Source organism: Streptomyces sp. NPDC059679, assembly GCF_042734105.1.
Classification (GTDB): Bacteria; Actinomycetota; Actinomycetes; order Streptomycetales; family Streptomycetaceae; genus Streptomyces.
On the sequence record NZ_JBHWES010000005.1, the window covers coordinates 1 to 57671 of the forward strand.

The 57671-nt window shown below is 72.1% G+C and carries 35 protein-coding genes and 1 pseudogene (1 of these 36 running past the window's edge); 17 read left to right on the forward strand and 19 right to left on the reverse strand.

Going from position 1 to position 57671, the window contains the following annotated elements; genetic code table 11:
• The coding region (locus tag ACFV2X_RS08085) for a putative T7SS-secreted protein (protein WP_385613461.1) at window positions 1–161 on the reverse strand (161 nt) is incomplete at its 3' end.
• Between the two features lie 217 nt (window positions 162–378).
• On the opposite strand from ACFV2X_RS08085, the gene ACFV2X_RS08090 reads away from it, so the two are divergent.
• Together ACFV2X_RS08090 and ACFV2X_RS08095 are read left to right on the forward strand one after the other, a co-directional pair.
• Window positions 379–1347, forward strand: coding sequence for a helix-turn-helix domain-containing protein (locus tag ACFV2X_RS08090; protein ID WP_385612946.1), 969 nt, complete (start codon window positions 379–381; stop codon window positions 1345–1347).
• A 254-nt stretch (window positions 1348–1601) separates the two neighbouring features.
• Complete coding sequence (locus tag ACFV2X_RS08095) at window positions 1602–2552, forward strand: helix-turn-helix domain-containing protein (protein WP_385612949.1); 951 nt, start codon at window positions 1602–1604, stop codon at window positions 2550–2552.
• A 100-nt stretch (window positions 2553–2652) separates the two neighbouring features.
• Here the strand turns inward: ACFV2X_RS08095 and ACFV2X_RS08100 are convergent, their stop codons facing one another.
• The 6 genes from ACFV2X_RS08100 to ACFV2X_RS08125 form a co-directional block, all read right to left on the reverse strand.
• A complete protein-coding gene (locus ACFV2X_RS08100; RefSeq protein ID WP_385612952.1) occupies window positions 2653–4401 on the reverse strand; it encodes a protein kinase in 1749 nt (582 codons plus the stop codon).
• Between the two features lie 42 nt (window positions 4402–4443).
• Window positions 4444–4731 carry a hypothetical protein gene (locus ACFV2X_RS08105; protein WP_385612955.1) on the reverse strand — a complete coding sequence of 96 codons (288 nt, stop codon included), beginning with the start codon at window positions 4729–4731 and terminating at the stop codon, window positions 4444–4446.
• A 151-nt stretch (window positions 4732–4882) separates the two neighbouring features.
• Window positions 4883–9112: an FtsK/SpoIIIE domain-containing protein gene (locus ACFV2X_RS08110; protein ID WP_385612957.1), complete on the reverse strand. Its 4230-nt coding sequence runs from the start codon at window positions 9110–9112 to the stop codon at window positions 4883–4885.
• 237 nt (window positions 9113–9349) lie between these two features.
• Complete coding sequence (locus ACFV2X_RS08115; RefSeq protein ID WP_385612959.1) at window positions 9350–10600, reverse strand: sensor histidine kinase; 1251 nt, start codon at window positions 10598–10600, stop codon at window positions 9350–9352.
• A gap of 115 nt (window positions 10601–10715) precedes the next feature.
• The gene (locus ACFV2X_RS08120; RefSeq protein ID WP_385612961.1) at window positions 10716–12950 is read right to left on the reverse strand and encodes an MMPL family transporter; all 2235 of its coding nucleotides are present in this window, start codon (window positions 12948–12950) and stop codon (window positions 10716–10718) included.
• A gap of 176 nt (window positions 12951–13126) precedes the next feature.
• Complete coding sequence (locus ACFV2X_RS08125; protein ID WP_385612963.1) at window positions 13127–13774, reverse strand: hypothetical protein; 648 nt, start codon at window positions 13772–13774, stop codon at window positions 13127–13129.
• 169 nt (window positions 13775–13943) lie between these two features.
• Between ACFV2X_RS08125 and ACFV2X_RS08130 the strand changes: the two genes are divergently transcribed.
• Together ACFV2X_RS08130 and ACFV2X_RS08135 are read left to right on the forward strand one after the other, a co-directional pair.
• Entirely contained in the window at window positions 13944–14207 is a 264-nt protein-coding gene (locus tag ACFV2X_RS08130) for a hypothetical protein (protein WP_385612965.1), read from the forward strand.
• 113 nt (window positions 14208–14320) lie between these two features.
• Window positions 14321–14602: a DUF1876 domain-containing protein gene (locus ACFV2X_RS08135; RefSeq protein WP_385612968.1), complete on the forward strand. Its 282-nt coding sequence runs from the start codon at window positions 14321–14323 to the stop codon at window positions 14600–14602.
• A 117-nt stretch (window positions 14603–14719) separates the two neighbouring features.
• Here the strand turns inward: ACFV2X_RS08135 and ACFV2X_RS08140 are convergent, their stop codons facing one another.
• Window positions 14720–16336: an FAD-binding oxidoreductase gene (locus ACFV2X_RS08140; protein ID WP_385612971.1), complete on the reverse strand. Its 1617-nt coding sequence runs from the start codon at window positions 16334–16336 to the stop codon at window positions 14720–14722.
• 65 nt (window positions 16337–16401) lie between these two features.
• Complete coding sequence (gene prcB / locus ACFV2X_RS08145) at window positions 16402–17247, reverse strand: proteasome subunit beta (protein ID WP_385612973.1); 846 nt, start codon at window positions 17245–17247, stop codon at window positions 16402–16404.
• Window positions 17248–17616: 369 nt separating this feature from the next.
• Here prcB and ACFV2X_RS08150 point away from each other — a divergent pair, with 369 nt between their 5' ends.
• The 5 genes from ACFV2X_RS08150 to iscB all read left to right on the forward strand — a co-directional run bounded on the left by ACFV2X_RS08150 (window position 17617) and on the right by iscB (window position 39051).
• Window positions 17617–19416: an acyl-CoA dehydrogenase family protein gene (locus ACFV2X_RS08150; RefSeq protein ID WP_385612976.1), complete on the forward strand. Its 1800-nt coding sequence runs from the start codon at window positions 17617–17619 to the stop codon at window positions 19414–19416.
• A gap of 87 nt (window positions 19417–19503) precedes the next feature.
• Window positions 19504–31902 (forward strand): amino acid adenylation domain-containing protein, encoded by a 12399-nt coding sequence (locus ACFV2X_RS08155; RefSeq protein WP_385612979.1) that lies wholly within the window; start codon window positions 19504–19506, stop codon window positions 31900–31902.
• Window positions 31895–36868: a beta-ketoacyl synthase N-terminal-like domain-containing protein gene (locus tag ACFV2X_RS08160; RefSeq protein WP_385612981.1), complete on the forward strand. Its 4974-nt coding sequence runs from the start codon at window positions 31895–31897 to the stop codon at window positions 36866–36868. The genes ACFV2X_RS08155 and ACFV2X_RS08160 overlap by 8 nt, the downstream gene beginning before the upstream one ends.
• Window positions 36869–36968: 100 nt before the next feature.
• The gene (locus ACFV2X_RS08165; RefSeq protein ID WP_385612983.1) at window positions 36969–37421 is read left to right on the forward strand and encodes a hypothetical protein; all 453 of its coding nucleotides are present in this window, start codon (window positions 36969–36971) and stop codon (window positions 37419–37421) included.
• A 337-nt stretch (window positions 37422–37758) separates the two neighbouring features.
• A complete protein-coding gene (gene iscB / locus ACFV2X_RS08170) occupies window positions 37759–39051 on the forward strand; it encodes an RNA-guided endonuclease IscB (RefSeq protein ID WP_385612987.1) in 1293 nt (430 codons plus the stop codon).
• A gap of 88 nt (window positions 39052–39139) precedes the next feature.
• On the opposite strand, the gene ACFV2X_RS08175 is transcribed toward iscB, so the two are convergent.
• Window positions 39140–40138: a LacI family DNA-binding transcriptional regulator gene (locus ACFV2X_RS08175; protein ID WP_385613464.1), complete on the reverse strand. Its 999-nt coding sequence runs from the start codon at window positions 40136–40138 to the stop codon at window positions 39140–39142.
• A 308-nt stretch (window positions 40139–40446) separates the two neighbouring features.
• On the opposite strand from ACFV2X_RS08175, the gene ACFV2X_RS08180 reads away from it, so the two are divergent.
• From ACFV2X_RS08180 to ACFV2X_RS08200, 5 genes are read left to right on the forward strand one after another with little or no spacing between them, the layout of a single operon-like run.
• Window positions 40447–41370, forward strand: a complete 924-nt coding sequence (locus tag ACFV2X_RS08180; protein WP_385612990.1) for a carbohydrate ABC transporter permease — start codon at window positions 40447–40449, stop codon at window positions 41368–41370.
• Between the two features lie 3 nt (window positions 41371–41373).
• Window positions 41374–42321: a carbohydrate ABC transporter permease gene (locus tag ACFV2X_RS08185; RefSeq protein WP_385612993.1), complete on the forward strand. Its 948-nt coding sequence runs from the start codon at window positions 41374–41376 to the stop codon at window positions 42319–42321.
• Between the two features lie 32 nt (window positions 42322–42353).
• Entirely contained in the window at window positions 42354–43700 is a 1347-nt protein-coding gene (locus ACFV2X_RS08190; RefSeq protein WP_385612996.1) for an ABC transporter substrate-binding protein, read from the forward strand.
• A gap of 36 nt (window positions 43701–43736) precedes the next feature.
• Window positions 43737–43937 carry a hypothetical protein gene (locus tag ACFV2X_RS08195; protein ID WP_385612999.1) on the forward strand — a complete coding sequence of 67 codons (201 nt, stop codon included), beginning with the start codon at window positions 43737–43739 and terminating at the stop codon, window positions 43935–43937.
• The gene (locus tag ACFV2X_RS08200) at window positions 43891–45969 is read left to right on the forward strand and encodes a beta-galactosidase (RefSeq protein WP_385613002.1); all 2079 of its coding nucleotides are present in this window, start codon (window positions 43891–43893) and stop codon (window positions 45967–45969) included. The genes ACFV2X_RS08195 and ACFV2X_RS08200 overlap by 47 nt, the downstream gene beginning before the upstream one ends.
• Window positions 45970–45979: 10 nt before the next feature.
• Here ACFV2X_RS08200 and ACFV2X_RS08205 read toward each other — a convergent pair whose 3' ends face one another.
• Both ACFV2X_RS08205 and ACFV2X_RS08210 read right to left on the reverse strand, forming a co-directional pair.
• Complete coding sequence (locus ACFV2X_RS08205) at window positions 45980–47029, reverse strand: hypothetical protein (protein WP_385613004.1); 1050 nt, start codon at window positions 47027–47029, stop codon at window positions 45980–45982.
• Complete coding sequence (locus tag ACFV2X_RS08210; RefSeq protein WP_385613006.1) at window positions 46921–47589, reverse strand: hypothetical protein; 669 nt, start codon at window positions 47587–47589, stop codon at window positions 46921–46923. Before ACFV2X_RS08210 ends, ACFV2X_RS08205 begins: the two co-directional genes overlap by 109 nt.
• 179 nt (window positions 47590–47768) lie before the next feature.
• Here ACFV2X_RS08210 and ACFV2X_RS08215 point away from each other — a divergent pair.
• Window positions 47769–48020, forward strand: a pseudogene (locus tag ACFV2X_RS08215) (RICIN domain-containing protein); the annotation flags it as partial.
• Between the two features lie 12 nt (window positions 48021–48032).
• Here the strand turns inward: ACFV2X_RS08215 and ACFV2X_RS08220 are convergent.
• Window positions 48033–50123: a hypothetical protein gene (locus ACFV2X_RS08220; protein WP_385613008.1), complete on the reverse strand. Its 2091-nt coding sequence runs from the start codon at window positions 50121–50123 to the stop codon at window positions 48033–48035.
• 187 nt (window positions 50124–50310) lie between these two features.
• Here ACFV2X_RS08220 and ACFV2X_RS08225 point away from each other — a divergent pair, with 187 nt between their 5' ends.
• Entirely contained in the window at window positions 50311–51267 is a 957-nt protein-coding gene (locus ACFV2X_RS08225; RefSeq protein WP_385613011.1) for an alpha/beta hydrolase, read from the forward strand.
• A gap of 10 nt (window positions 51268–51277) precedes the next feature.
• Here the strand turns inward: ACFV2X_RS08225 and ACFV2X_RS08230 are convergent, their stop codons facing one another.
• Window positions 51278–52456 carry a PucR family transcriptional regulator gene (locus tag ACFV2X_RS08230; RefSeq protein ID WP_385613014.1) on the reverse strand — a complete coding sequence of 393 codons (1179 nt, stop codon included), beginning with the start codon at window positions 52454–52456 and terminating at the stop codon, window positions 51278–51280.
• A gap of 27 nt (window positions 52457–52483) precedes the next feature.
• Between ACFV2X_RS08230 and ACFV2X_RS08235 the strand changes: the two genes are divergently transcribed.
• On the forward strand, window positions 52484–53461 hold the full coding sequence (locus ACFV2X_RS08235) for an alpha/beta hydrolase family esterase (protein WP_385613016.1): 978 nt from the start codon (window positions 52484–52486) through the stop codon (window positions 53459–53461).
• Here ACFV2X_RS08235 and ACFV2X_RS08240 read toward each other — a convergent pair.
• From ACFV2X_RS08240 to ACFV2X_RS08260, 5 genes are all read right to left on the reverse strand, one after another.
• Window positions 53458–54144, reverse strand: coding sequence for a response regulator (locus tag ACFV2X_RS08240; RefSeq protein WP_385613019.1), 687 nt, complete (start codon window positions 54142–54144; stop codon window positions 53458–53460). The two genes, ACFV2X_RS08235 and ACFV2X_RS08240, sit on opposite strands and share 4 nt — an antisense overlap.
• A gap of 141 nt (window positions 54145–54285) precedes the next feature.
• A complete protein-coding gene (locus ACFV2X_RS08245; RefSeq protein ID WP_385613022.1) occupies window positions 54286–55293 on the reverse strand; it encodes a sugar phosphate isomerase/epimerase family protein in 1008 nt (335 codons plus the stop codon).
• Between the two features lie 11 nt (window positions 55294–55304).
• Complete coding sequence (locus tag ACFV2X_RS08250) at window positions 55305–56537, reverse strand: Gfo/Idh/MocA family protein (RefSeq protein ID WP_385613025.1); 1233 nt, start codon at window positions 56535–56537, stop codon at window positions 55305–55307.
• Between the two features lie 40 nt (window positions 56538–56577).
• The gene (locus tag ACFV2X_RS08255) at window positions 56578–57648 is read right to left on the reverse strand and encodes a substrate-binding domain-containing protein (RefSeq protein WP_385613029.1); all 1071 of its coding nucleotides are present in this window, start codon (window positions 57646–57648) and stop codon (window positions 56578–56580) included.
• Window positions 57638–57671: the 3' end of an ABC transporter permease gene (locus ACFV2X_RS08260; protein WP_385613467.1), read on the reverse strand. It continues 911 nt past the right edge of the window; 34 of the gene's 945 nt are visible here — the last part of the coding sequence; its start codon lies beyond the right edge, outside the window; the stop codon is at window positions 57638–57640. Before ACFV2X_RS08260 ends, ACFV2X_RS08255 begins: the two co-directional genes overlap by 11 nt.

The following is a 57671-nucleotide window of genomic DNA, read 5'->3' on the forward strand; positions in this document are numbered from 1 at the left end:
TCCGACTTGTCCCGGACCCAGTCCGCACCGCCCTCCCAGCCGACGTCATCCAGCCGGTCGCCCGTCCAGTCCCCCGCGACGTCGATGGCCCCACCAACGTCCTCGACCCGGTCCTCGACCCAGTCCTCCACCCCATCCGGGATGAAATCCCCGAGCCCCATGCGCCCTCACCCCCGTACCAGGACCTCACGGCATTCCGGATGAGGGTACCGACCCCTGCTCGGTGCGATCGGCCGAGGTCAGGATTGTTGCGCGCGACGATTCGGGGCTGCGCAACAACTCGCTCTCCGTCCAGACTCGCTACGAGTCGGATCAGTCCCTGAGCCGTCAGACACAGGACGGACAGGGACAGCAGGACCTACGGGGGAGGCACGGAGAATGATCGAGACGTTATTTCGGGGTGATGAACTACCCGTGGCGGAGCGGTTCGAGAGTTGGCGCGATCTGGCGTTCGCAAGTCACTCGCCGCATGTCATCCGCACGGAGCACACGGCCGACTTCCGTGGCACGCTGCGGGTGCTGGACCTCGGCGTCGTCCGGGTTTCCGTGTTCTCGTGCCCGCCGCTGGAGTCCTTCCGGACCCCGGCGCTGATCAGGCAGTCCGATCCGGAGATCTACCACCTCTCGGTGCCTCTGGTCGGGCGCATGGGGGTCGCCCAGGGCGGCCAGGAGGTTCTGGCCGGGCGGGGTGACCTGGTGCTGGTGAGCAGTTCGCACCCCTACCGGGGGCAGCTGGACGCGACGGACGGTACGGTCTCGGCCGCGGAGATGCTGATCCCGCGGGCGGTGCTGCCGCTGCCGGGCGGTCTCGCCGAGCGGCAGTTCGCGATGAGGTTACCGGGGCGGACCGGGATGGGCGCCCTGCTCGCCCAGTTCATCACCGGTCTGGTCACCGACACCACGCCCTACGGAGCGTCGGACTCCGCGCGGTTGGGCGCTATCGCGCTCGACCTCGCCACCGCCCTGCTCGCCCAGCAGCTCAATCCCCAAGGCGCGCCGGAGGCTTTTCACCACGCCCTGGCCATGCGCGTCCGCGGCTATATCCATCAGCACTTGGCCGACCCCGAGCTGAGCCCCGAGCAGGTCGCGGCGGCTCAGCACATCTCGGTCCGTTCCCTGCACCGTCTCTTCCGCCATCAGAAGACGACGGTCTCCGCGTACATCCGCGAGCAGCGGCTGGAGCAGGCCCGTCGCGAGCTGGCCGAGCCGGCGCTGCGTATGCGGCCCATCCATGCCATCGCCGCCCGGTGGGGGTTTCGCCGGCCGGCCGACTTCACCCGCGCCTTCCGTGCCGCCTACGGCATGCCGCCCAAGGACTTCCGGCACCTGACTGGCGTCCAGCGCTAAGCGGCTGGCGCTGGGCGCTAAGGACACGTCCCGCACCACCTCGGCAGACTCGTTGAGCAGGCAATGGTGTCGGTGCGCCCCTCAGGTGCGCCGTGGTCATGCCGTGCCTGCCGCGCCCCTGCGGCACGTCGCCCGGCGCACACCGGGCCCGGTTCCATGACCCCCTCGACCGAGTGCTTCGGCGGGCTGTCGGGCGAGCCGCAGTGGGCGGGACAAAATAGGGGAAAGGTAACACCATTACATCGCAATCGCTCTTGCGCTCACGGCAGCCGACGGCGACTGCCTTCTCGACAAGCGATCCTGGCCGGCCCGGCTACCGGGCCGAGCTGGAGCTGGGGCCGGTGCGGCTGTCCGTACTGCGCCTTCCCGCACTGTCTCCGCTGACCACACTGCCTCCGCTGACCGCACCGAGCCAGTCGCACACAGGCCGGCCCGCCCGGAGCGGCGATCCGCGGGCGTGGCGGCTGGTCCTGGTGTCCGACGGGCCGCTGACACTGGGCCGGCGGTCCGGCGCCATCCGGCTGGAGCCCGGCCAACTCGCGCTGTGGGACCCATGGGAGCCGTTCGACGCGGCGGTGGCCGACCGGGCGAGACCGCCCCGGGCGATGGTCCTGCATCTGCCGGGCGGCGCGCTGTCGCTGCCGCACCACGCGCTGCGCGGCCTGGTGGCGCGGCCGGTGCCCTCGGACACGGGCCCGGCGGCCCTTCTCGCGCGGTTCCTGGAGGGGCTGGCCGGACCCGCCGCGGCGGTGGACATCCCACAGGCGACCTGGGTGGGGCGCGCCGCGGTCGACCTGGCGGTGGCGTTTCTCAGCAGCCTGACCGACGTACTGGACGACGCGACGCGACTGCCGCGGCAGGTGGCGCTCCTGGGGGAGATCAAGACGTACATCGACCGCAATCTCAGCGATCCGGACCTGTCGCCGACGGCGATCGCGGCGGCGCACCACATCTCGGTCCGCTATCTGCACCACTTGTTCCGGCAGGACGAGCAGACGGTGGGCGGCTTCGTCCGGGAGCGGCGGCTGGAGCGCTGCCGGGCCGATCTGACGAACCCGTGCCTCGCGGGGCAGAGCATGGCGGTGATCCGGGCGCGGTGGGGGTTCCAGGACGCGGCGGTGTTCAACCGGGCCTTCAAGAAGGAGTACGGGATCACGCCGGGCGAGTACCGCAGGCGCGAGGGCGTGCCCGTGGCCGTCCGGTAGCGGCCGCCAGTGGTGCTGTGGCTGAGCCGGCGGGGGACCGTCGGCTCAGCCATGCCGCGCGGCGGAGCCGCATATCGACGGGGCTGTTCGGTGTTTGCGCTCAGGCGCGGAGCGCCGGCCAGGTGTCCTCTCCCACTTTGCCGTCGGGATTGAGGTTGTGACGCTTCTGGAAGCGGACGACCGCTGCCTTTGTGTCGGGGCCGAACTGCCCGTCGATGCCGTGGGGTCCGATGTCGTACCCGCGGGCATCGAGGATGCACTGCACCTGACGGACGGGAGCTCCGTTGCTGCCCTGCATGGTCAGCGCGGTGCCGGAGTAGTAGTGGCAGGATTTCCACGGCTTCGGCGCCGGGGTCTTGGGCGGAGACTGCGTCTGCTTCGGCGGGGCCGGGGTAGTGGGGTTCCTGGTCGGCGGCTGCTGGTTGGGAGGGGGCTGGTTCTCTTCGGAGCCGCCGCCACCGCCGTTGCCACCATTACCGCCCCCACCATTACCGCCCCCACCATTACCGCCACCGCCGTCACCGCCCCCACCATTACCGCCGCCACCGCCCGAAGGGTTCGCGGGGGCGGATGGCGCGGTCGGCGACGGCTTCGGCGAAGGCTTCGCCGCGGATGACTTCGACGCCTGCGGGTGATGTGCGGACTTCGTGGCCGTCGATGCGACGTTCTTCTTGCCGTCGTCCGACGAGCCCATCCCCGGTACGACGAAGGCAACCACCCCGATGGCCACGGCGGCGACGGCCCCGGCCACGGCCAGGACCAGGCCACGGCGGCTCTTGGACGGCGTCGGCCTGAGCGTACGCACCGGGGCGCCGCGGCGGAGGATCGTCAGCTGGTCCATCGGCGACACCGCGGCGGCGAGCCCGCTCCAGGTGGAGCGGGCCCCGATCAGTTCGGCGAGCGACGCCGGCCACTCCTGGGCCGGTGCGTGCTGCCGTGCCGTATCGACGACTTCCTGCGGGCTCGGCCGTCCCTCCGCGCTCTTGTCCAGACACCGGCCGATCAGCTCCGCCAGGGCCGGATCGGTCTCCGTCACCTTGGCGAGCACATCCGCGCTCGGCGGCGAGTAGACCACGCGGTGGATGACATCGGCCGTCGAACCCTCGCCGAACGGCGTTCTGCCGGTCGCCGCGTGTGCGAGCACCGAGCCGAGCGAGAAGACGTCCGAGGCGGTGCCCGCCTCCCGGCCGTCGGCCTGCTCGGGGGACATGAATGCCGGGGTGCCCACATGCTGACCCGTCATGGTGAGCACACTGGCGTCAGTGGTGTGGGCGACCCCGAAGTCGATGACCCGCGCCCCGTCGGCGCCCAGCAGGACATTGGACGGCTTGAGATCGCGGTGGACGATCCCGGCGGCGGCGAGCGTGGCGAGCGCTTCCCCGATCTCGCCCGCCAGCCGCCACACCACCGGAGCGGGGAACGGGCCGAAGCGGCGCACCGTGTCGTCGAGGCTCGGCCCCGGGACGTACGCGGTGGCCATCCACAGCCGCTCCTCCTCGTCGAAGCCCGAAGCGACCAGCCCAGCGGTGTACTTCCCGTGGACCCGCCGTACGACCTCGACCTCGCGCTCGAACCGGCGCCGGAACCGCGGGTCCTCGGCGTGCTCCGGCCGGATGACCTTGACGGCCACCAGCGCGCCGGCCCCGTACGGGGCCGCCGCCTCCCCCTCCACGCCCGCTTCCCGCCCGAGGTAGAGCCGGCCCATCCCCCCGCTCCCCAGGCGCGCGAGCACCCGGTAGGGCCCGATCGCCACCGGGTCCGACCGCCGCAGCGGTTCCGCGCCGAGGCGTTCGAGGTCGGCGCTGCTCAGCTCTCCGGTCCAGGGGTGGACCGGGTCCCTCTCAGACATGGGAGTTTCCTTAGGGAGTTTCCGCTGTGACGCTCCTGGTGGTCAGTGGTTCTGGCCGCCGGCCTGGGAGATGTTCCTCAGGATGGTGTCGAACTTCCGCTGGAACTCGTCCAGGGAGTGCCTGATCTTGTTCAGGTCGGTCTGGGCGCTGGCCCAGGAAGAGCGGAACTGGGCGGCGTACGGGCCGCTCCAGTGGTTCGGGTCGCTCAGGGTGGTCCCGGCGTCGGAGAGCTGTTTGATGGAATCCTGGAAGCTGCCGTCGATGATGGTCAGGAACTTCTTGCTTGCCAGGTGCGCGGTGGGGTCGACTGAAACCTTGTCATCTGCCATGGTGTTTCTCCTGTTTTTGCCTGTTTTAGGTCGGTCCCGGAGGGGTGACTTATGGCGAAATTCTCCGGTCCCGGGCCTCGCCGTGTCATTGATCTGGAGCGCACAGTCCATGTGCGCTCGGTGCAAGACGTCATATGCCCGTGCTGATGGTTCAGTTCGCCACCTGCACCCCCGCCGCCACGCCGTCCACCACGAGGTAGCCACGTCCCGGCAGCGGCGCCATGCGGTCGTGGCGGGGCAGTTGAGTGCCCAGCAGATCGCCGTCGAGGTCGTGGTCGGGGCACAGCAGGACGCCGCAGCGGCTGTCCCGGGTGCGTTGGGTCCAGTGGCCGTAGGAGCGGCGCAGGGTGTCGGCCCGGCCGGCGGCGATCATGTGGTGGCCGGTGGCGGGGGCGGACAGCCACTGTTCCAGGAAGCCGCGTTCGTCCTCCACCGTGTCGGCGTCGTCGGCCAGAAGGAGGACGGGCCGGTCGAGGGGGAGTGCCGTGAGGGCCTGTTCGAGGTCGTCGTACGTGGTGACCAGGGCGGCCAGGCCGGGCAGGTCGCGCAGTGGGGAGCGGCGCGGGGCGAAGCCGACGACCGTGAGCGGGGCGTCGGCGGACGCCGAGGACATCACGAGGCGGGCGAGGGCGCACAGGGCGGTGCTGCGGCCGGATCGCTGCGGCCCGGCTATCAGGGCGTGTTCGCGCTCGTACAGCCGCAGTCCGGCACTACTGAGGGTGTCGGAGTCCAGGCCGACGGGGAGCCACCAGGGGTCGGTGGTGGTCTGGGCCGGTGTGGTGAGGGCGGTGGCGGGGACGTCGGTGGGCAGCAGGCCGACCTCGGGGGCGCTGCGCTGGGCGCCGGTCCACCGGGCGGCGGTTTCCGCGACGGCCGTTGCCAGGTCCTCACCCGGCCAACCGATCTGGACCACCTGCCGGTTGGCGGCCACGAGCGCCCTGCCCGGCACATAGGTGGGGACCGCGTTGCGGGGTATGTCGAAGTATCCGTACTCGGCGGGGTCGGCCAGCCGCAGCAGCAGTTTGGTCTGGGTCAGGGCGGACCAGGCCGTCGGCACGGCGCCGGAGCGGTCGGCGCTGACCGCGAACCGGATGCCGACCGCGGGGCCGTCGGCGTAGACGCGGGCGAGCTCTTCGATCAGGTTCATCCCCGCCACGTCCTTGTCGAAGTCCGAGATCAGGGCGCCGAGGTTGTCCAGCAGCACCAGCCAGTCCGGGGAGCCGGCCGGGCCGCGGGCCTTGCGCTCGTCGAGCTCTCGGCGCAGCAGCTTGATCAGCCGGATCTGCCGCTCGCGTTCGGCGGACCCGATGTGGGCGCCGGTGTGCGGGAGCGCGGCCAGCGGGGCCAGGTCGCCCGCGCCGAGGTCGAGGGCGAAGATGTGGTGCCGGTCGGGCGGGCAGGAGCCGGCGACGGCCAGGGCGAGCGCGGCCAGGGCGGTGGAGGTGCCCGAACCGCCGCCCCCGTAGAGCACGATGTTTCCGGCGGCCGGGTCCCAGCCGACCGCGTACTGCCGCTGCCGGTCGGGGTCGTCGGCGAGCGCCCAGGCGGGCAGGCCGGTGGCCTCGGTGTGCAGGCCCTGTTCGGCGACCGCGGGGAGGTCCGCGCGGTGCAGCACCTTGGGCAGCGGATCGGGCCAGGGCCGCCGTGGCGGGGCGAATCCGGACAGGTCGGCGGCCTGTCGTGCGGCCGTGACCAGCCGCCGTAGATCGGTTTCGCCCTCCGTGCCGTCGGTGGCCGCCGTCAGCACCGGCATGCCCAGGATGAACGGCGCGATCGTTACCGGGGCGGTCACCGCCGCCTGCGGGGTGACTCCGGTGGACAGCGCGGTCTGCACCGGCAGCACCTCGCGCGCGCTGAGCCGGTAGTAGGCGCGGCCCCACTGGCGGGTGCCGATCCCGGCCGAGGCCGGACTGTCGATGACGTCCTCCGAGTCCCCGGTGCTCTCGAGGCGGAGCGCGATACGGAGTTTGACGTTGTTCTTGATGGCGTCGTTGACCGAGCCGGCGGGCCGCTGGGTGGCCATGATCAGGTGGACGCCGAGGGTGCGTCCGCGCTGTGCGATGCTCACCAGCGAGTCGACGAAGTCCGGCAGGGCCTTGACCAGAGTGGCGAACTCGTCGATCACCACGGCGAGCCGGGGCATCGGCTCCATGCCGGCGTCCTTGGCGTCCTCGGTGTCGCGCAGCCGCTGATAGTCGCGGATATGGCTCAGGCCCACCTCGCGCAGCAGCCGTTCGCGGTGCCGCAGCTCGGCGTCCAGACAGCGCAGGGCGCGCTCGCTGAGCTGCTCGTCGAGGTCGGTGACCAGGCCGACGGTGTGCGGGAGTTCGGCGCATTCGTCCAGGGCGCCACCGCCCTTGTAGTCCACCAGCGCGAAGGTCAGATGCTCGGGGTCGGCGTCGGTGGCCATGCTCGCGATGAGGGTGCGCAGCAGTTCGCTCTTGCCGGAGCCGGTGGTCCCGGCGATCAGCGCGTGCGGCCCGTCGTCGTCGAGGTCCACGGTGAACAGGTCCCGTTCGCTGACCCCGAGCACGGCCCGCACCCGCAGGGCCGGGGCCCGCGTCTTCCACCGCTGGCCGACCTCGGCCCCGGAGACGGCGGTCAGGTCCAGCAGCGGCAGCAGGGAGATACGGTCCGGCAGCCCCGCGCCCTCGACCCGCAGCTCCGGGTCCTCGAAGCGGGCCAGCGCCCTGGCGGTGGCCCGCGCCTCGTCGACCGGCATACCGCCGAGCAGCACATCCGGCACCACCTCGTCGGAGGCCACGTCACGCATCCGCCCCCGGCCCTCGGGCGCGGCGGTGACCACCGAGGTGCACAGGGCGGGCAGCCGGGTGGTGAGCACCAGGGCACCGCAGCGCAGGGTGCGGTCGGCGAGCAGGTCCCGCAGCGGACAGGGCCGGCCCTCCAGCAGTGTGGCGCCGTCCACGACCACCAGCAGCACCGGCCCGGCGCCGCTCTCCGTACGCCGTGGCGCGGCGGCCAGCAGACCGCGGGCCAACGTGTCGGACTGCTCAGGCCCGACCGCCACCAGCCGTGACGTCCCCGACTGCGGATCCGCGCCGTGCGGCAGCCACTTCGTCCAGTCCCAGTCGGCCAGCCGCTCCGGGTCGGTGAACACCGCCAGCGTCACATCGGCCGGCCCGCTCCCCACCAACGCCTGGCACAGCAGGGACCGGGCGACGCCGAGGGCCGCCCGGCGGTCCCCCTCGAACCCCACCGCCTCACCGGCCGACACCCCGACCACGACCGGCACCTGTGGCAGCACGCAGCGCGCGCCCAGGATGTCCGCCACTTCCGGAGCGGGCTCCGAGGAGTCGTTGTCAAGCGGCGGGTTCCAGGGCAGGTCGGCGGTGCCGACCACCGTCTTGAGGAAGTCCGGGGCGCCCGGGCGCCGTTCCCACAGGGCGACCCCCGGCGCGGTCGCCCGGTGGACCACCTCCGCGGGGTCGGGGTGGGCCGCCCGGCGGGTACGGATCTCCGCCGCGTGGCGCGCGGCCACCGCCTGCTCGAACTCCTTGACCCTGGCGGTGTGATCGCGCATCCCGCGCCGGAAGGTGAAGCGGCCCCGCAGCCGCTCCTCCAGGAAGTTCCCCACGAACATCAGCGGGGTGAGCGCGGCGATGGCCGCGTAGCGGACGTCGCCGGTCATGCCGACGATCGCAGCGGCCATGACCAGCGGACCGAGCATGCTGGCGATGGAGAACGGAGCCTTGTTCGCGCTCGGCGGCGACGACGGCGTGGCGATCCGCGGCGGGTCGCCCGGTCTGCCGCCGCGCGGCGGACGGTTGAACGGCAGGGTGCCGCCTGGCCCCACCTCCCGGACCGGGTTGATCCGCTGTACGGGGCCGAGCCGGTCCTGCGGCAGGACGCGCACCATCACCTCGCCGCCCAGCGAGACCAGGTCCTCGGGCTGGAGCCGGACGGCCTTGGAGATCCGCTCGCCGCATACGTCGGTGCCGTTGACCGTGTCCAGGTCGGTGATGTGCACCTGCCCGTCGGCCGAGATCTCCAGGGCGGCGTGCAGCCGGGACACCCCCGTGGCCACGACGCGCACATCCGCCTCGGCGCCACGGCCGATGACCGTCCTGCCCACCCGCAGCGGAACGCTGCGCCCGGCCTCGAGACCGCCGACCACCCGCAGCACGGCGGCCGCCACCCGCGGCCCGCCGGCCGAGCCCCAGCCCGCGCGGGCCACCCGCGATCCATGGGCGAGGCCGGATTCGCCAAGACCCGTCTCCGGTGGCGCGGTCCGGCCGTCGATGCTCAGCCCGCTGGCCGGTATGTTCAAAGTCGCGGCGAGGTCGGCCAGCGTGGCGTTCGGCCGGCCGACACGCAGTTCCATTTCCCGCTCGGTCTTGCCGTCGGCATAGACGATCCGCACCGCGCAGTCACTCCAGGGTGGGTCAGATTCAGGTGACGAAGGGGTGCGTCGAGTCTGGCGCGGGCCCGGCCGGAAGGCATTGACGGCGAGCGCACAGTCGTTGACCCAGGGCGCAATGCCGGTGACTTGGCGGCCGAGGGCGGGGCGGGCATGCCGTACGGGCGCGCCGGGGTCTGCCGTACGGGCGGGGCGGGCGTGCCGTGCCGGCGCGCGTCAGGTCTGCCGTACGCGCGCGCGTCAGGTCTGCCGTGCCTCCGGTTCCGGGGAGGCCGGCGGGCCGTCGGGGTGCAGCGGCAGTTCGGCGGTGATCTCGAAGCCGCCCTCCGGGCGGCTGCCCGCGGTCAGGGCGCCGCCCACCGAATGGGCGCGCTCGCGCATGCCGATGAGGCCGAAGCCGTGTCCGGGCGCCGGCGCCTCGGCGGTCGCGGCGGCCGTGGCGGCCGTAGTGGTTCCGTCGTCGGTGACGGTGATGGTCAGCCGGTCACGGGCGTAGTCGAGCCGTACGTGCGCGGTGCGCGCGGCGGCGTGCTTGGTGACGTTGGTCAGGGCCTCCTGCACGATCCGGAACGCGGTCAGATCCACTCCCGGGGACAGCCGCCGCGGCTCGCCGCGCAGGGTGACCGTGACCGGGAGCCCGGCGGAGGCGAAGGCGTCGGTCAGCTCGGAGAGCCGGTCGAGTCCGGGGCTGGGTTCCAGGGGCGCGTCCGGGTCGTCCGTACGGCGCAGCACGCCGACGGTGGCCTTGAGTTCGCGCAGCGCGGAGGAGGTGGTGGCGGCCAGGCCGGTGAGGATCTTATGGGCCTGTTCGGGGTGGTCACGGGCGAGATGCGCGGCCGTGCTCGCCTGGGCGTTGGCCAGGGCCAGGTGGTGGGCGACCACGTCGTGCAGTTCGCGGGCGATGCGCATACGTTCCTCGGCGACCCGGTGCCGCGCCTCCTCCTCGCGGGTGCGCTCGGCGTGTTCGGCGCGGGCCTGTGCGGCTTCCATCACGGCTTCCGCATAGGCACGCCGGATCCGGACCGCGCGCCCGGCGGTGACGGGCAGCAGCAGCCACACGGCCGGGCCGACGGTCTTGAGCACCAGCGCGTGATGGCCTGTGTCGGTGATCATCGCGGTGGTCACCAGCGCGGCGATGGTGGCGAGGCAGTAGGCGTAGGTGATCTTCCGCTCGGTGAGCGCGGCCAGCCAGTAGAGCGCCGCCATGGCCGGGGCCAGCAGCAGCGGGGTGAGCAGATACCCGACCGCGCTCGCGGCCGAGACACAGACCGCCGTCACGGCGACGGCGGTGCGCGGGTGGCTGCGGCACCCCACCAGGGCGGCGCAGGAGACGCCCCCGAGGAGCAGGGCCGGGACCAAAGTCCTCGGATGGGCGGTGCCCGGTGTGCCGAGCGCGGCGCCGAGGACGACAAAGCCCAACAGCACCCCGGCCACGATCAGGTCGAAGGCGAGGTGATGGCGCTCCGTATAGCGCTCCAAGCTGGTGGTCATCGGGGTCTCCGGTCGGGGTCTGGCTCCATGGTGGCCGACGTCGCGGGGGAACGGCCGGCAGGGCCGCCCGGGACATGGCCACGGGCGGCCCTGGTGGGCGTGGGGCGGTGTCGGGTCAGACGCGTGCCGATTCTCGTTCCGACGCGGTGTCGGGGGCCGGGACCGCGGCGACGGGGGAGTGGCGGCTGAGCGCTTCGCCCTCCACGTCGATGTTCGGCAGCACCTTGTCCAGCCATCGAGGCAGCCACCAGGCGCGGTCGCCGAGCAGCGCCAGGATGGCGGGCACGAGCGCCATACGGACCACGAAGGCGTCGAACAGGACGGCCGTCGCCAGACCGAACCCCATCATCTTGATCATGGATTCGGCGGAGCCCACGAACCCGGAGAACACGGCCATCATGATCAGCGCGGCCGCCACCACCACCCGGGCGCTGTGCCGGAACCCGGTGACGATCGCCTGGCCGGGCCGGTCCCCGTGGACGTACGCCTCGCGCATACGGGTGACCAGGAAGACCTCGTAGTCCATGGCGAGACCGAAGACGATGCCCACCAGGAAGATCGGCATCAGGCTCATGATCGGGCCGGTCTGCTCGACGCCGAGGAGGCTCGCGCCCCAGCCCCACTGGAACACCGCGACCACCGCGCCGAAGGCCGCGAGCACCGACAGCAGGAAGCCGGCGGCCGCCTTGAGGGGCACGAGGAGGGACCGGAAGACCACCAGCAGAAGCAGGAAGGCCAGGCCCACCACGACCGCGAGATACGGGACCAGCGCGTCCTGCACCTTCTGGGCCACGTCGATGTTCACCGCGGTGGAGCCGGTGACCTCGAAGCTCGCATGGGTGGCGGACTCGAGCGCGGGACGTTCGGCGCGGATGGTGCGCACCAGGTCCTTGGTCTTCTCGTCGGTGGGGGCGGTGGCCGGGGTGGCGGAGAAGACGGCCGTGTCACCCGCGGCGTTGAGGCGGGGCGGCGAGACGGATACGACGCCCTTGGTGGCGGCGATCCTGTCGGTGATCGTGCGCGCGGCGGCCTTCGTGTCCGCCGTGCTGTTGGCGTCTGCCGTGCCCTTGGCGTCGACGACGATGGTCAGCGGTCCGTTGAAGCCGGGGCCGAAGCCCTCGGCCAGCGCGTCGTAGGCGCGGCGCTCGGTGGTCGAGGTGGACTTGGCCTCGTCCCCGGGCATGCCCAGCTGCAGGCCCGTCACCGGTATGGCGATCGCCCCGAGCCCCGCCACACAGGCCAGCAGTACGGGCAGCGGACGGCGCAGCACGAACCGGGCCCAGCGGCTGCCCCCGTTGTGCTCACTGCCCTCCTTGGCCTTTCCGCCCCGCCGGGCGGAGCGCGACAGTACGGCGCGCGGGAGGAAGCCGAGCAGGGCCGGGATCAGGGTCAGCGCGATGAGCACACCGATGGCGACCGCGCCCGCGGCGGCCAGGCCCATCTTGGTCAGCAGCGGGATGCCGACCACCGAAAGACCGGCCAGTGCGATCACGACGGTCAGCCCGGCGAAGACCACCGCCGACCCGGCCGTGCCCGCGGCCAGCCCGACCGCCTCCTCGGGCTCGTGTCCCCGGGCCCGCTCCTCGCGGTAGCGGGAGACCACGAACATGGCGTAGTCGATGCCGACCGCGAGCCCCAGCATCGAGGCGAGCGTGCCGGTCGTGCCGGACAGACCGAAGGTGCTGGCCAGAGCCATGATCGAAGCGATGCTGATGCCGACGCCGACGACCGCGGTCAGCAGCGGAAGCCCGGCGGCGGCCAGCGAGCCGAAGGTGATCAGCAGCACGACCGCGGCGATGGCGATACCGATGCCCTCGGCCGCCCCGCCCGCCGCGGGCTGGGTCGCCAGCGCGTTGCCGCCGACCTCGACGGTCAGCCCCGCGTCGCGCGCCTGCTGGACGGCGTCCTCCAGGGTCTTCTTCGACGCGTCGGTGAGATCGTCGGCCTTGACCTTGTACGTGACGGTCGTGTACGCGGTCCCGGCGTCCTTGCTCACGGCCCGCGCCTGGAAGGGGTCCACCGCGCCGGCGACCTGCCCACTGCCGGCCACTCCGTGTGCGACCTTCTCGACAGCCGCCCGGTTGTCGGCCGCGGTGACCTTCTCCCCGTGCGGGGCGACGAAGACGATCCGGGCGCTCGCCCCGTCGGCCTTGGCGCCGGGGAAGCGCTGGTCCATCAGGTCGAACGCCTTCTGGGACTCGATGCCCGGCATGGAATTCCCGGTGTCGGGGGCGGCGGGCGCCTTGACGGCGCCGAAGCCGACGGCGCCCAGCACGGCGACCCACAGCAGGGTGACCCACCAGCGTCGCCGGAAGGCCAGTCGGCCCAGTCGATAGAGAAAAGCAGCCATGGGACGGAGGTCTCCGCATCATCTGATCTCGGGATACCCCTCCAGGCTCCCGGCGCGCGGCCCTTCCGTCGTCGTGCGGCTGCCGACAATCGCGGGTACTGAGAATGCAGTACCGGGCGCCTGCCAGTTCGTTCCCGGGCATGACCCCCGTCGGCGCCGGTGTCTGCCTCAGCCGGTCAGCACCTCGACGAGCGAGGCGCATGAGCGTGTCTTGGCGCGCTGCGCGGGCTGGACTGAGGAGCCGCGCAGTGACGAAGGAGCGAGCAGTGACGAAGGAAGCCCGTGCATTGAAGCGCGCCAAGACTGAGCGGGAGGGAGGTGACGCCGACGGCCACGCCGTATCCGGGGATGGCCACCAGCGGCCACGGCACGGGCCGGGGCGCGAGCACACGGACGTGGAACGCGTAGTCGCGGTACTCGGGCATGCCCTCCGTGCCGGGCAGCACCATGAAGCGCGGCTGGACGCGGCAGAACAGCCACCAGTCCAGGACCACCAGGTCGAAGAGGACGAGGGCGAGGAAGCAGACCGTGCCGAGGGCGAACGGAGGCCAGAAGCCGAGCGAGCCGTCCGCCCGGCCGCGCAGATCCAGGACGCCGGCCACCGGCACCGCGATGAACACCGCCAGGTTCAGCAGCCCGGCCGCGGCGGCGGTGCGCCGGCCCCGTGCGCTCTGCTCCCCGTACCGCTCCTGGATCGCGGGCGGGTAGTCCGAGAGCAGGGCGTCCCGGGCGATGTGGAGAGATCCGACGATGACGGTGGTGAACAGCGCGACCAGTAAGAGCGCGTAGCCGAGGCTCACGCCTGTCAGTTCCCAGAAGTCCATGAGGCAACAGCATAGAGAGGGAAGTTAGGGTTGCCTCACCTAACTTTCACGGGTCTTGTCGAGTGGGTGATTCTCTCCTTCAATGAGGGGCGAATGAGGGGGCACTGACCATTCCCTGGGAGGGACAACCATGAGAACTCGCTTGCGCGCCTTAGGAGTTGGCGCGGCCGTGGCGGTCGGTCTGGCGCTCTTCGGCGGCCCGGTGGCAGTGGCCGCGACGTCCGCGACGTCTGTGTCGGCCGGTCACCGCGCCGAGGCCACGAGCTCCACTGTCATGGACTACTACCAGTACTTCGGCCACTACACGACCCATGAGGAGTGCGTGGCCGTCGGCGAGGAGTACTTGTGGCCCCACAACCCCGGCGGGGCCGACGCCTATGAGTGCCGGGCCAAGGACGGTGGCTGGGACCTCTGGCTGATCTTCGCCACCTGATCGCGGAGCGCGCCGGGTGGCCCGGGTGTGGTCCAGGTGGTGCGGGCGTGGGGCAGTGGATGCACGCTGGGAGTGGATACTTGCTGGCAGGAGCGATTCCGGAGGTGATCGTCATGCCACAGACCACCGTGGGCTGGCATGTCGAACTGGAATTTACCGAGGACAGCCGCCACACCCGCGCCGCCGCCCTGGTCCGGCTCGCGGACGGGAGCGAGGTGCGGGGCCACGGGGCCGCCAGCCGGGCCCCCGCCGACGCCAACCAGCCGCGGGTCGGCGAGGAGATCGCGGGCGCCAGGGCGCTCAACGAGCTGGCGACGAAGTTGCTGGAGAAGGCGCACGGAGAGATCGACGCGGTGTCCGGCCGTGTGTCACATCCGCTGCATCTGGACCACTGACCACCGCTGGATCACTGAACCGCTGAGCGGTGCCGGGCGGGCGTCGGCGCGCACCTCGTGGGCGCGCGCCGGCGTCCGTCGCGGGTGGTCGGTCAGGGGGCAGCCACCCCGTGGCGGTCAGCGGGTGGCCTTCGGGGGCTCGATGCCCAGCGTGTGGCTGAAGATGTTCTTCGGGTCCCAGGCGGCCTTGACCTTCTGCAGCCTCGGGTAGTTGTCCTTGAAGTACAGCGTGGACCAGGGGACGCCCGAGGTGTTCACGGCGGGGTCCGCCAGGTCGTCGTCCGGGTAGTTGATGTAGGCGCCGTCCTTCGGATCCGGCACCCCGTGCGTATCGGCGTAGATCTCGCGGTACAGCCTCCGCAGCCACTCGACGTACGCGGCGTCCTGGCCGGGGTCGTCCCACGCCGCCGTGTACTGGACCCGCATCACCGCGTCGCGGTGCGGAAACGCCGTGGCGTCCGGGGCCACCGCGCTGATCTGCCCGCCGTAACTGGCGATGCCCACCGAGCCGAAGAGCAGTTTCGGGTCCTGCTCACGGGTCAGGTTCTCGTAGACGGCGGCGAGCTGGGCATCGGAGAAACCCTTGCGCAGATAGCCCGACTTGATCTTGAGCCGGTAGATGTCCGAGTTGGGGCCGTCCAGCGCCGCGGCCAGCCATGGCTGCTCGGTCCTGGTCACATTGACCGGGGTGCCCACGCCCGCGCCGAGGGCGGCGAGATAGCCGTCCAGCAGCTCGGCCGCGTCGGGGCCGAACACCTGGCCGCTGGCGAGGTTGAGGTCGTTGGCCTTACGGCCCACCGTCAGGTCGGCGTACAGCCGGGTGGCCGCCGCGCCGACCGCGCTGTTGCGCTCGCACCAGTCCATGTGATTGCGGATCAGCCGGGTGAACTTCGGCTCGTCCAGCTTCAGGGCCTGCCACGGCCACTGGCTGGAGAAGGCGATCGCGCTCTTGGGCGCACGCGGCAGCAGCTGCCCCGGGTCGGACCCCTCCGCGCCCGGGGTGCGCAGCCAGTACCGGGTCACCACGCCGAAGTTTCCGCCACCGCCCCCGGTGTGGCCCCACCACAGCTCGCGGTTCGGGTCACTCGCCTCACGCGTGGCGACCACGGCCGACGCCTTGCCGTATCCGTCGACCACCACGACCTCGACGGCGTAGAGATAATCCACGACCAGCCCCATGGCGCGGGACAGCACACCGTAGCCACCCCCGCAGATATGGCCGCCCGCCCCGACACCCGGACACCACCCGGCCGGAATCGTCACCCCCCAGCCCAGCACCAGCCGCCGGTACACCTCGCCCAGGGTGGCGCCGGGCTCCACGGCGAAGGCGCGCCGCGCCGGGTCGTACGAGACCTGCGTCATTCCGGACATGTCGATGAGCACCCGTACGGCCGGGTCGTCCACCCACCCCTCCGCGCAGTGTCCGCCGCTGCGCACGGCGATCCGCTTGCCGGAGTCCACGGCCTCCTGGACCGCCGCCACGACCTGTTCGGTCGAGCCGACCACCCATGCGTGGTCCGGTGTGCCCACCCAGCGCTTCTGGCCGCGCCGCACCAGATACGCGTAACGCCCGTCGTCGGGGGCGGCCTTGACCGGGCCCAGCGGGGGTGTGCAGCCGGCCTCCGCGGCGCCCTCGGCCGCACTGGCCGGGGTGTCCAGGCCCACCCCTGCGACGACCCCGGACGCGGCGGCGGTGGCGGTCCGCAGCAGCTGACGGCGGTTGACCCCGGACATGCTCGTATCTCCTCGCGGTGTGAAACGACAACGGGACGTATCCGCCGCTGGGCGGTGTGTGCGGACTACAGGACCGGCGCCTGTGGCCCGTCGGGCGCCGAGTGGCGCCCCTCGACGACGGCCTGCGCGACCGCCGCGACCTCGTCCTGGTCGAGCCGCCGGTACCCGTCCTCGGTGATGAGGGCGATGAGGGGGAACAGCCGCCGGGTGAGATCGGGGCCACCCGTGGCGGAGTCCTCGTCCGCGGCGTCGTAGAGCGCCTGCACGACGGCGGTGACGATATCGCGCTCCGGCATGGCCTCCCGGTAGAGCTTCTTCAGCGAACCCCGGGCGTGGACCGAACCGGAACCGGTGGTGGCGAAGCCCCGCTCCTCGGTGCGGTTGCCGGTGACGTCGTAGGAGAAGACACGCCCGACGCCCTTGTGCACGTCATAGCCCGCGAAGAGCGGGACCACCGCCAAGCCCTGCATGGCCATGCTGAGATTGTCCCGGACCATGCTGGTCAGCCGGTTGGCCTTGCCGTCCAGGGAGAGGGCCGTGCCTTCTATTTTCTCGTAGTGTTCGAGTTCCAGCTGCAAGAGCTTGACGAGTTCCACCGCCAGGCCCGCGGTGCCGGCGATGGCGATCGCCGAGTGTTCATCGGCCGGGAAGACCTTCTCGTATTCGCGGTGCGCGATGAGGTTGCCCATCGTGACGCGCCGGTCGCCGGCCACCAGCACACCGTCCGCATAGGTCGCGGCGATGACGGTCGTGCCGTGCGGGGCCTCGAAGCCGTCCCGGGCGGACGGCAGCTGACGCTCGGCGGGCAGGAGCTCGGGAGCCTGTGCCTTCAGGAAATCCAGGAAGGAGGAGGTCTCGGCGGCCAGGAAAGCGGCCGGCAGGCCGCCGGTCATTCGCGCGTCGAAGGTCATGCACGTTCCTTCCCGAGAGGCATCGGCGGCTCCTGCTGGCCGCACATTACCCCACCCCCGCCCCGGGCAATCCGTGAAGAGAATCACGGTAGTTGCGCCCCGATAAATACGGCCGTGTGGCGGGGGCTGCCGGGGGAAGTTGTCATTTCGCTGCCATACCCCAGGTGTTGACCCCGGACGCCCGGCCGTACGAGGGTGTGGAAGATTTCCGAAGTCCGGCACGAGGTCGCCCACCGCGCCGGTTCCCGATGCGCGTGCCCCTGTCCGGTTCTGCGATCCCCTTCCCAATTTCTTCTTACTCCTGATCACATCACCGAGCGCGCGTCCGTGCGCTGGCTTGATTTTGTCTTTTCGCAGGAGGGATGCCTCATGTCTCGTCCGCTCAACGCCATCAACGTGCCTGGAAGGACCAGCTTCCTGGAGGAGATCTTCCGTGGCGCACTGCGACTGGATCTCGTTCATCCGTTTCCGGCGCAGCCGGAGAGCGACCGTAAACAGGGCGACGCACTGGTCGCCGATGCCAAGGAGTTCGCCCGCGGGTTAGTGGATCCCGCCCTTGTCGAGAAGACCGGAGAACTGCCCCGGGAGGCCATCAAACGGCTACGGGAGAGCAGTTACCTGAAACTGCAGAGCCCCAGGAAGCTCGGCGGACTCGCCCTGTCCGACCTCAATGCGTTCCGCGTCATTCAGGCCATTTCCAGCTGGTCGCTTCCGCTCGGTCTCGTGGTCGCCGTACAGAACTCGATCGGCTTCGCCCCCCTGGTCCAGATTCTTCCCGAGGGCCCGCTGCGCGACATGCTCAGCGAGCGCGTCGCGCGCGGGCTGATATCCGCCTTCGCCGACACCGAACCCTCCGGCGCGGCCAATCTCCGGCGGGAGACCGTCGCCGTCCCCACCGAGGACGGCCATGCCTACCTGGTCAGCGGCGAAAAGGTGTTCAGCGGCAACGCCCCCTTCGCGGAACTGCTCGGGGTGGTGGCCACCGTCCAGGAGGACGGCCGGGAGATGCGCAGACTGGTGGTCGTCGACCCGGACGCGCCCGGAGTGCGGCGGTCGGCCGAGCACGAGTTCATGGGCATCAAGGGCTTCCCCAACGGAGGGTTCACGTTGGACCGGGTGCGGGTGCCCCGTGACCACGTCTTCGTGGAGAAGCCCAGCGCCCACGACGTACGGATCACCGCCCAGGCGGGCGGGCTGGCGATCCTGGGCCGGATGTATCTCATCGCGGCGCCGTCGCTCGCGATCGCCAAGCTGTGCCTGGAGTGGTCGCGCGGCTTTGTGCGCCGCCGCCGCGTGGACGGCGTCCCGCTGGCCGAGTACGAGGAGATCCAGCACCTCATGGGCCAGTCCCTCGCCGACACCTTCGCCCTCGAAGCGGTCGCCGAGTGGAGCCTGCTGTGCGAGGACGCGGGCCTCAACCCGCTGTTCGAGCAGGTCGTGGCCAAGAACCTGTGCTCGCTGCTGTGCTGGGGCGTCGTGGACCGCACCATGTCGCTGTTCGCGGCGGAGGGCTACGAGACCGCGGCCAGCAAGGCGGCGCGCGGCGCGCCGCCCGTACCCCTGGAGCGCTCCTTCCGCGACGCCAGGAACCTGCGGATCTCGGGCGGGGTGGACTTCCAGCTGGACTACTGGCTCTCCAAGCTGGCGATCTTCTCCTACCACCGCGCGGGCGTCCTCGACGACGGCCAGGGCGCCGAGCGGGCCGCCGAGGCGCGGGAGCTGCTGGCCGCCGCGCTCACCCCGCGCAACCAGCGCCATCTGGCCGAACTGCACGATTCCGTCGAGGAGTTCCGCGCCCGCTGCGCCGCGCTGGCGAAGGCACACCCGGACGACGAGACGCTGTTCGCACAGGAGCACACGCTGATCGCGGTCGCCCGCTGGGCCACCGAGATCATGGCCGCGAGCCTGGTCCTCGCACGGGCGGCCAGGCGTACCGCGGAACATGACACCGAGGCACAGGACCTGGCCGACATCTACTGCACCGGGGCCCTGCGCCGGATCGCCGGATACGCGCGCGAGGCGCTGGAGGAGGAACGGCCCGACACCGGCCGGGTGACCCAGCGGTGGATCACCGGGGACGGCCACGCCGGGCTGCTCGACGACATCGTCGCCGATGTGACGGACCCCGACACGTCCGGCTCTGGCGTGTCCGGCCCCGACGGGTCGTAACCGGACCGGCAGGCCCAGGCACCCGCACCCAGCACCCGCACCCGGCACCCGCACCCCGGCGCGCAGGAAGAGGAAGCAGGAACAGCCATGGTTTCCCGTCCGACCCACCCCCTGTCCCCGGCCCAGTCCGGCATCTGGTACGCACAGAACCTGGATCCGACCAGCCCCGTCTACAACTGCCTCCAATACCTCGACATCCAGGGAGCGGTGGACACCGCCCTGCTCATCGACGCGATCAAACGCGTGGTCATGGAGGTCGACGGACTGCATGTCCGCTTCGACGGGCGGTCGGACCCGCCGGGGCAGATCCTGCTGGAACCCACCGCCCCGCATATCGCCGTGCACGACTTCACCGCCGAGCCGGACCCGATGGCCGCGGCGCACACATGGCTGCAGCGGTTCCTGCACATCCCCTTCGACCTGGAGGCGGGCCACGTCAGCGACTTCGCGATCCTCGAAGTCGCCCCCGGGCGCACCTTATGGGCACAGCGCTACCACCACGTGGTCGCCGACGGATACGCCTTCAACCTCATCGCCCAGCGTGTCGCCGAGGTCTACCGCGCGCTGCGGGCGGACGGTCCGGTCCCCCCTGCGCGGTTCCAGACCCTCGGCGAGGCCCTGGACGAGGCGGCCCACTACCGCACCTCGGCGGAGTACGCGGCCGGCAGGGCCTACTGGCTCGACCGCTTCGCCGACCGCCCGGCCCCCGTCGAGCTGACGGACGCGGGCCGTACGACCCTGAACGAGGCGAACGGCACCGCCCTGGCCGCGCACGAGGTGCGGCGGGTGGCCTTCACACTGCCCGCCGACAGGCACCGGGCCCTGCGCGCGGCGGCGCGGGAGGCGGGCACCAACTTCCCCCGGGCGCTCATCGCCACCGTCGCCGCGTACACCGCCCGTATGACCGGCCGTGAGGACATCGTGGTGGGCCTGGCCAGCCGCAGCCGCGCCACGCCAGGCGCCGAGCGGTTCCCCGGGATGATGTCCGACGTCCTTCCGCTGCGGCTGCGCATCACCGCCGCCACGACCTGGGCCGGGCTGCTCACCGAAACGCACGAGGCCGTGGCACAGGCGGTGGCGCACCAGCGCTACCGCGGCGAGGACCTGCGCCGGGAGCTCGGCTGGCCCGAGCGCAGACGGGTCGCCGGACCGCTGGTCAACCTGATACCGCCGCTGGGCACGATCGACCTCGGCGGTGCGTCGGGCACCCTGCACAACCTCTCCATCATGCCGACCGAAGATCTCACCCTGTGCTGCTTCCAGCACCCCGGCAGTACCGGCAGTACCGGCAGCACCGGTGCCGGGGAGCTGCGGCTCACCCTGGACGCGCACCCCGACCGGTGCGACGACGCCGCCCTCGCCGACCACCACGAGCGGCTGGCCACCCTGCTGGACGGGCTCGGCCCCGACACCGTCCACCGCCCCGTGGCGAGCTTCGAGTGCACCGGCCCCCGCGAGCGCGGCCGGCTCCTCGACGTATGGAACGAGGCCCCTCGGCCGCTCCCCGAGGCACCCCTGGGCGAGCTGTTCCGGCGGCAGGCCGCCCGTACCCCGGACGCGGTGGCCGTGGCCGACGGCGATACGGAGCTGAGCTACCGGGAGCTCGACGCGCGGTCCGACCGGCTCGCCGGGCTGCTGCGCGAGCGTGGTGTGCGCTCCGGCGCCACCGCCCTGGTGTTCATGGAGCGGTCCGTCGAGCTGCTGGTCGCCCTGCTGGCCATCGTCAAGACGGGCGCAGCCTACGTGCCGTTGGACGAGCGGCAGCCCGCCACCAGACTGCGCACCCTGATCTCCGAGGCCGACGGCGACCTGCTGCTGGTCGACGGCGCCACGCGCGAGCTGCCCGTGGTGCGCGAGCAGGCCGACGCGGGACTGCCCGTCGCCGACGTGGCCGAGCTCGAACGGGCCGCGCCGCCCGTACCGCCCGCGCCGTACGAGCCGGTATCCCCGGACGCGCCGGCCTGCGTGATGTACACCTCCGGCTCCACCGGGGTGCCCTCCGGCGTCCAGCTCACCCACCGCAACATCGCCGCCCTCGCCCACGACCGCTGCTGGTCGGGCGGTGCGCACCAGCGGGTCCTGTGGCACTCGCCGCACGCCTTCGACGCCGTGCTGTACGAGCTGTGGGTGCCCCTGCTGTCCGGCGGGCGGATCTGCGTGGCGCCGCCGGGAGCGCTGCTCCCGGCCACGCTGCGCGGGGCGATCGCGCGCCACGGAGCGACCGCCGCGTGGCTGACCGCCGGGCTCTTCGCCGCCCTGGCCGAGGAGGAGCCCGACGCTCTGCGCGGTCTGCGCGAGGTGTGGACCGGCGGCGACGTGGTGTCCCAGGCGGCCGTGGCCCGGGTGTTCGACACCTGCCCGGGCATCGTCGTCGTCAACGGCTACGGCCCCACCGAGACCACGACGTTCGCCACCCGCCACCGCATGACCCGGGCGCCGCAGGGCCCAGTCCCCATCGGCCGGGCGATGGACAACACCACCCTGTACGTGCTCGACGCCGACGGGCGCCCCGTACCCCAGGGCGCCCCGGGCGAGCTGTGGGTGGGCGGCGCACATGTCTCGGCCGGCTACGTCAACCGCCCCGAAGCCACCCGCGAGCGCTTCCGCGCCAACCCCTTCCACCCCGGCCGCATGTACCGCACCGGTGACCTGGTGCGCCTGGCCCCCGACGGCACCCTCCGCTTCCTCGGCCGCGCCGACGACCAGGTGAAGATCCGCGGCTTCCGGGTCGAGCCCCACGACATCGAACTGAGCCTGGAACGCCACCCGGACGTGGCGCGGGCCGTCGTCGTGCCCCAGGCCGCCCCGGGAGGCGGAAAGCGCCTGGTGGCCTATCTGGTGCCCACCGCCGAGCAGGACCTCACCGAACAGGGCACGGCCGGGCCGGGGAGTGACGGCGGAGTCGCCGATGAGCTGGAACGCGTCCGTGAGTGGCGACACGTGTACGAGGACATGTACCGCGAGGGCGACCAGGCCACGCTCGGCGAGGACTTCGGCGGCTGGATGGACAGCTACCGCGGCACGCCCATCCCGCGCCACGAGATGCGGGAGTGGCGCGACCGCACCGTCGACCGCGTTCTCGCGCTGCGCCCGCGCCGCATCCTGGAGATCGGGGCCGGCAGCGGGCTGCTCCTCGCCCGGCTGGCCCCGCACTGCGCCGAGTACTGGGCCACCGACTTCTCCGAGCGCGCCGTGACCCGGCTGGCGGCGAAGGTGCGCGAGGACGAGCGGATCGCGGACCGGGTACGGCTGCTGCGGCGCGAGGCCCGCGACCTGTCGGGCATCCCGCTGGAACACTTCGACTGCGTCGTCATCAACTCGGTGGTGCAGTATCTGCCGAGCGCCGCCTATCTGTCCGCGGCGCTGCGCGGCGCCCTGCACGCCCTGACGCCCGGCGGACACCTCTTCGTCGGAGACGTACGGCCCCAGCGGCTGCTACGGGAGTTCCGCACCGGGGTGGAACTGCGGCGCGGGACGGCCGAGCACGGCTTGGAAGACCTCTCCGGGCTGAAGCGCGCGGTGGAGCGGGCGGTGCTGCACGAGAAGGAACTCCTCGTGGAGCCGGAGTTCTTCACCGAACACCTGGGCGCGCTGCCCGAGGTCGTCGGCGTCGATGTGCGGATCAAACGCGGCCGTGCGCACAACGAACTCACCCAGTTCCGCTACGAGGCCGTGGTGCGCAAGGCGTCCGCCGACGCCGAGCCCTACTCATGCACCGACGCCACGGTGGCGCGCTGGGGCCACGACGTCGCCGACCTGGCCGATGTGGGCCGCTATCTGCGCGACAAGCAGCCGTCCGCGCTACGGCTCACGGGGGTGCCCAACGCCAGGGTGCGCCCGCTGCTACGGGCCGAGCACGAGGTGTGCGCGGGCACCGGCGTCGCCGCGGCCCGCGACGCCCTCGACGGCGGTGTCTTCGACGAAGGCGTTCGAGACGGCGGTGTCCCGGACGACGGTTGCCCCGATCCCGAGGACTTCGCCGCGCTCGGCCGGGGCCTCGGCCTGCGTACGGTGCTCACCTGGGCGGAGGCGGCGGCGGACGGCAGTCTCGACGTGCTGTTCCTGGACCCCGCGGCGCTGCCCGGGAGCGCCGGGCCGAAGGCGCCGGACTTCGTCTCCGACACCTACCCCAGGCGCCGTACGACCGCGGCTGACGCCCCGGCGGAGGCGTTCACCAACCAGCCGATCCGCCCGGAGCCGCACCCGGAACTGGCCGCGGCCATCGAGGCGTACGCACAGCAGCAGCTGCCCGACTACATGACGCCGTCCACGTATGTCGTGCTCGACCATCTGCCGCTGTCCGTCAACGGCAAGGTCAACCGCGCGGAGCTCCCGCCGGTGGCGGACCCGGCCTGGGCCCCGCCGGCGCCCGGCGACCGGACGGACACGGCGCGGGCGGGCGGTGAGGCAGACGTCGAGGTCACCGCCACCGAGCGGGAACTCGCCGCCATCTGGTCGGATCTGCTGCGGAGCGCGGTCGATCCGGCCGCACGCCCCGACTTCTTCGCGCTGGGCGGCCACTCCCTCCTCGCCACCCGCCTCGTCTCGCGGGTCTCGGCGCAGCTGGGCGTGGACATCTCGCTGCGCACCGTCTTCGAGCACTCGCGCCTGAGTGCCCTGGCCCAGGAACTCGACGCGCGCCGCGCCCCCGCTGAAGTGTCCGAAAACGCACCAAAGGAGCTATCGGAGGAGGGAGCGTCCGGCGAATCGGGGGACCGCTGCCCCGTGTCCGGCTTCCAGGAGCGCATCTGGCTGGACGAACGGCTGCGCGGCACCGGCTCGTTCTACAACGTCCCGCTGGCCTGGCGGGTCCGGGGCGGCCTCGACCCGGCCGCCCTGCGCACCGCGCTCGGCCGGGTCGTGGCCCGCCACGAGGCGTTGCGTACGAGCTTCGTCGAGCGGGAGCCGGACGGCAGACCGCAGCAGGTCATCGGCGAGCCGTGGGTCCCGGAGGTGGTGCACCGCCTCGCCGAGGGCGCCACGGACGAAGCACGCCTGGCCGACGCCCGGGCGGCACTGGACGCACTCGCCCAGCAGCCCTTCGACATCGCCTCGGGGCGGTTGCTGCGCGTCATGCTGGTGGACCTCGCGGAGGACGGCCGGGACCAGCTGCTGATGTGCTGTCTGCACCACCTGGTGTGGGACATCGGCTCCGAACCGGTCTTCCTGCGGGACCTGGAGCGTGCCTACGACGAATGCGCGGGGCAGGCCGGCCAGGTGGCCCCGTACGAGGAGCACCCGGCCACCCCGCATCAGCAGCGCATGGCCTTCGTCGAACACTTCGAGCGCGGCACGGTGTACGAGGACGCCCCCGTCTACCACAACGTGTCCCAGCTGTTAGCCCTGGACACCACCCCTGGCGAGGCCGAGCTGCGCCGGGCGGTCGCGGCGGTCCTGGAACGCCACCCGGCGCTGCGCACCACGGTGCACCTCTCCGACGGGACCTGTACCCAGCGCGTCCATGAGCGGGTGCCCGTCGAATGCGCCACCCTGACGGACACCGCCCCCGACGGAGTCGCCGCCTGGCTTCGCCGCCCCTTCCGCCTCACCGAAGGACCGCTGTTCCGGGTCGCGGTCGGGCAGCGGGGCGGTGAGGGCGAGGGGTGCGCCCTGGTGCTCGTCGCGCATCTCGCCGTGGCCGACCGCGCCTCGCTGCGTACCGTCGGCCAGGAGATCGCGACCCTGCTGGACGGTGGCCAACCGCCCTCCGCGCCGCCCTCGTTCGTGCAGTGGTGGCAGGCGCGGGACACCGAGGCCGAAGAGCGTCACACGGCCCGTCTCGCCGAACTGCTCGACGGCGGGAGCGGGGCCCTGCGGCTGCCCGAGGACCGGACCAGGGCCGCCGTCCACATCTACGAGGAACACTCCCTCCCGGTCGACCTCCCGGACAGCACGGTCGTCGCCGAGTTCGCGCGGCGTGAGGGCGTCACCACCGAGGCCGTGCTGCTCGCCGCGTACACCACCCTGCTCATGTGGTACTCGGGGCAGACCGATCTCACCGTGGGCGTGGCGAACCCCCGCCGCAGCACCGCCACGGCCCATGTGGTGGGCCCGGTGGACGACTTCCTGCCGCTGCGGCTGCGCGGCTGCCACGAGCGGTCCTTCGCGTCCTGGGCACGGGAGTGCGAGGCGGGGCTGAGGGAGGTGCGCGACTGCGGGCTCGCACCGTTCGACGAGGTGGCGCGGCGTGTCGCCCCGCCCAAGGACATGAGCAGGACCGCCCTCTTCGACGTGGTCTTCGACTTCGAGCACGACGCGCCCGAAGGCCAACCGCCCACCCCCGTCGCGGGTCTGGGCAAATGCGATCTGCTCCTGACACTGCGACACACAGGCGGGGACGAGGCCGGGGACGGTGACGGGGCCGGCGGGCGGCTGGTGTTCAACGGCCTGTACTACGACCCGGCGCGGATGCGCCTCTTCGCGGAACACTGGCAGCGCCTGCTGCGCGACGCCGCCACCCGGCCCGACACCCCCCTCGGCGCCTTCGAACCGCTCACGGAGGCCGAGCGCCACCGTCAGATCGAGGAGTGGAACGACACGGCCGCCGACTACCCGCACACCACGCTCGCCCAACTGGTGCGCGAGCGGGTCGCGGATCACCCGGACCGGGTGGCCCTGGCCGACGGCGAGAGCACACTCACCTACCGGCAACTCGTCGAGCGCGCCGAGCGGATCGCCCGGGTCCTCGCCGACCACGGCGTACGCCCCGGCGACACCGTCGGACTGCGCGTCCAGCGGGGGCTCGGGCAGGTCGAGGCCGTCCTGGCCGTGCTGCTGGCCGGAGCGGCGTACGTACCGGTCGACCCGGCCGCCCCGGCGGACCGCGCGGCCTTCATCCTCACCGACAGCGCGGCGGCACTGCTGCTCACGGACGCCGCACACACCGCTGATCCCGGCTTCGCCGGCCCGACCGTACGCCTCGACGAAGTCGACCACTCAGGCCACTTCGCCGCATCTGTGGAGCGGGAGCCCCTGCTCGAGCCCGCCCCGGACGACCTCGCCTATGTCATCTACACCTCGGGCACCACCGGCCGCCCGAAGGGGGTGCGGGTCACCCACCGCAATGTGGTGCGGCTGGTGGCGGCCGACCGGCTGCCGTTCCGCTTCGGGCCCGACGACGTATGGGTCCTCGCCCACTCGTACGCCTTCGACTTCTCCGTCTGGGAGATCTTCGGCTGTCTCGTACACGGGGGCCGGCTCGTGGTGCCGGACGGCGACGAACTGCGCGACCCACGGCGCATGGCGGAGCTGGTACGCCGCCACCAGGTGACGGTCCTCAACCAGACCCCGGGCATGTTCGCGCAGCTGGTCCGGGTCACGGACACCGAGGCGCGGCGGATGGCGAGCCTGCGGTACGTCATCCTCGGCGGGGCCCGATTCGCCCCGGCCACCCTCGGCGACTGGCCCGCCGGACACCCCGGCACCGAGGTGGTCAACATGTACGGGATCACCGAGACCACCGTGCATGTCACCGCCCGGACCATCACCGCCGAGGACATCGCGGCCGACCGCAGCCCGATCGGCACACCCATCCCCACCACCACCGTCCGCCTCCTCGACCCACACCCCACCGCGGGCCGGCACCGGCTGCTGCCGGTCGGCGCGGTGGGGGAGATCTGCGTCGGCGGCGAGGGGGTGGCGGCCGGGTACGTGGGGCGGCCGGAGCTGGAGCGCGAGCGGTTCGTGCCCGATCCGTACGGCTCCGGCCGCCTCTACCGCAGCGGTGACCTGGGCCGCTATCTGCCCGACGGCACACTGGAGTACCTGGGCCGGATGGACGACCAACTACAGGTGCGCGGCTACCGCATCGAGCCCGGCGAGGTCGAGACCTGCCTGACCGGGCACCCCGATGTCGCGCAGGCCGTGGTCACCGCTGACGGAGCGGACACCGACCGCCTGGTGGCCCATGTCTGGTGCCCTGCGAATGTGCCGAGCGCGGGAGAGCTGCGCGCCCGGCTCGCCGAGCGGCTGCCCGAGTACATGGTGCCCTCGGTGTTCAAGGTGGCGGACCGTATCCCTCTCTCGGTCAACGGGAAGGTGGACCCCGCCGAGCTGGCCGCCCGCAGCACACTGCTGACGGACGGGGCGGGCAGCGCCCCGCGCACCGAGACGGCGAAGGCCCTCGCCCCGCTGTGGGCCGAGTTGCTGCCCGTACCGGAGATCTTCGCCGGCACCTCCTTCTTCGAGGCGGGCGGACACTCCCTGCTGGCGGCCACCCTGCTGTCCCAGGTGGCGGAGCGCTTCGGCGTCGACCTGCCGGTGCGCACGGTGTTCGAGAACCCGCGGCTGGGGGATCTCGCGGACCGGATCGACGAGGCGATCACGGCGTACGGACATCGCTACTTGGGTCAGGCCGGCGCCGTAGCGGACACGGCGAACACGGCTGATTCGGCGGACGGGGAGCTGGTGCCCGCGTCGGACTTCCAGCGCCGTATCGCCCTGGACGAGCAGTTGTCCTCCGGCCCCGACCGCTATGCGATGCCTCTGGTGTGGCGGGTGCGCGGCGGACGCCTGGACCCCGGGCGGCTGCGCCGGTCCCTGGACGCCGTCGTGGCCCGCCATGAGGCGCTGCGCACCGGGTTTGTGGAGCGCGGCGGCCGACTGTGGCAGCGGATCGGAGAACCCTGGTCGCCGCCCCTGGAAGAGGTCGACCTGTCGGGTATGAACCCGGCGGAGCAGGACGCGCGGTGGCGGGAACGGGTCCGCGAGATGGCCGGGGGGCCCTTCGACCTCGCGTCCGGCCGACTGCTGCGGCCCGCCCTGATCGACCTCGGCGAACACGGCCAGCTGCTCGTGCTGTGCCTGCACCACCTCGTATGCGACGGCCCGTCGCTGGTGCCGCTCGTCCAGGACATGAACGCTGCGTACGAGGGCGTGGGCGGGCTGGGCGATGACGCGGTGCAGTATCGGGAGTTTGTCCGGGTGCAGGGGGAGCTGGTGGGTTCGGTGGCGGGTCGTGCGGGGGTGGAGCGGTGGCGTGGGCGGCTTGCGGGGGCGCCGGCGTATGTGTCGTGGCCGGAGCCTGGGGTGGAGGAGAAAGCGGGGGTGGTTGAGGTTCCGCTGGATGAGGGGGCGTTGGGGCGGTTGCGTGGGGTGTCGGAGCGGGAGGGTGTGTCGTGGTTCATGGCGGTGGCGGCTGGGTTTGCGGGGGCGTTGCATCGGTGGAGTGGTGAGCGGGATGTGACGTTCGGGTGTCCGGTGGCGAATCGTGCGGGTGAGCGTTTCGGTTCTGTGGTTGGGCCGTGTACGAACACGGTGGTGATCCGGTCCGTGGTGGACGAGGGCACGACGGTGGCGTCGTTGTTGCGGGGGATGCGGGAGCGGGTGCTGGAGGCGCTGGAGGACGAGCATGTGCCGTTCGACCAGGTCGTAGCGGCGCTCAACCCCGAGCGCCGCTACGGCGTCACCCCCTTCGCGGGCGCGGTTCTCAACCTGGCGCCGGTGGACGACGGCTACCCCCTGGGTGGGACGGTCCTGACCCCGGTGATGAGCAGTCAGCTCGCCGCCGAGCAGAAGTTCCCGGTCACCGTCACCGTCTTCCGCGAGGACGGGCGGGACCGCGTGGCCCTGTCGTACCGGGGTGACCAGCTGAGCCGACGGGACGCCGGGGAGCTCGCCGGGCTGCTCCGCGACCTGCTGACCGCCCTGGCCGACACCGCGCACACTCCCGTACTCCGGCAGGGGGCTGCCGCCGAGGTGGTGCAGTATCGGGAGTTTGTGCGGGTGCAGGGGGAGTTGGTGGGTTCGGTGGCGGGTCGTGCGGGGGTGGAGCGGTGGCGTGGGCGGCTTGCGGGGGCGCCGGCGTATGTGCCGTGGCCGGGGCCCGGGGTGGCGGAGAGCGCAGGGGTGGTTGAAGTCCCGCTGGCCAGGGACGTATTAGGGCGGTTGCGTGGGGTGTCGGAGCGGGAGGGCGTGTCGTGGTTCATGGCGGTGGCGGCTGGGTTTGCGGGGGCGTTGCATCGGTGGAGTGGTGAGCGGGATGTGACGTTCGGATGCCCGGTGGCCAATCGTGCGGGTGAGCGTTTCGGTTCTGTGGTTGGGCCGTGTACGAACACGGTGGTGATCCGGTCCGTGGTGGACGGGGACACCACGGTGGGTTCGTTGTTGCGGGGGATGCGGGAGCGGGTGCTGGAGGCGCTGGAGGATCAGCATGTGCCGTTCGACCAGGTCGTAGCGGCGCTCAATCCCGAACGCCGCTACGGCATCACCCCGTACGCCGATCTCGCCCTGACCCCCGTCGTCCCCGAGACCCGGGCCCCGTCGCTCGGCGGCCACCGCTTGCGACGGTTCGCGCTGAGCGGCGAGGGCGCCGACTGGGCGGCCAAGGGCGCCGTGACGGTGTCCTTCCAGGAGCAGAACGGCATCCTGCGCGGGCTGCTGGCCTACCGTGGTGATCGCATCGCCCGCGCGGAGGCCGAACGCCTGGCGGCCCTGACCGCCGCGGTGCTCGCCGACCTGGTGGACCGGCCCGACCGCCCGCTGGCCTCGCTGCCCCGCATCGGCACCGACGAGCGCGCCGTGCTCGCCGCGCTCGAGGAAGGGCCCGCCGCCGCGCCGCCCACGACCGTGCCGCGGCTGATCGCCGCGCGCGTCAGGGCCACGCCTGACGCCACGGCCGTTGACACCCCCGAGGGCCCGCTCAGCTACGCCGAGCTGGACACCCGCGCCCGTCGGCTCGCGGCGCGTATCAAGCAACCGGCGCGCCAAGGCGAACCGGTCGTGGCCGTGCTGCTCGGCCGGGGGCCCGACCTGGTCGTGGCGATGCTGGCGGCGTGGTACGCCGGTTGTGCGTACTGCCCGGTGGACCCCGGCTACCCGCCGGAGCGTGTCGCGTACATCCTCGACGACCTGGGCGCACGGGTGGTCCTCACCGACGGCGCACCTCGCCCTCAACTGCCCAACGAGATAACGGCGTTCGATGTGTCCGAGGCGCCCCGGGACACTGCCGGCGCGGCGCCCGAGCCGCCCGGTGCCGACGACCCGGCGTATGTCGTCTACACCTCGGGCTCCACCGGCCTGCCCAAGGGCGTTGTCGTCCGCCACGGAGGGCTCGCCCAGCATGCCCTGTGGTTCGCCGATCTGCTCGGGCTGGGGCCGGCCGACCGGGTGAGCCAGCTCATCAACGTCGGCTTCGACGCCGCCGTCTCCGAGATCTGGCCGACCCTGACCGCGGGCGCGGCACTCGTCCCGCACCGCGGCACGGTGTTCCCCGGCGAGGTGTCCGGGTGGCTGGACACCCACCGGGTGACCGTCGCCGTCGTGCCCGCGGCGCTCGCCGAGACCATCTGGGCACACGGCGAGCCGCCCCGCGCGCTGCGCCAACTGGTCTACGGTGGCGCGGCGCTCGGCTCCGCGCCACCGCCCGGCCTGCCGTACGGGCTGGTCAACTGCTACGGGCCGACCGAGGCGACCGTGACCGCGGCCGGCCACACCGTCACCCCCGGCGAGGCGGACTTCCGCCCGGGGCGGGTCGGCCGTCCGGCGGCCGGGGTACGCGTTTACGTGGTCGACGAGTCGGGCCACCGCTGCCCGGTCGGCGTGAAGGGCGAAATCCTCATCGGCGGCGGCGGAGTGGCGCTCGGCTACTGGCGGCGCCCCGAGCTGACCGCCGAGCGGTTTCTCCCCGCCGGTCCCGAGGGCGTGCCCGGGCCCGTCTACCGCACCGGCGACCTGGGGCGCTGGCTGCCCGACGGAACTCTGGAGTTCATCGGGAGGGCGGACCGTCAGCTCAAGGTGCGCGGACACCGCATCGAGCCGGAGGAGATCGAGGCCAGGCTGGCCGCGCATCCGCTGGTCGCCCAGGCCGCCGTACGCGCCTTCGAGGCCGCGTCCGCGCGCCTGGTGGCGTACGCGGTGCCCAGCGCCGACCCCGAGGCGGCTCCCGCGTCCGCGACCGCCCCCGCGAACACAACCGCAACTGCGACCGCGAGCGCAACCACAGCCGCAACCGCAACAGCAACCGCGGCCGCGACCCAGGCCGTGCTCGCGGCGCTGCGCGAGACGCTGCCGCCGCCGCTGGTCCCGGACGCCCTGGTGTGGCTCGACGAGTTGCCGCTCACCCCGCACGGCAAGGTCGACCACGCGGCCCTGCCCCGGCCCGGGCGCGCGGATCTGGTGGGTGCGGCTCCGGCCGTGGCGCCCCAGGGCGACCGGGAGCGGCGTATCGCGGCCCTGTGGCGCGAGGTGCTGGGCGTGGACACCGTCGGTGTCCACGACAACTTCTTCGACCTCGGCGGCGACTCGCTGCGCCTGGCCACCCTGCAACGCCGGCTGGAGGGCGCCTTCGGCATCGAGCTGCCCGTCCAGCGGCTCTTCGAACACGCCACGGTCCACGCCATGGCCCGGGCGATCGACGGGCCTGACGAGCGCGAGCACGCGGCGTCCGCGGCGGAGGACTTCCGGGAGCGGGCGCGGAAGGGGCGCCGGGCCAGGCAGCGCGACCGGCGCCCGGCGACCGGCCGGAAGGGGGATGAGACCGATGCATGAGGACGCCGTGGCCATCGTCGGCATGGCCTGCCGACTGCCGGGCGCCGGGGACGTCCGCGCGTTCTGGGACAACCTGGTGGCCGGCCGGGACACCGTCTCCCGGTTCACTCCGGACCAGCTCGCCGCCGCGGGCGTCGACCGACGGCTCGCGGAGCGGCCGGACTTCGTGGCCGCGCGCGGAGTGGTGGCCGGAGCCGACCGCTTCGACTGGTCGTACTTCGGCTACAGCCTCGGCGAGGCCCGTGGCATCGACCCACAGCAGCGGGTGTTCCTGGAGTGTGCCAGTACCGCCCTGGACGACGCGGCCATCGACCCGCACCGCTTCCCGGGCCCGATCGGGGTGTTCGCCGGATGCGACGCCGTGCCCCTGGGCGCCTCGCAGGAAGAGCTCGTCAGCCAGACCCTCGGCCGCGACAAGGACTTCCTGGCGACCCGGGCCGCGTACAAACTCCGGCTCACCGGCCCGGCGTTGACGGTGCAGACCGCCTGCTCCACCTCGCTGGTCGCGGTGCACCAGGCGGTGCAGAGCCTGCTCGGATACGAGTGCGACGCTGCTCTGGCCGGGGGTGTGGGGCTCTTCTTCCCGCAGGTGACGGGCTATGTGTACGAGGAGGGCGGCATCCTGTCGCCCGACGGACACTGCCGCCCCTTCGACGCCGATGCCGCGGGCACCGTCTCCAGCTCGGGCGCGGGCGTGGTGGTGATGCGCCGGCTGGAGGACGCGCTGCGCGACGGCGACCAGGTGGTGGCCGTCATCCGGGGCACGGCCATCAACAACGACGGGGGAGACAAGGCCGGGTTCACCGCGCCCTCGCCGGGCGGGCAGCGCGATGTCATCCTGGCTGCCCTGGGCCGGGCCGATGCCGACCCGGCGGACATCGGCCACATCGAGGCACATGGCACCGCCACCCGGCTGGGCGACCCGGTGGAAGTGGCCGCGCTCACCGCCGCGTTCCGCACCACCACGGACGCGGTGGGGACCTGTGTCCTGGGCGCGGTCAAGGGCAACATCGGGCACACCGGCTCGGCCTCCGGCGTCAGCGGCCTGATCAAGACGGCGCTGCTGCTCCGGCACCGGGAGCTGGTGCCGACCGCGCACTTCCGGCGGCCCAACCCGCTGATGAAGCTCGAAACCACACCGTTCACCGTCGCCGACCGCCACGGCCCGTGGCCCGAGGGCCGGCCGACGCTCGCGGGCGTCAGCTCCTTCGGCGTCGGCGGGACCAACGCGCACGCCGTCCTGGAGGCCGCCCCGACACCGCCCGCCGCCCGCGCGGGCACGCGCGGGCCGCGCCTGCTGACGGTGTCCGCCGCGTCCCCCGACGCGCTGCGCACCGCCCGGAGCGAGCTGGCCCAGCGGCTGCGGGACGACCCGGCACCGCGGCTGGACGAGGTGGCGCGCACCCTCGCCGACGGCCGGCGCCGGTACGCACACCGCGCCACCGTCGTCGCCCGCGATGTGGCGCGGGCCGCCGAAGCGCTCGGGGAGCCCCTGCCGGACGGTCCGGCGACACCCGAGCCGACCGGGGTCGCCTTCCTCTACCCGGGGCAGGGCACCCTGCGCCCGGGCGGAGCCGCCGCCGGGGCGTACGCCGTGCTGCCCGCGTTCGCCGGGGCATTCGACGAGGTACGCGACTGGGCCCGGCAGGAGGCCGATACGGACCTGTCGCCCCTGCTGAGCCCACGGACACCGGCGGAGTGGTACCACGACCCCGTCCACCAGCAGCTCGGTCTCTTCGCCCTCGGACACGCCCTCACCCGCGCCCTGGACGGCTGGGACATCAGGCCGGGCGCCGTGATGGGCAACAGCATCGGCGAGTACGCCGCCGCCCTCGCGGCCGGGGTGTGGGAACTCCCCGACGCGCTGCGCCTGGTGCACACCCGCGCGCTGGCCACCCGGGACACCGCCCCCGGCCGGATGCTCGCCGTCGAGCTCGTACGGGACGGCGCCCGCGAAGCCGTGACCCAGGCGCTGGCGAAACTGCCCGAACCCCGGCCCGCGGTGGCCGTGGACGGCCACGACCGCCTCATCCTCTCCGGCCCGCCTGAGGCGGTCCAGCGGCTCGCCGAACTGCTGGACGGTTGGCCCATCCGCCTGCTGGAGACCCGCAGGGCCTTCCACTCCCCGCAGATGGCCCCGGCCGCCGCCGCGCTGCGCGCCCGCGTGGCGCGGCTGACCGCGAAGGCACCGCGGACACCCCTGGTGTCCAACGTGACCGGCGGCTGGGCCACCCCCGAGGAGATGGCATCGGCCGACTACTGGGCCGCCCAGCTGACGGACACCGTACGGCTGCGGCAGGGCCTGGACACGCTGCTGTCGGGCGGCGCCGAGGTGTTCGTCGAACTCGGTCCGGGCGCCTCCATGAGCCGGGCGGTGCGCGACCACCCCCGCCACACCGCGCGCCACCTCACGGTCCCACTGCTCGACGGCGCGACGGACGACGCCGAGGCGCGGGTCCTGGAGGCGGTCGGCAGGCTCTGGGAGGCCGGGCTGAGCGTGGAGGTGGGGCAGTTCGCGGGCGGGTCCCGGCAGCGCTGCTCCCTGCCGCCCCACCCCCTGGACTCCAGGCCCTGCGGCACCGGTACCGGCATCGATCAGCCCGCGGGCGAGGCCGTACGGGCTCCTGCCGTATCGGGCCCGGCCCCGCGCCTGCCGTACGTGGCGACGGCGCACGTGGCGACGGCGCACGTGGCGACGGCGCGGCGGCTCGCCGAGGGCCTGCGGGACCCGTCGGCCGCGGACCGGCCCACGCTGTCCGAGCGGCCCGATCTGGTGCAGCGGCTCGACACGTACACCGCGGCCCTGGCCACCCGGCTCGGGCTGCGGACCGGCCGCCTCGTGCCCGGCGACGGCGTGGGCGAAGCGGAGCTGACGGATCGCCTCGCCGGGGACGGAAAGCTGACCGGACCGGCCCGGCTGATGATCCGGGCCATGACCGAGCACGGTTTCCTTACGGCGGAGGCGACGGACGCGACGAACACGGCCCCGTGCGGACGCCACCTCCAGGTCCCCGACGACATCGAGGAGCGGCTGCGCTCAGCCCTCGACCCGGCCGGTCTCGACGAGATGCGCGGGCTGCGCCGGATGCTCGACCACTGCGCGGACGCGTACCCCCAGGTGCTGGCCGGCGACCGTGAGCCGGTCTCCGTGCTCTACCCGGACGGCGACGACACGTTTCTGCGCGCCTGTCTGATGGACAACACGATCGACGTCGCCGACGCGGGGCCTTGCCTCGACCAGTTGGCGGCGGCCGTGGCCACGAGCCGGGGGCCGAGCGGGGCGGACCGGCCGCTGCGCGTGCTCGAGGTCGGCGGCGGAAGCGGGGAACTCACCTGGCGGGTGCTGGAGTCCTGGCCGGCCAATCCCCAGGACCTCTACACCTTCACCGACATCAGTGGACTCGCCGTGCTCCGGGCCCGGGAACGCGCGGCCGAGCTGGGGCAGCGACAGGTCCGGTGTGCCCGGCTCGACCTCGGCAAGGACCTCGGCGCCCAAGGGTTCCCCGCCGGTGGCTTCGACGTCGTGCTCGCCTACAACGCCCTCCATGTGGTGCCCGATCTGCCTGCCGCGCTGCGTCGGCTGAGGGGGCTGCTTGCCGCGGGCGGCTGGCTGGGGGCCGTCGAGGTCACCCGGGTGGCGCTGTGGACCCACTTCATGTGGGGCCTGGCGCCCGGCTGGTGGGACTTCGCGGACGACCTGCGCACCGACTCCGTCCATCTGCCCGCCGACGGCTGGCGGCGGGCGCTCGACGGCGCCGGGTTCTCGGATGTGGCGGTGGCGCAGCGGCCCTCGGCGGACCACGCGGTCCTGCTGGCATCGGTCGACGAAGCGCTGGTCGATGAAGCGCTGGTCGATGAAGCGGTGGTCGTCGAAGCGGTGGTCGTCGAAGCGGTGGCTGACCAAGTGATGGCCGACGACCCGGATCCACGAGTGGTGTCGGACGCCCAAATTCCGTCCGCAGAGGCGGGATTGGCGCCGATCTGGAACCGGCTCCTGGGCACAGACTCGGCACACGACGGGGACGACTTCTTCGCCCTGGGCGGCGATTCGCTCATGGCTGTACGGCTGCGCGGCCGTGTCCATGAAGAACTGGGGATCGCGGTCCCCTTGGCGGAGTTCCTGGAACAGCCGACCTTCGGCCGACTGGCCGCGCTGGCCCGGGACGCCCAAGACACCAGGGCGGTGGGGGAGACCGGGGACACCCGGCCGCAGCGGTCCCCGGCCTTGCCCCGCGAACTGGTCCGCTTCCAGGAGGGCGGCCACGGCACGCCCCTCTTCCTCGCCGCCCCTGCCGCCGGAAGCGCGCTGTGCTATCGGGAGTTCGCCCGGGCCGTCGGCGGGGACCGGCCCGTATACGGGATCGACGCCCCGGGGCTGCTGGGCGGCGTGCGCACCCCCGACCGCGTCGAGGAGCTGGCCGCCCACCACGTCCGCGTGTTGCGCGCGGTGCGGCCGCACGGCCCGTACGCGGTGGGCGGCTGGTCCGTGGGCGGTCTGGTGGCCCATGAGATGGCGGCGCAGCTGGAGCGGGCCGGTGAGCGGGTGGAACTGCTGCTGTTCCTGGACGGTTTCGCGCCGGACAGCGGCGGCCGCCCCCTGGGCTCCGCTCCCCAGCACCTCGCCGCGGGCCTGTGGCACCAGGCGCTGGTCGCCCTCCAGATCGGGCCCGCGGGCCGTACGGTGCGGTCGGTGCCCGGGGCGAGCCGGGTCTTCCGGGCCTATCTGCGGGCCATGCTGCGCTACCGGCCGAGGCCGGTGTCGTGTCGTACGGTGCTGTTCAAGGCCGGGCTCACCCACCGGACCGAGGCGCGGCTGCGCACCTGGCTGAGCGCGCTGCACCCCGGCGGGCTGACCGTACTGCCGTGTTCGGGCAAGCACTGGACCATGCTGGCCGAACCCCATGCCTCCGCCCTGGCCCACCAGGTGCGCCGAGCCCTGGACGGCCCGGAGAGCCCGGGGAGCTGAGCGGCCCCTGCCTGCGCCCTGCCTGCGACAACGTCCCTTGCGCACACGGGGCGTGACAGGATCCACTGTCCGCAGGCAACGACGAGTTCGGAGAGGGCCGATGGAGCTGATGGGGGAGGCGGACCGGCCGGTGGCCGGTCCGTACCGGCTGGTGGCCGAGCTGGGCCGGGGCGGCATGGGGCGGGTGCTGCTCGGTGTCGCGCCGGACGGGCGCCTGGTCGCGGTCAAGGTGGTGCGCTCGCAGTTCGTGGAGGACGACGGGTTCCGTACGCGCTTCCGCCGCGAGGTGGAGGCGTCCCGCAAGGTGTCCGGCGCGTACACGGCCGCGGTGGTCGACGCGGACGCGGGTGCGCCGCTGCCGTGGCTGGCCTCGGTGTTCGTACCGGGCCCGCCGTTGGATGAAGTCGTGGAAACCGTCGCCCCGTTGCCGCCCGAGGCCCTGTCGGACGTCAACTCGCGGCAGTCCTTCTCGGACGCCCTTATCTTCAGCCCCGACAACAAACTCCTGGCCGTCTCCCTAGACTACTACCTGGCCCTCTGGAAGCTCACGTAACGGGTTCCCGGTCCTGAGGGGCCGGGCTTTCAGCCTCGATGGTTGAGGGCCGCCGTTACCAGCACCAGCCAACAAAGCACGTTGGAGGTGACCGAAGTTGGCTACGTTCCGCGTAGGCGAGAAGACCCACCAAGCTGTCCTTCACCAGCAGCTTGCTCTGGAACTCGACCCAGCAGACAACCCCGGGAACAGGGACGAAACGGGGGCCGAGCGCCGTGAGGCAACCGGCGCGGAACATGTGCGAGGTGAGATCCCCGCCGCCTCACCTGGCGGCGGGGGCGTCACCCCCAACCAGCCGGGTGGGGAGAAGCCGCGTGAGCGGCACCCTTTTGTATTCGTGCTCGACAAGCACGGCCAACCATTACAGCCCTGCACACCCGCCAGGGCCCGCAAGCTCCTCAAGAAGGGACGGGCCGTCGTCCACCGGCACACCCCGTTCGCCATCCGCCTCAAGGACCGCACCCTCGCCGAATCCGAAGTCGACAGGGTAGAGCTGGGGGTCGACCCCGGCAGCAAACACACCGGTATCGCCGTCTTCACCGCCCAGGCGGGAGAACGCAGGGGACGGTACGCGGTCCAGCTCGACCACCGGGGCGCGGTCATCCGGAAGAAGATGGGGCAGCGCGCCGCCTACCGGCGCCGTCGCCGCACCTCGAACCTGCGCCATCGCGCCCCGCGCTTCAACAACCGCACCCGCCCCGACGGCTGGCTCGCCCCCTCCCTCCAGCACCGGGTCGCCACCACCGTCTCGTGGGTGACGCGCCTCTCGCGCTGGGCGCCGGTCCGCGCCGTGCACGTGGAGCGGGTCGCGTTCGACACCCACGCCATCAGCGCAGGCAGACCACTGGAAGGAACCGAATACCAGCACGGCACCCTCCACGGCACCGAGATCCGCGAATACCTCCTGGCCAAGTTCGGCCGGACCTGCGTCTACTGCGGCATCACCGGAGTGCCGCTCAACATCGACCACATCCACCCCCGCAGCCAGGGCGGCAGCGACCGCATCACCAACGTCGTCACCGCCTGCATCCCCTGCAACGAAACCAAATCCAACAGGCCCGTCGAGGAATTCGTGCACAACAAGGCCAAGCTCACCAAGATCTTGAGCCAGGTCAAAGCCCCGCTGCGGGATGCGGCAGCCGTGCAGTCCACCCGCTGGGCACTGTGGCGCGCCCTCGACCAGATGCTGCCCACCCACATCGCCTCCGGCGGCCGCACGAAATGGAACCGCACCCGCTGCGGACTCCCGAAGTCCCACACCCTCGACGCCCTCAACGTGGGCAAACTCGAGGCGGTCACCGAAACCGTCACCACCATGCTGGTCGCTGGATGCTCGGGGCGCGGACAGCACCAGCGCACCAGCCCCGACCGGCACGGCTTCCCCCGCCGCACCAGCCCCCGCATCAAGACCGTGCACGGCTACGCCACCGGCGACCTCGTGACCGCTTCGGTCCCCAAGGGCAAGTACACCGGTACCCACACCGGCCGCGTCATGGTCCGCACCACCGGCAAGTTCGACATCCGCACCCCCCACGGCCTCGCCGCAGGAATCCGACACATCCACATCCGCCTCCTCCAGCGAGGCGACGGCTACACCTACACCCACCAACCAGAACAGGCCCATGCATAAGCGCACGCCAGAGCAATCCAAAGATGCGAGGCACCCCATAAGTGAACGCATGGGGTGCCTCGCAAGATCACGCTGACCCGACTGACCCCTACCAGCACGGCGGTGACGCCGTGCTGCCGCGCACCACCAGCCGGGTCGGGACCAGCGTGGTGCCGGGTCCCGCCACGTCCTCCCCGTCCTCCCGCATCTGCCGCAGCACCCCCTCGACACAGCGCCGCCCCACCTCGGCGAAGTCCTGGTGGACGGTGGTCAGGGGCGGCAGGAAGGAGCCGGCCTCGGGGATGTCGTCGAAGCCGATGACGCTGATGTCCTCGGGCACCCTCCGGCCGCGTTCGTGCAGGGCCCGCAGCAGGCCGAGCGCCATCTGGTCGTTGGCGGCGAACACCGCCGTGCAGTCGGCCTCATCGGCGAGGCGTAGTCCGGCCTGGTAGCCGGACTCCGCGGACCAGTCGCCCCGGACCAGGGGCGGTGGCGGACACCCCGCGTCGGTGAGGGTGACGCGCCATGCGTCGGTGCGGCGCTGCGCGGCGAAGGACTCCTGGGGGCCGGCCAGGTGCCACACCGTGCGGTGGCCGAGGTCGAGGAGGTGGCGTACGGCGGCGCGGGTGCCGCCGGCCTGGTCGGTGTCGACGACGCTGTAGCGGTCGCCCGCGTCCGAATCGGCCACGACGACCTGGACGTTGGGCGGCAGTGAGACGGTGGCGGCGTCGAGGAGATGCACTTCCATGATGACGATGACGGCGTCGACGGCGAGCTCCCCGAGCCGGGAGAAGGCGCCGCGCACCTCGTCCTGGGTGGGGACCGCGACGGGCAGGAGCGTCACGGCGTAGCCCTCGTGGGCCGCGGAGGTGGCGATCGCCTCGAGGGTGCGTACGTTGCCGGTGGTGGCGAGGGAGAAGGTGATGACGCCGATGGTGCGGAACTCGCCGCGTTTGAGCGCCCGGGCGGCGCTGTTGGGCCGGTAGCCCAGCTCCTTCATCGCCGCGAGCACCTGCTGCCGGGTCTCTTCGGTCACCCCCGAGTAGCCGTTGGAGACCCGGGAGACCGTCTGAGAGGAGACACCGGCCAGGCGGGCGACGTCCGCCATGGAAGCGCGCTGGACCCGCCGGTCGGCGCGCGTGGTCCCGGCCCCCGCCCCAGCCCCGGCCCGGATCTGCGGTGTACTCGCCGATCCACTGTCCGTTGTGTCCACCCTTGCCCCCTTTCATCCGCAGTGTTGCGGAATCGTCGTACGACGACCCTTGACCGTCGACATTCGGGCAGTGTAGACATGCCGCCACCAGATGTTTACGTAAACATAACACCCGTCAAGGGCTTTTCCAGGGCGTGGTGTTTGCGTAAACATTGCGTGGGCGCCGGGCCTCCGGGCTCCGAGAGGGATGAACGAGGATCGACATGACGACGCTGCAACCGCCGGCGGCCGTGGACCGCACGGCACGGGCTTCGCTGAAACGGGACCGACGGTCCTGGACGGGGTGGGGGTTCGTCGGCCCCTTCGTGGCGGTCTTCGCCCTGGTCTTCCTGGCTCCCATCGGGTATTCGATCTACCTCAGCCTCTTCCAGGACAAGCTGATCGGCGGCAACACCTTCGTCGGTCTTGACAACTACCAGCAGGCGCTCCAGGACGATCAGTTCTGGTCCGGAGTGACCCGGGTGGGGCTGTTCCTGGCGGTCCAGGTGCCGATCATGCTGGGCATCGCCCTGCTGGTCGCGCTCGCGCTGGACAGCGGGCGGCTGTACGGCAAGGACTTCTTCCGGATCTCGATCTTCCTGCCGTATGCGGTGCCCGCCGTCGTGGCCACGCTGATGTGGGCCTTCATGTACGGCACCCGCTTCGGCCTGGTGGGGGACATCAACGACACCTTCGGTGTCTCGCTGCCCGATCCGCTTTCGCCCGATCTGATCCTGGCGTCGATCGGCAACATCGTCACCTGGGAGTTCGTCGGCTACAACATGCTGATCTTCTACTCGGCGCTGCGGGTGATCCCGCACTCCCTGTACGAGGCCGCGGAGATCGACGGCGCCGGACAGCTCCGCGTCATCACCGCCATCAAGCTCCCCGCGATCCGCGGCGCCCTCGTCATCGCGACGATCTTCTCGATCATCGGCAGCTTCCAGCTGTTCAACGAGCCGAGCGTCCTCAGGCCCCTGGCACTGAACGCGGTCACCACGGACTACACCCCGAACTACTACACGTACACGCTGTCCTTCAGGGGCCAGCAGTACAACTACTCCGCGACGGTCGCCATCGTCATGGGGCTGATCACGATGGTCGTCGCCTATGTCGTCCAGCTGCGCGGTATGCGCAAGGGAGCGTGAACCATGAGCAGCCCCGCCACCACCGCTTCCAAGCCCACGCCCGTACGGGCCGGATCCTCCGGCCACGCGCCCCGGCTGCGCACCCCGCGCAAGGCCGCCGGAAGGCGCCGCCCCCGCCGCAGTGTGCTGCTGACCGTGCTGACCGGTCTGGTCCTGGTGTACTCCCTGGTGCCGCTGATATGGCTGGTCATCAGCTCCACCAAGACCCAGGAAGGGCTGGCCGACTCCTCCGGGCTGTGGTTCGCCGACCACTTCGCCCTGTGGGACAACGTCCGTGAGACCTTCACCTACAACGACGGGGTCTTCGTCCGCTGGCTGCTGAACACCCTGCTGTATGTGGGGCTCGGCGCCGGTGGCGCCACCTTCCTCGCGGTCCTGGGCGGCTATGCCCTGGCGAAGTTCACCTTCCCCGGCAAACGCGCCGTGTTCGCCGTCGTCATCGGGGCCGTCGCCGTACCGACCACCGCGCTGGCGGTCCCCACCTTCCTGATGTTCAGCAAGATGGGGCTGACCGACACCCCCTGGGCGGTGATCATCCCCTCGCTCGTCTCGCCCTTCGGTCTGTATCTGATGTGGGTCTTCGCCACCGAGGCCATTCCCACCGAGCTGCTGGAGGCCGCCCGCATCGACGGCGCGAGCGAGCTACGGACCTTCTTCCGGGTAAGCCTGCCGCTGCTGGCACCGGGCATCGTGACCGTGCTGCTGTTCACGATGGTCGCGACCTGGAACAACTACTTCCTGCCGCTGATCATGCTCAAGGACCCGGACTGGTATCCGCTGACCGTGGGGCTGAACAGCTGGAACGCCCAGGCCCAGACGGCCGGTGGCGATGTCGTTTTCAATCTGGTGATCACCGGCTCGCTGATCACCATCCTCCCCCTGATCGTCGCCTTCCTGCTGCTGCAGAAGTACTGGCAGTCCGGACTCGCCGCCGGAAGCGTCAAGGAATAACCCTCACCCCACCACGAAGAAGTGGAAGCACCATGCCCAAGAACACGCGCCGCCTGCTGCGCGGCATCGGCCTCGTCTGCGCCCTCGCCCTGGGAGCGACCGCCTGTGGCGGCTCCGACGACGGCGGCTCCAGCGACAAGAAGGTGTCCGCCGGGGACATCCAGGCGGCCCTGAAGAAGGGTGGCTCCATCACCGTCTGGGCGTGGGAGCCCACGCTCAAGCAGGTCGTCAAGGACTTCGAGAAGGAACACCCCAAGGTCCACGTCAACCTCGTCAACGCGGGCACCAACAAGGACCAGTACACCGCCCTGCAGAACGCCATAGCGGCGAAGAAGGGCGTCCCGGACGTCGCGCAGATCGAGTACTACGCGCTCGGCCAGTTCGCGCTGACCAAGTCGCTGGACAATCTGTCCGGCTTCGGCGCCGACAAGCTCTCCAAGGCCTACTCGCCCGGCCCGTGGAACTCGGTGAAGTCCGGCGACAAGATCTACGCCCTCCCCATGGACTCCGGTCCGATGGCGCTGTTCTACAACAAGAAGGTCTTCGACAAGTACAAGGTCGCGGTGCCCACCACCTGGGACGAGTACGTCGACGCGGCGCGCAAGCTGCACAAGGCCGACCCGAAGGTCTACATCACCAGCGACATCGGCGAGGCGGGTATGACCACCAGCCTGCTGTGGCAGGCCGGTTCGCGCCCGTACAAGGTCGAGGACAACGGCACCAAGGTGAAGATCAACTTCTCCGACAAGGGCGCCGCCACCTACACCAAGACCTGGCAGACGCTCATCGACGAGAAGCTTCTCGCGCCCGTCAACGGCTGGACCGACGACTGGTACAAGGGGCTGGGCAACGGCGACATCGCCACCCTGACCACTGGCGCCTGGATGCCCGCCAACTTCGTCTCCGGTGTGAAGAACGCCTCCGGTGACTGGCGCGTGGCCCCGCTGCCGCAGTGGACCAAGGGCGACAAGACCACCGCGGAGAACGGCGGCAGCTCGCTGGCCCTGCCCTCGGCGGGCAAGAACAAGGAGCTCGCCTACGCCTTCGTCGAGTACGCGAACGCCGGCAAGGGCGTGCAGACCCGGCTCAAGGGCGGCGCCTTCCCGGCGACCACGGCGGACCTCCAGTCCGACGCGTTCCAGAACACCGAGTTCCCGTACTTCGGCGGGCAGAAGGCCAACAAGATCTTCGCCGAGTCGGCCGCGAACGTCGGCAGCGGCTGGTCGTACCTGCCCTACCAGGTGTACGCCAACTCGATCTTCAACGACAGCGTCGGCAAGGCCTATGTCTCGAACACCCCGCTGACCAAGGGGCTGAAGGCCTGGCAGGACGCCTCCGTCAAGTACGGCAAGGAGCAGGGCTTCACGGTCTCCGAGTAAGGCCCTGCGGCAGGCCTTACGGCAGCAGGGAACGCGATGCCGCGGTCCCTGCTGCCGTACGCCCTGAGCATCACCGGCACCACGGCACCACCGGCACCACGGCACCACCAGCACTACGGCACCACCAGCTCCACCGGCACCACCAGCACCAACGCCGCGCCGCCCCGTGCGGTACACCGGAAGGACCACCATGATCTCCACCCTCCTCTCCCGGCTGCCGCACGGGTCGGACGGTGACCCCGCCTCCCCCCGCCTGGTCTTCGGCGCCGACTACAACCCCGAGCAGTGGCCGCGCGAGGTGTGGGAGGAGGACGTACGGCTGATGCGCCAGGCCGGCGTCAACGCCGTCTCCGTGGCGATCTTCTCCTGGGCCCGTATCCAGCCGACCCCGGACCGGTGGGACTTCGGATGGCTCGACGAGGTCATGGACCTTCTGCACGCGGGCGGCATCGGGGTCGACCTGGCCACCGCCACCGCGTCCCCGCCGCCCTGGCTCACCACCGCGCACCCGGAGATCCTGCCAGTCACCGCCTCCGGTGAGACGGTGTGGCCGGGGGCGCGCCAGCACTGGCGCCCCACCTCACCGGTCTTCCGCGAGCACGCGCTGCGCCTGGTGACCGAGATGGCCCGGCGCTACGCCGACCACCCCGCCCTGGTGGCCTGGCATGTGTCCAACGAGCTGGGCTGCCACAACATCTACGACTACTCCGACGACGCCGCCCGCGCCTTCCGCGACTGGCTGCGGGCACGCTACGGGACCCTGGACGCCCTCAACCACGCCTGGGGCACCGCCTTCTGGTCCCAGCGCTACAGCGACTGGGCGCAGATCCTGCCGCCCCGGCTGGCCGCGTCCCACCCCAACCCCACCCAGCAGCTCGACTTCAAGCGCTTCTCCTCCGACGCGCTGAAGGAGTATCTGCGCGCCGAGCGGGACATCCTGCGCGAGATCACCCCGGGCGTGCCCGTCACCACCAACTTCATGGTGATGGGCGAGACCAAGGGGATGAACTACCCCGACTGGGCCGACGAGATCGACTTTGTCTCCAACGACCACTACGTGCTCCCCGGCCCCCAGGACCGCGACGAGCTGTCCTTCTCCGCCAACCTCACCAGCGGCATCGCGGGCGGGCGCCCGTGGTTCCTCATGGAGCACTCCACCAGCGCGGTCAACTGGCAGCCCATCAACGTGGCCAAGCGCCCGGGCGACCTGGCGCGTGACTCCCTGCTGCACGTCGCGCACGGCGCCGACGCGGTCTGCTTCTTCCAGTGGCGGCAGTCGGCCGCCGGGGCCGAGAAGTACCACTCGGCGATGGTGCCGCACGCCGGGGCCGACAGCGATGTCTTCCGCGCGGTGACCGAGCTGGGCGCCACCCTTCAGGCGCTGGCGTCGGTCGCCGGGGCCGAACGCGAGCGGGCGCGGGTCGGGATCGTATACGACTGGGACTCGTGGTGGGCCAGCGAGCAGGACTCCCACCCCAGCTCCCGGCTCAACTACCGCCAGGAGGCCCTTGACTGGTACTCCGCCCTTCTCGCGCTGGGCATCCGCGCCGATGTCATCACCACCCGGGCCGACCTCGACGAGTACCGGCTGCTGATCGCTCCCGTACTGCATGTGGTGCCCCAGGCCCTGGCCAAGAAGCTCACGCGGTACGTCGAGACGGGCGGCCACCTGGTCACCACGTACTTCTCCGGCGTCGTCGACGAGAACGACCACGTCTGGCTGGGCGGCTACCCCGGGGCCCTGCGCGAACTGCTGGGCATCCGCATCGAGGAGTTCGGCCCGCTGCTCGCCGAGGACACCGTCGAACTGGACGGTCTGGACGGTGGGGACGGTGCGGAAACCCCGGCCACCGGCACCCTGTGGACCGACCAGATCACCGTCACCGACCCCGAGGTGCGCACCCTCGCCCACTACCGCTCCGGCACCTACGCCGGCCGCCCCGCCATCACCCGTCGCGCGGCGGGCCAGGGCTCGGCCGCGTATGTCTCCACCCGACTGGGCCCCGACGGGCTCGCCCGCCTTCTGCCGGGCCTGCTGAAGGGCGCCGGAGTCCACAGCGAACTGGCCGCCGAGGTGCGCGGGCGCGTCGAGCTGGCGGTGCGCCGCACCGCCGACGCCCGTTACCTCTTCCTCGTCAACCGCACCGACGAGCAGGTGAGCCTGCCCGGCCTCACCGGGGAGCCGCTGACCGGCGGCGCCACGGCGGCCGACGGCTCGCTCACCCTGCGGCCGCGGGAGGTCGCCGTGGTGCGACAGCCCGCCTCCTGACACACCGTTCCTAGCCCTGTTGGCCAGTGTTGGCCAAACCAGCATATTCCGGGCCAGACGAGAGGCGCCTGGTGCCGGGTGCACCCCGAACGGTTCTGGGTGCGGGGAGCAGCACGAGCTGGTCACTTCGGCTCCGGCAGGTCTTACCGCCTCCGTGGGGCGTGCCTGTGGTCCTGGGCGGGCTCGTGGTCCCACGCGGCCTGGGTACGGATGCGGTCTGGCCGGTAGCTCTCCGCTGTCCGATCCTCCGGTCGGGAGCGGTCACACCTGGCCGACGCCGGATCCGTTGTCCCAGGCCGCGTCTGCCGATCGCCACCGCGGCCGCGTGATGCCGGGTGACAGTGGTCGTCGACTGATCGTTGAGGGGTACTTGCCAGTGCTGGGCGCCCCACCGGGAGGTGTAGGCCGGGTCCACGGCGACCACCACCAGCCCCTGGTGGCAGGCCATACCGCGCAGCCGTTCCCGAAACTGGGCGGTCGGGATACCGGCCACCGTGCGCCGGAAAGCCTTGCCACACCGGCCGCGTCCCATCGTCTCCCGGCCTGTCTGCCTGGCGTCGGTGAAGCCCAGGTTCTCGACCACGATCCCGGTGCAGCCGTGTGCCCTGGCGATCTTGATCAGCGAGGTGACGGCGGCCCGCAGTCTGCCGTCCCGCCGGGAGGCAGGGCCGGTCAACTCCAGTGGCACCGTGACAGGTTCGCCGACCGGGTTACCGTGCGGGTCGAGTACGTACGCTGCGAGATGGTCGGCGTTCAGGTCGACCCCGAGCATGCGCCGGCCCGCCGCCCGGATCTCCTGCGGCGACGACAGCATGCTCTTCGCCGCCGACCACGAGGCGTCGAGGTACCAGCGGCCGCGCACCGGATCGCGCACGATGTCGTAGCGGACGGCCCAGCCGGTAGCGGCCACGCGGTGCGTTCGCCGCCTGAGCGGTTCGGGCAGCACGATCGTCACGCTGCCATCTGCCGGATCCACCGTGATGGTGTAGTTGCCGTGCGGGGCCCCGGACTCGCCGTCCGCGGTGAGGAACAGCCGGGCGCATCCCACCGCTCGCGCCATCCCTCGGCCGTGAGATGGGCCTGGTCCAGGTGGTGCCGCAGCTTCGCCAGACGACGCCCGCCCACGACCACAGACGGCCGCCCTTTGGCGATGCGCCGCTCGACCACGGCAAGGCGGAATTTCAGTGCCTGGAGGCGGCGCTGTTTCTGGAAACGTTCGCTCCGGTCCTGGTAGCCGCGCACCCGGCCCGTGCGCTGACCGCACGGCACCGTGAGGCGGTGGGCAATCTTCTTGATGGAGCGACGCAGTCCGGCTCGCTCGTCGAACAGGCAGCGCATGCTGAGCTGATATTGGTCTTCGCTGGCCCGGGTCATCGCTCCCGCCCAGCGCGAGGCCGACACGCCGGTCAGCTTCTTCTTCCGCCCGGCCCGCCGGTTGTCCTTCACCGGAACCAGGCCGATCGCAACGCGCTCAGCAAGATCCGCCCGCCGATGACGGCCCAGGTGCTGCCCCACCAAGGTGAGGACCTTCTCGTCCGCGCCATCGACACGCAGCCGGTCCCGAATCCGCGCACCTGAGGGCGCGGCCACAGTGAACGGCGGCGCGATCGCACGCAACACACGTTTCCCCCCACGCTGACGCACCACCGACCTCCCCTTCTCCCCCGAGGTGCCACGAACTCAGGTGCCACCACCGATCATGCGTTCCCAGCACACACAGAACTCTGGAAACCGCCCCCATTCACCCTGACGAGGGACATGTCGGCCAGCCACGACCAACGACCGAATCAACAGCTGCCGACCCGGCGGACGGCAAGTGCCTCGCCGTCCGTAACGGCGCCGCCGTCCTGGAACCCGACCAGGGCGACCGCGACGACGCCACCCAGTGGATCATGTCGACGACCGGCGATGGCACCTGGACCCTCGTCAACGCCGCCACCGGCAGGCTGTTGGAGGTCTCCGGCCAGGCCACGCAGGACGGGGCCACCGTCTCCACCTGGCAGCCGAACTCCGGCGCCAACCAGCGCTGGAAGGTGACCGACGTGAGCTGACCGGCGCCCCCGTCAGGGCGGGTCGATGTCGTAGCCCCCGGCAGCCTCGATGAGCCACAACAGCGCCCCCCGGCCACCGTACGGATGGCCGTCCACGCCCACCCGTACCCAGCCGGTGGTCGTTGTTGTGGTGCCGACGTCCCAGAAGCGCCAGCTGCGGGAGTCGGCCAGCCCTTCGGGCTCGAAGAGGGCGAGCCAGTCGGCGAGCCGCCAGTCCGCCGTGGCGGCGGAGATCGCCTCGGTCTGCCGCTGACGGTGCGTCAGGCTGCGCCACCGGGCCAGCCAGGTGGCGGGATCCGCCCGCTCCGGCGGGGGCGGGGGCTCGGGGGCGCAGCGCTGGACGAACCACTCGGGGAGGAGGGTCGGCCACTCGTCGTCGGCCGGCCACTCCCCGGCGGGGGCCGCGGCGTGTTCGAGGACGGTGCGCAGCACGTCCCGGATCAGCTCGGCCGTGGCCCAGGGATCCTGGGAGGTGTACGTGGCCCTCAGCTCGAGGAGCGGGTTGACCGTGTCGGGGTGCGGGCCGTGCCCGGCCCTGAGCAGCTCCGCCGTCCACGAGGTCGGGTCAAGCCCCTCGTACAGCAGTTGGCGGGTGCGGTGGGGGAGGGCGGCCGTGGCCGCGTCGGTCAGGGCGAGCAGATCGGCGCGCTGTTCGGTCGTGGTGTCGAGGGGCGCCACCCCGCGCCCGCGCCCCGGCCTCGGATGCAGCCCGTGGGCCAGGGCCGTGATGTCCGCGACCACGCGGGCGGACAGCCGGGGGTCGGGGTCGGCGGCCAGTGGCAGGAGCGTACGCAGCCGGGACACCGGGTCGGGCTCGGACAGCAGCCGGTGGCCGGCGCGGCGTACGGCCGCACGGGAGTCGGTGAGCAGCGCGGCGGCCAGGCCGGGCGGCAGCTTTGCGGTGTGCGGGCGCAGTGCGGTGACGGCTTGGCGGATCACCTTGGCCGAGGGGTCGCGCAGCAGGGGGATGACACGGTCGACCGGTGCGGCGCCGAAAGTCCGCAGCGCGTGCAGCGCATGGGCGCGGATCGGGGCCTGTGGGTGGTCGAGCAGGGGGAGAAGCAGCGGGGCGTCGGCGGCACTTCCGGTTTCGGCGAGCCCGTCGACGGCCCCGGCCGGCGGCTGGGGAGCGCTCACCGCCGCACGGTAGTGGGCCAGTGGGTCGGCGCCGGTGCGGCGGGCGGCATCCCGCGCCACGGCCCGGACCAGGCCCGCCGGGTCGTCCAGCGCCGCCGTGGCCTCGTCCGGGTGTCCCGTGCGGATCAGCCCGGTCAGGGCGGTGGCCCGCACCTCTCGATGGCGCGCGGCGGCCAACCGCCGCAGCAGATCGGCCCGGTCGGTCCAGACCGCCTCGCGGGCGGCCGCCTCGGCCGCCCGGGTCCGTATCCGCACATCGGTGTCGCCCTCCGCCAGGGAGACCAGCGCCCGGAGGGGGAGGCGGCCCGTCGCGCCCGCCACCTCGAGCGCGAACCGCCGCTGGTCGGGCAGCGGTGAGGTGAGCAGCCCGGCCAACAGGGCCGCTCCGGGCGCGGACAGCAGCGCGGCGAGAACCTGTCGGCGGGCGAAGTCGCCGCGCCGGCGGCGGTCGGCCAGCAGCGCGGTCGGCGCGGCGGCCGGGACTAACCGCGCCGGGTCCCGCGACAGCAGGTCGGTCAGGCCCGCCCGGGCCCGCTCGCGCACCTGACGGACCCAGTCGCCGGTGCGCAGCACCAGGAAGGGCATGAGCTCGGGGCCCGGCCGGTCCACGATCCGGCGGACCGCGCGCTCACGGACCCGCCCGTCGCTGTGCGAGCAGGCGAACGCGAGCGTCACGGGGCGGTCGTACTCCGGTGGCGTGGGTGTCGCCCCCGGGTGCCCGGAGTTGGACCACTCCCCGCGCAACTGCGACCATCGCACCTGCCCGTCAAGCCGCAGGACGACGCCCGGCCGCTCGCCGAGCATGCGCAGCGCCGCCGTGGCGTCGGCGGCGTCGCCGGTCGCGTCGAGGTGCGTCAGGGCGTCGACCAGGTCGTCGATGGTGCCCTCCTTGACCTCGGAGATGCTGGACAGCACGGCCTGGAAGCGCTCCAGGGGAGCCGGATGCGTCGAGGAGCTGCTGGTCACCGGGCCATGGTGCCTGATCGGCGGGGCCGGCGCCGATCGATTTCCTCCGGCGGCCGTACCGGCGCCGCCCCATGAACGCCTGGGGCGGATGTGGTTCATGGGGCCGCACGGAAGTCGGGTGACGGGGGCTGTTGTCCCGACGCCTGTCTGATGACCCGCGCGGCCACCCCGTGGCACGGTGTGAGACATGGCCCACGACTACCCGTTCGACTCCGAACTCGCCGCGGCCGTCGCCCTGATCCCCCCGGTCGACCTCTCCGACCTGGCCGCCGCGCGGGCCGGGCAGGCGCGGGAGGTGGCCGGGCGGCTCGCGGCCGTGGACAGCACCGGGGTGGAGGTCGGACAGACGGTGGCGCCCGGGCGGGAGGGCGCGCCGGACGTGGCGCTGCGTACGTACCGGCCGGTGGACGCCGCCGGGCCGCTGCCGGCCGTCTACAGCATCCACGGTGGTGGTTTCATGCTGGGCTCGCCGGACGTGGACCACGCCTTCAACCTGCGGCTGTGCCGTGATCTTGACGCCGTGGTGGTGTCACCGGACTACCGGCTGGCGCCCGAACACCCCTTCCCCGCCGGTCTCGAGGACTGTTACGCCGGGCTGTGCCTGCTGGCGAAGGGCGATGCTGGGCTGGAGGTGGCGGCCGACCGGATCGCGGTACTCGGCGACAGCTCCGGGGCGGGCATGGCCACCGCGCTGACGATGCTCGCTCACGCCCGCGGTGGCCCCGGGATCCGCTTCCAGGTCCTGTTCAGCCCCGCGCTCGACGACCGGCTGGACACGCCGAGCGCGCGGGCCTTCACCGACACGCCCGTATGGACCCGCGAACTCGCCCGGCAGAGCTGGGAGGCGTATCTGGGGGCCGGGGTGCCCGGTGCGGGGGATGTGTCGCCGTACGCGGCCCCCGCCCGGGCGGGTGTGGCCGGGCTGCGGGGGCTGCCGCCCGCCTACGTCGCGGTGATGGAGTTCGACCCGCTGCGCGACGAGGGCATCGACTACGCACGCGCCCTGCTGGCCGCCGGTGTCCGCACCGAACTCCACCTCTTCCCGGGCACCTTCCACGGCGCGGTGGCCGTGGAGTACGCCGGGGTGGTGCGGCGGATGAGCGACGAGACGGTCGCCGTTCTGCGGCGCGCGCTGGGCCGATGAGAGCCCGCCTTCAGTTTGGCCGCGCCGCCAATCGCCTTGCATATAGCGCGAGTTGGGCGTGGAAGCGGTGTTCGGGGTCGCGTAGCCGCCAGCCCAGTGCCGCCTCGACATGGGCCAGCCGGGCGGCCACGGAGCTGTGGTGCAGATGCAGTTCCGCGGCGGCCTGGCGCAGCGAGCCGGTACGGCAGAAGGCGGCCAGCGCGGCGATGGTCAGGTCCCCGTTCGGCTGGGCGGCCAACGCGTCCAACTGCCGTGCCTCGGGCAGCGCGGCCAGCCGCTCCGCCGGGATGTCGGCCAGCAGTGCGACCGGGCCGAGCGCGTCATGGTCGGCCACCGCCTCCCGCGGGCTGCCCGCCACCGCGAACCGCAGCGCCGTGCACGCCTGTGCCCAGGAGTCGCGGGCCGCCAGCGCGGGGACCAGGCCGCCGACGCCGACCCGCAGCCGGCGGGCGGCGTCGCGCGCCACATCCGGGCCGAGGCGTGGGTCGGCCACCGCGGCGCGCAGCGCCGGGGCGGGCGAGCCGGCCGCCGGGTCCGGGGGTTGCACCAGGACCGTGCCCCATGGGCCGGTCCGGGTGACCCGGACGACGGCCGCAAGCCCCGCGCGGCCGAGCAGCGCGACCGCGTCCAGGCCCGCGTCGACGGCCGGGGCGCCACGCACCGCCACCATCCGCAGCGGCAGTTCGGGGGCCAGGCCCAGCAGCCGCAGCGCGCGGGCGCGGTCATGGTCGGACTCGCGCCCGGACAGCACCAGCTCCATCAGCGCGGGATCGGCCGCGTCGGGCGCACCGGGCTGCCCGGGCGTACGAGGGGCGAGCGGGGCACAGGGCGTAGGGCCGCCGCACAAGGTCCGGGCCGCGATGGCCATCCATTCGAGGATCAGCTCGTCGAACGGGCCCGGCGGCCCCGGCCGCTCCAGCCACACCCGCCCGGACGGGCCGAGCTCCGCGCCCTGGGACACCGCCTCCGGCTCACCCGGGAGGGCGGCGCCGCCCGGCCCGAACCGGGCCGTGCGGCCGTCGGGCAGCTCCAGGCCCGCCGCGCACTCCGCGAGCCCCGCGGTGGACCGGGCCAGCGATATCGCATCGAGGGCGCCGCTGCCCAGCAGCGCCTCGAAGTGGGCGATCACGCGAACCGCGGTGGCGGCATCCGCGTCGAGCGCCGAGAGCCGCAGCAGCAAGCCCTTCACAGCCACCAGTCTAGAAAGGACAGGGACATGACCAACAGCCCCGCGCCAGCCGGAACCGACATGGCCGGAAGGCGGCGCAGAACACCCAGGTCGGTGCTCGCGGCGTTACTCGGCGGCATCCTGCCGCTGCTCGCGTCGCTGCTCCTGCTGACACCGACCCCCGCGGCCGCCGCCTCGCTCACCGAGGTGACCGGATTCGGCAACAACCCGAGCAACCTCAGGATGTACCAGTACGTGCCGAACAACGTCGCGGCGCGGCCCGCGGTCCTCGTCGCGGTGCACTACTGCACGGGCTCGGGCCCCGCGTTCTACTCAGGCACCGAGTTCGCCTCGCTGGCCGACCGCTACGGCTTCATCGTCATCTACCCGTCCGCCACCCGCAGCGGCTCCTGCTTCGACGTCTCCTCGCCGCAGGCGCTGCGGCACGACGGGGGCAGCGACCCGGTGGGCATCGTGTCGATGGTCCGCTACGTCCTCCAGCACAACAACGCCGACCCCAGCCGGGTCTATGTCACCGGAGCCTCCTCGGGCGCCATGATGACCAACGTCCTGCTCGGCGACTACCCGGACGTGTTCAAGGCGGGCGCGGCGTTCTCCGGCGTGCCCTTCGGCTGCTTCGCCACCACGGACGGATCCGGCTGGAACACCGCCTGCGCCAACGGCACGATCACCAAGACGGCGCAGCAGTGGGGCGATCTGGCCCGCGGCGCCTACCCCGGATACACCGGCGCCCGGCCGAGGATGCAGCTGTGGCACGGCACCACGGACACCACCCTGCGCTATCCGAACTTCGGTGAGGAGATCAAGCAGTGGACGAACGTCCTCGGGGCGAGCCAGACACCCGCGAGCACGGACAGTCCGCAGACCAACTGGACCCGTACCCGCTACGGCGCCACCGGTGACCGGGCCCCGGTCGAGGCCATCAGCATCCAGGGCACGGGACACACCCTCCCGCAAGCGGGCATGGCCGCCCGGGCCATCACCTTCTTCGGCCTGAACAGTTAGAACTGGTCGCGCGGCGGCGCGGGACGCACCAGACCGGACTGGTACGCGATGACGACCAGCTGGGCGCGGTCCCGCGCCCCGAGCTTGTTCATGGCCCGCTGGACATGCGTGCGTACGGTCAGCGGGCTGACGAAAAGCACCTCGGCGATCTCGGCGTTGGACCTCCCTTCCGCCGCCAGCGCCATCACCTCCCGCTCGCGGGCGGTGAGCGAGGCCAGGAGTTCGCTCGGCGCCAGTGGGCCCTCGGGGTCGGGGGCGGCGAGAAAGCGGGTGATCAGGGCGCGGGTGGCCACTGGGGAGAGCAGGGAGTCGCCGGAGGCCACGGTGCGGATGCCGGAGAGCAGTTCATCGGCGTTCACGTCCTTGCCGAGGAAGCCGCTCGCGCCCGCGCGCAGCGCCCGGGCCACGTATTCGTCGGTCTCGAAGGTGGTGAGGATGAGCACACGGGTGGCGGACAGCTCCGGGTCGGCGCAGATCGCGGCGGTCGCGGCCAGGCCGTCGGTGCCGGGCATACGGATGTCCATGACGACGACGTCCGGGGCGTGTGCGCTGGTCAGCTCGGCCGCCTCCGCGCCGTCGGCGGCCTCCGCCACCACCTCCATGTCCTCGCACGAGTCGATCAGGATCCGGAAGGTGGCCCGCAGCAGGGTCTGGTCGTCGGCGAGCAGGACGCGGATGGTCATGTCACCATGGTGAGCCATCCGATGTAGGAACGGCCTCAGGGCCGTCCGTGACCCCCGCACGGACGGCCCTTCCCTTCCTGGCCCCGGCCCCTCCTGGCCCCGGCCCTTCCTGGCCCCGGCCCCGACGGCTCCCGATCCCCCTCAGCCGTTCCCGCCGCCGAAGGCCGCGTCGAAGGATGCCACCGGCGGGTCGAAGTCGTACGCCTTCAGCCGCTTCAGCGCCTCCGGCGCGCCCTGGAGCCGGTCCATCCCGGCGTCCTCCCACTCCACCGACACCGGCCCGTCGTATCCGATGGAGCGCAGCATCCGGAACACGTCCTCCCACGGCACATCCCCGTGTCCGGCCGAGACGAAGTCCCAGCCGCGCCGCGGGTCGCCCCAGGGCAGATGCGAGCCGAGCCGCCCGTTGCGGCCGTCCAGCCGCTTCCGCGCCTCCTTGCAGTCCACGTGGTAGATCCGGTCCCGGAAGTCCCACAGGAAACCGACCGGGTCCAGGTCCTGCCAGACGAAATGGCTGGGGTCGAAGTTGAGCCCGAAGGCGGGGCGGTGGCCGACCGCTTCGAGCGCGCGGTGGGTGGTCCAGTAGTCGTACGCGATCTCGCTCGGGTGCACCTCGTGGGCGAAGCGCACGCCCTCCGCGTCGAACACGTCCAGGATCGGGTTCCAGCGCTCGGCGAAGTCCTCGTAGCCGCGCTCGATCATATGCGGCGGCACCGGCGGGAACATCGCCACCAGATGCCAGATGGAGGACCCGGTGAAGCCGATGACGGTACGGACCCCGAAGGCGGCCGCGGCCCGCGCGGTGTCCGCCAGCTCGGCCGCCGCCCGCTGCCGCACCCCCTCCGGGTCGCCGTCGCCCCAGATCCGGCCCGGCACGATGGCCTGGTGGCGCTCGTCGATGGGGGAGTCGCATACGGCCTGGCCGACCAGGTGGTTGGAGATGGCCCAGCACTGGAGCCCGTACTTCTCCAGCAGCTGCCGCCGCCCGTCCAGATAGCCGGGCTCGGAGAGCGCCCGGTCCACCTCGAAGTGGTCGCCCCAGCAGGCGAGTTCGAGTCCGTCGTAGCCGAAGTCGCGGGCCAGCCGGCAGACCTCCTCGAGCGGCAGATCGGCCCACTGTCCGGTGAAGAGTGTGAATTGTCGGGGCATCCGGAGCCTCCTCAGGCGGGTACCGGCGTGTAGACGCAGTTCTTCTCGGCGCTCTCCTCGACCGCGGCGAGCACCCGCTGCACCTGCAGCCCGTCGGCGAAGGACGGTTCGGGCTCGGTCCGCGCGTCGATGGCAAGCACCAGATCGCGCGCCTGGTGGACAAAGGTGTGCTCGTATCCGAGGGCGTGGCCGGCCGGCCACCACGCCTCCAGATAGGGGTGTTCGGGCTCGGTGACCAGGATCCGGCGGAAACCGGCGTCGGTGGCCGGCTCGGTGTGGTCGTGGAAGTGCAGCTCGTTGAGGCGCTCCAGGTCGAAGGCGAGTGAGCCGCGTTCGCCGTTGAGCTCGATCCGCAGCGCGTTCTTGCGGCCCGCCGCGAACCGGGTGGCCTCGAAGGACGCGAGCGCCCCGGAGGCCAGCCGCCCGCTGAACAGCGCCGCGTCGTCGACCGTGACCGGTCCACGCGCCGCGCCGCCCGCCCGGCCGCCGAGGCCGGTGGTCGCCGTCCCGGCGGTCGCCGCCCCGTCGGGGAGCGGCCGCTCCCGTACGAAGGTCTCGGTCAGCGCCGAGACCCCGACCAGCGGCTCGCCCGCCAGGTGCTGCGCCAGGTCGACGATATGGGCGCCCAGGTCGCCGAGCGCGCCGGAGCCCGCGTGCTCCCGCCGCAGCCGCCACACCAGCGGGGACTCCGGATCGACCAGCCAGTCCTGCAGATACGACACCCGTACGTGGCGCAGCACCCCGAGCCGCCCGTCCCGCACCATCCGGCGGGCGTGTGCGATGGCGGGCGTACGGCGGTAGTTGAACCCCACCATCGCGATCTGCCCGCGCTCCCGCGCCCGCCGCGCCGCTTCCACCATGGCCTCGGCCTCGGCGACCGAGTTGGCGAGCGGCTTCTCGCACAGCACATGCTTGCCCGCCTCCAGCGCGGCGAGCGCGATCTCGGCGTGGCTGTCGCCGGGTGTGCAGATGTCGACGAGCTGCACGTCATCGCGGGCGATCAGGGCGCGCCAGTCGGTCTCGGCGGCGGCCCAGCCGTGTTTTTCGGCCGCGGCCCGCACCGCGTCCGGGTCTCGGCCGCAGATGGCGGCCATGGCCGGGCGCAGGGGCAGGTCGAAGACGCGGCCCACGGTGCGCCACCCCTGGGAGTGGGCGGCGCCCATGAAGGCGTAGCCGACCATGCCGACACCGAGCGCGGGCTTGGTTGTTTCCGCGGTTTCCGCAGTTTCCGCAGGATGTTGCATGGGACTCCTTCGGTGGGGGATCAGGTCCGGCGGGGTGCGGTCAGCTGAAGCCCGTGGGCAGGTAGGCGTCGACGTTGTCCTTGGTGACCACGGCGGAGTAGAGCGTCAGGGACGCCGGGATCTCCAGTTCGGCGAGGCCGCCGACGCCCTTGCCCTGGCCGAGCGCGCGGGCGAGGTCGATGGCGGAGGCGGCCATCGTCGGCGGGTAGAGGACGGTGGCCTTCAGCACGCTGTTGTCGGCCTTGATGGCGTCCATGGCGCGCTTGGCGCCCGCGCCGCCGACCATGAGGAAGTCGTCCCGACCGGCCTGCTGGATGGCGCGCTCGGCGCCCACGCCCTGGTCGTCGTCGTGGTTCCAGAGCGCGTCGAACTTGGAGTGGGCCTGGAGCAGTTGGGCCATCTTCGCCTGGCCCGACTCGACGGTGAACTCGGCGGCCTGGCGGCCGACCTTCTCGATGTTGGGGTAGTTCTTCAGGGCGTCGTCGAACCCCTTGGTGCGCTGCCCGGTCAGCTCCAGGTTGTCGAGGCCGGCCAGCTCGACGACCTTCGCGTTCTTCTTGCCCTTGAGCTGTTCGCCGATGTAGCGGCCCGCGTTGAGCCCCATGCCGTAGTTGTCGCCGCCGATCCAGCAGCGGTACGCCTGCGGGGAGGCGAAGATCCGGTCGAGGTTGACGACGGGGATGCCCGCCTTCATGGCCTTCAGCCCGACCTGGGTCAGCGCCTTGCCGTCGGCGGGCAGGATGACCAGGACGTCGACCTTCTTGTTGATCAGCGTCTCGATCTGGCCGATCTGCTGCGCGGTGTCATTCGAGCCCTCGGTGGTCTCGAGAGTGACGTCCTCGTACTCCTTGGCGCGCCGCTTGGCCTGCTGGTTGATGGCGTTGAGCCAGCCGTGGTCGGCCTGCGGGCCGGCGAAGCCGATGGTGACGGCCTTGCCGGGCTTGGTGTCCGCCGTGTTCGCGGCCTGCCTGCTCTTCTCGTTGTCGTCGTTGTTCTCGTTGCTCGTACAGCCCGCGGCGAAGAGCGCGCCCGCGGCGGCGGTGCCGAACAGCAGATTCCTCCGGCTGGGGCTCATCGGGGAGTTGGCCGGTGTGCGTGGGTTATCCCTCATGGTTCGTACGACCCTTCTGGACC

Excerpts from the sequence above, each read along its gene's own strand:
- ACFV2X_RS08090 (WP_385612946.1), top strand. The coding sequence starts at position 379 with ATGATCGAGACGTTATTTCGGGGTGATGAACTACCCGTGGCGGAGCGG.
- ACFV2X_RS08100 (WP_385612952.1), bottom strand. The coding sequence starts at position 4,401 with ATGTCTGAGAGGGACCCGGTCCACCCCTGGACCGGAGAGCTGAGCAGC.
- ACFV2X_RS08105 (WP_385612955.1), bottom strand. The coding sequence starts at position 4,731 with ATGGCAGATGACAAGGTTTCAGTCGACCCCACCGCGCACCTGGCAAGC.
- ACFV2X_RS08115 (WP_385612959.1), bottom strand. The coding sequence starts at position 10,600 with ATGACCACCAGCTTGGAGCGCTATACGGAGCGCCATCACCTCGCCTTC.
- ACFV2X_RS08120 (WP_385612961.1), bottom strand. The coding sequence starts at position 12,950 with ATGGCTGCTTTTCTCTATCGACTGGGCCGACTGGCCTTCCGGCGACGC.
- ACFV2X_RS08125 (WP_385612963.1), bottom strand. The coding sequence starts at position 13,774 with ATGGACTTCTGGGAACTGACAGGCGTGAGCCTCGGCTACGCGCTCTTA.
- ACFV2X_RS08135 (WP_385612968.1), top strand. The coding sequence starts at position 14,321 with ATGCCACAGACCACCGTGGGCTGGCATGTCGAACTGGAATTTACCGAG.
- ACFV2X_RS08140 (WP_385612971.1), bottom strand. The coding sequence starts at position 16,336 with ATGTCCGGGGTCAACCGCCGTCAGCTGCTGCGGACCGCCACCGCCGCC.
- prcB (WP_385612973.1), bottom strand. The coding sequence starts at position 17,247 with ATGACCTTCGACGCGCGAATGACCGGCGGCCTGCCGGCCGCTTTCCTG.
- ACFV2X_RS08150 (WP_385612976.1), top strand. The coding sequence starts at position 17,617 with ATGTCTCGTCCGCTCAACGCCATCAACGTGCCTGGAAGGACCAGCTTC.
- ACFV2X_RS08155 (WP_385612979.1), top strand. The coding sequence starts at position 19,504 with ATGGTTTCCCGTCCGACCCACCCCCTGTCCCCGGCCCAGTCCGGCATC.
- ACFV2X_RS08160 (WP_385612981.1), top strand. The coding sequence starts at position 31,895 with ATGCATGAGGACGCCGTGGCCATCGTCGGCATGGCCTGCCGACTGCCG.
- ACFV2X_RS08165 (WP_385612983.1), top strand. The coding sequence starts at position 36,969 with ATGGAGCTGATGGGGGAGGCGGACCGGCCGGTGGCCGGTCCGTACCGG.
- ACFV2X_RS08175 (WP_385613464.1), bottom strand. The coding sequence starts at position 40,138 with ATGGCGGACGTCGCCCGCCTGGCCGGTGTCTCCTCTCAGACGGTCTCC.
- ACFV2X_RS08180 (WP_385612990.1), top strand. The coding sequence starts at position 40,447 with ATGACGACGCTGCAACCGCCGGCGGCCGTGGACCGCACGGCACGGGCT.
- ACFV2X_RS08185 (WP_385612993.1), top strand. The coding sequence starts at position 41,374 with ATGAGCAGCCCCGCCACCACCGCTTCCAAGCCCACGCCCGTACGGGCC.
- ACFV2X_RS08190 (WP_385612996.1), top strand. The coding sequence starts at position 42,354 with ATGCCCAAGAACACGCGCCGCCTGCTGCGCGGCATCGGCCTCGTCTGC.
- ACFV2X_RS08195 (WP_385612999.1), top strand. The coding sequence starts at position 43,737 with ATGCCGCGGTCCCTGCTGCCGTACGCCCTGAGCATCACCGGCACCACG.
- ACFV2X_RS08200 (WP_385613002.1), top strand. The coding sequence starts at position 43,891 with ATGATCTCCACCCTCCTCTCCCGGCTGCCGCACGGGTCGGACGGTGAC.
- ACFV2X_RS08205 (WP_385613004.1), bottom strand. The coding sequence starts at position 47,029 with ATGGCGCGAGCGGTGGGATGCGCCCGGCTGTTCCTCACCGCGGACGGC.
- ACFV2X_RS08225 (WP_385613011.1), top strand. The coding sequence starts at position 50,311 with ATGGCCCACGACTACCCGTTCGACTCCGAACTCGCCGCGGCCGTCGCC.
- ACFV2X_RS08235 (WP_385613016.1), top strand. The coding sequence starts at position 52,484 with ATGACCAACAGCCCCGCGCCAGCCGGAACCGACATGGCCGGAAGGCGG.
- ACFV2X_RS08240 (WP_385613019.1), bottom strand. The coding sequence starts at position 54,144 with ATGACCATCCGCGTCCTGCTCGCCGACGACCAGACCCTGCTGCGGGCC.
- ACFV2X_RS08245 (WP_385613022.1), bottom strand. The coding sequence starts at position 55,293 with ATGCCCCGACAATTCACACTCTTCACCGGACAGTGGGCCGATCTGCCG.
- ACFV2X_RS08250 (WP_385613025.1), bottom strand. The coding sequence starts at position 56,537 with ATGCAACATCCTGCGGAAACTGCGGAAACCGCGGAAACAACCAAGCCC.
- ACFV2X_RS08255 (WP_385613029.1), bottom strand. The coding sequence starts at position 57,648 with ATGAGGGATAACCCACGCACACCGGCCAACTCCCCGATGAGCCCCAGC.